Source organism: Georgenia deserti, from assembly GCF_042680605.1.
GTDB lineage: Bacteria > Actinomycetota > Actinomycetes > Actinomycetales > Actinomycetaceae > Allobogoriella > Allobogoriella deserti.
The window spans coordinates 283,481-334,128 of sequence record NZ_JBHUEE010000004.1; the positions used below are offsets into that span (position 1 = coordinate 283,481).

Annotated in this window: 54 protein-coding genes (1 of these 54 cut by a window edge); 18 read left to right on the top strand and 36 right to left on the bottom strand. The window is 71.8% G+C overall.

The genetic code is table 11. The features are described 5' to 3' along the window. Positions 1–1,125, top strand: the 3' portion of a protein-coding gene (locus ACFSE6_RS09790) for an AAA family ATPase (RefSeq protein WP_388005778.1). Its footprint begins 57 nt before the window's first position; 1,125 of the gene's 1,182 nt are visible here — the last part of the coding sequence; its start codon lies off the left edge, out of view; its stop codon occupies positions 1,123–1,125. 11 nt (positions 1,126–1,136) lie between these two features. Then, positions 1,137–1,598, top strand: coding sequence for a tRNA (cytidine(34)-2'-O)-methyltransferase (locus ACFSE6_RS09795; protein WP_388005781.1), 462 nt, complete (start codon positions 1,137–1,139; stop codon positions 1,596–1,598). Positions 1,599–1,617: 19 nt separating this feature from the next. Here the strand turns inward: ACFSE6_RS09795 and ACFSE6_RS09800 are convergent, their stop codons facing one another. The 3 genes from ACFSE6_RS09800 to ACFSE6_RS09810 are packed head-to-tail and all read right to left on the bottom strand — an operon-like array spanning position 1,618 to position 3,200. Continuing rightward, a complete protein-coding gene (locus ACFSE6_RS09800; RefSeq protein ID WP_388005784.1) occupies positions 1,618–1,902 on the bottom strand; it encodes a DUF2277 domain-containing protein in 285 nt (94 codons plus the stop codon). Between the two features lie 54 nt (positions 1,903–1,956). Then, the gene (locus ACFSE6_RS09805) at positions 1,957–2,403 is read right to left on the bottom strand and encodes an MmcQ/YjbR family DNA-binding protein (protein ID WP_388005787.1); all 447 of its coding nucleotides are present in this window, start codon (positions 2,401–2,403) and stop codon (positions 1,957–1,959) included. Positions 2,404–2,459: 56 nt separating this feature from the next. Continuing rightward, positions 2,460–3,200 carry a GAP family protein gene (locus ACFSE6_RS09810; protein ID WP_388005790.1) on the bottom strand — a complete coding sequence of 247 codons (741 nt, stop codon included), beginning with the start codon at positions 3,198–3,200 and terminating at the stop codon, positions 2,460–2,462. On the opposite strand from ACFSE6_RS09810, the gene ACFSE6_RS09815 reads away from it, so the two are divergent. Together ACFSE6_RS09815 and ACFSE6_RS09820 are read left to right on the top strand one after the other, a co-directional pair. Further along, complete coding sequence (locus ACFSE6_RS09815; RefSeq protein WP_388005793.1) at positions 3,199–4,638, top strand: sensor histidine kinase; 1,440 nt, start codon at positions 3,199–3,201, stop codon at positions 4,636–4,638. The genes ACFSE6_RS09810 and ACFSE6_RS09815 overlap by 2 nt on opposite strands. Continuing rightward, positions 4,635–5,288 (top strand): response regulator, encoded by a 654-nt coding sequence (locus ACFSE6_RS09820; RefSeq protein ID WP_388005796.1) that lies wholly within the window; start codon positions 4,635–4,637, stop codon positions 5,286–5,288. Before ACFSE6_RS09815 ends, ACFSE6_RS09820 begins: the two co-directional genes overlap by 4 nt. A 108-nt stretch (positions 5,289–5,396) precedes the next feature. On the opposite strand, the gene ACFSE6_RS09825 is transcribed toward ACFSE6_RS09820, so the two are convergent. The 4 genes from ACFSE6_RS09825 to ACFSE6_RS09840 form a co-directional block, all read right to left on the bottom strand. Beyond that, positions 5,397–6,254 (bottom strand): TrmH family RNA methyltransferase, encoded by an 858-nt coding sequence (locus ACFSE6_RS09825; protein ID WP_388005799.1) that lies wholly within the window; start codon positions 6,252–6,254, stop codon positions 5,397–5,399. 55 nt (positions 6,255–6,309) lie between these two features. Then, the gene (locus ACFSE6_RS09830; protein ID WP_388005802.1) at positions 6,310–7,599 is read right to left on the bottom strand and encodes an SPFH domain-containing protein; all 1,290 of its coding nucleotides are present in this window, start codon (positions 7,597–7,599) and stop codon (positions 6,310–6,312) included. Between the two features lie 24 nt (positions 7,600–7,623). Further along, positions 7,624–8,097, bottom strand: coding sequence for an NfeD family protein (locus ACFSE6_RS09835; protein WP_388005805.1), 474 nt, complete (start codon positions 8,095–8,097; stop codon positions 7,624–7,626). Positions 8,098–8,267: 170 nt separating this feature from the next. After that, complete coding sequence (locus ACFSE6_RS09840) at positions 8,268–9,059, bottom strand: ABC transporter ATP-binding protein (RefSeq protein ID WP_388005808.1); 792 nt, start codon at positions 9,057–9,059, stop codon at positions 8,268–8,270. Between the two features lie 71 nt (positions 9,060–9,130). Between ACFSE6_RS09840 and ACFSE6_RS09845 the strand changes: the two genes are divergently transcribed. Then, positions 9,131–9,934, top strand: coding sequence for a hypothetical protein (locus ACFSE6_RS09845; protein ID WP_388005811.1), 804 nt, complete (start codon positions 9,131–9,133; stop codon positions 9,932–9,934). A 15-nt stretch (positions 9,935–9,949) separates the two neighbouring features. Here the strand turns inward: ACFSE6_RS09845 and glgA are convergent, their stop codons facing one another. Further along, positions 9,950–11,170: a glycogen synthase gene (gene glgA / locus ACFSE6_RS09850; protein ID WP_388005814.1), complete on the bottom strand. Its 1,221-nt coding sequence runs from the start codon at positions 11,168–11,170 to the stop codon at positions 9,950–9,952. A gap of 134 nt (positions 11,171–11,304) precedes the next feature. On the opposite strand from glgA, the gene ACFSE6_RS09855 reads away from it, so the two are divergent. Then, positions 11,305–12,546, top strand: a complete 1,242-nt coding sequence (locus ACFSE6_RS09855) for a glucose-1-phosphate adenylyltransferase (RefSeq protein WP_388005817.1) — start codon at positions 11,305–11,307, stop codon at positions 12,544–12,546. Positions 12,547–12,575: 29 nt separating this feature from the next. Then, positions 12,576–13,502 carry a phosphoserine phosphatase SerB gene (gene serB / locus ACFSE6_RS09860; RefSeq protein ID WP_388005820.1) on the top strand — a complete coding sequence of 309 codons (927 nt, stop codon included), beginning with the start codon at positions 12,576–12,578 and terminating at the stop codon, positions 13,500–13,502. On the opposite strand, the gene ACFSE6_RS09865 is transcribed toward serB, so the two are convergent. From ACFSE6_RS09865 to ykgO, 4 genes are all read right to left on the bottom strand, one after another. After that, the gene (locus ACFSE6_RS09865; protein WP_388005823.1) at positions 13,503–14,006 is read right to left on the bottom strand and encodes a SixA phosphatase family protein; all 504 of its coding nucleotides are present in this window, start codon (positions 14,004–14,006) and stop codon (positions 13,503–13,505) included. It abuts the gene before it with no gap. Positions 14,007–14,014: 8 nt separating this feature from the next. Next, the gene (fabI, locus tag ACFSE6_RS09870; RefSeq protein WP_388005826.1) at positions 14,015–14,782 is read right to left on the bottom strand and encodes an enoyl-ACP reductase FabI; all 768 of its coding nucleotides are present in this window, start codon (positions 14,780–14,782) and stop codon (positions 14,015–14,017) included. Positions 14,783–14,874: 92 nt separating this feature from the next. Then, positions 14,875–15,600 carry a 3-oxoacyl-ACP reductase FabG gene (gene fabG / locus ACFSE6_RS09875; RefSeq protein WP_388005829.1) on the bottom strand — a complete coding sequence of 242 codons (726 nt, stop codon included), beginning with the start codon at positions 15,598–15,600 and terminating at the stop codon, positions 14,875–14,877. Between the two features lie 153 nt (positions 15,601–15,753). Continuing rightward, positions 15,754–15,876 (bottom strand): type B 50S ribosomal protein L36, encoded by a 123-nt coding sequence (gene ykgO, locus ACFSE6_RS09880; protein WP_388005832.1) that lies wholly within the window; start codon positions 15,874–15,876, stop codon positions 15,754–15,756. Between the two features lie 98 nt (positions 15,877–15,974). Here ykgO and ACFSE6_RS09885 point away from each other — a divergent pair, with 98 nt between their 5' ends. From ACFSE6_RS09885 to ACFSE6_RS09900, 4 genes are all read left to right on the top strand, one after another. Next, positions 15,975–16,373 carry a DUF3099 domain-containing protein gene (locus ACFSE6_RS09885; protein WP_388005835.1) on the top strand — a complete coding sequence of 133 codons (399 nt, stop codon included), beginning with the start codon at positions 15,975–15,977 and terminating at the stop codon, positions 16,371–16,373. Then, the gene (locus tag ACFSE6_RS09890) at positions 16,370–16,594 is read left to right on the top strand and encodes a hypothetical protein (RefSeq protein WP_388005838.1); all 225 of its coding nucleotides are present in this window, start codon (positions 16,370–16,372) and stop codon (positions 16,592–16,594) included. The genes ACFSE6_RS09885 and ACFSE6_RS09890 overlap by 4 nt, the downstream gene beginning before the upstream one ends. Next, positions 16,591–17,481, top strand: coding sequence for an SURF1 family cytochrome oxidase biogenesis protein (locus ACFSE6_RS09895; protein ID WP_388005841.1), 891 nt, complete (start codon positions 16,591–16,593; stop codon positions 17,479–17,481). Before ACFSE6_RS09890 ends, ACFSE6_RS09895 begins: the two co-directional genes overlap by 4 nt. Before the next feature lie 66 nt (positions 17,482–17,547). Beyond that, positions 17,548–18,708: a zinc-binding dehydrogenase gene (locus ACFSE6_RS09900; RefSeq protein ID WP_388005844.1), complete on the top strand. Its 1,161-nt coding sequence runs from the start codon at positions 17,548–17,550 to the stop codon at positions 18,706–18,708. A gap of 30 nt (positions 18,709–18,738) precedes the next feature. On the opposite strand, the gene ACFSE6_RS09905 is transcribed toward ACFSE6_RS09900, so the two are convergent. The 9 genes from ACFSE6_RS09905 to ACFSE6_RS09945 form a co-directional block, all read right to left on the bottom strand. Next, positions 18,739–20,352, bottom strand: coding sequence for an ABC-F family ATP-binding cassette domain-containing protein (locus ACFSE6_RS09905; protein WP_388005847.1), 1,614 nt, complete (start codon positions 20,350–20,352; stop codon positions 18,739–18,741). A gap of 124 nt (positions 20,353–20,476) precedes the next feature. Then, positions 20,477–20,809, bottom strand: coding sequence for a metal-sulfur cluster assembly factor (locus tag ACFSE6_RS09910; RefSeq protein WP_388005850.1), 333 nt, complete (start codon positions 20,807–20,809; stop codon positions 20,477–20,479). Next, on the bottom strand, positions 20,806–21,297 hold the full coding sequence (gene sufU, locus ACFSE6_RS09915) for a Fe-S cluster assembly sulfur transfer protein SufU (protein WP_388005853.1): 492 nt from the start codon (positions 21,295–21,297) through the stop codon (positions 20,806–20,808). The genes ACFSE6_RS09910 and sufU overlap by 4 nt, the downstream gene beginning before the upstream one ends. Next, entirely contained in the window at positions 21,290–22,621 is a 1,332-nt protein-coding gene (locus ACFSE6_RS09920) for a SufS family cysteine desulfurase (protein ID WP_388005856.1), read from the bottom strand. Before ACFSE6_RS09920 ends, sufU begins: the two co-directional genes overlap by 8 nt. Positions 22,622–22,633: 12 nt before the next feature. Further along, a complete protein-coding gene (sufC, locus tag ACFSE6_RS09925) occupies positions 22,634–23,392 on the bottom strand; it encodes a Fe-S cluster assembly ATPase SufC (RefSeq protein WP_388005859.1) in 759 nt (252 codons plus the stop codon). 46 nt (positions 23,393–23,438) lie between these two features. Next, positions 23,439–23,783 (bottom strand): non-heme iron oxygenase ferredoxin subunit, encoded by a 345-nt coding sequence (locus ACFSE6_RS09930; protein ID WP_388005862.1) that lies wholly within the window; start codon positions 23,781–23,783, stop codon positions 23,439–23,441. Further along, positions 23,780–25,015 (bottom strand): Fe-S cluster assembly protein SufD, encoded by a 1,236-nt coding sequence (gene sufD / locus ACFSE6_RS09935; protein WP_388005865.1) that lies wholly within the window; start codon positions 25,013–25,015, stop codon positions 23,780–23,782. Before sufD ends, ACFSE6_RS09930 begins: the two co-directional genes overlap by 4 nt. After that, positions 25,015–26,466 carry a Fe-S cluster assembly protein SufB gene (gene sufB, locus ACFSE6_RS09940; RefSeq protein ID WP_388005868.1) on the bottom strand — a complete coding sequence of 484 codons (1,452 nt, stop codon included), beginning with the start codon at positions 26,464–26,466 and terminating at the stop codon, positions 25,015–25,017. Before sufB ends, sufD begins: the two co-directional genes overlap by 1 nt. Continuing rightward, a complete protein-coding gene (locus ACFSE6_RS09945; RefSeq protein ID WP_465254140.1) occupies positions 26,463–27,245 on the bottom strand; it encodes a helix-turn-helix transcriptional regulator in 783 nt (260 codons plus the stop codon). The genes sufB and ACFSE6_RS09945 overlap by 4 nt, the downstream gene beginning before the upstream one ends. Positions 27,246–27,464: 219 nt before the next feature. On the opposite strand from ACFSE6_RS09945, the gene ACFSE6_RS09950 reads away from it, so the two are divergent. Together ACFSE6_RS09950 and ACFSE6_RS09955 are read left to right on the top strand one after the other, a co-directional pair. Beyond that, positions 27,465–28,478: an ABC transporter ATP-binding protein gene (locus tag ACFSE6_RS09950; protein WP_388005874.1), complete on the top strand. Its 1,014-nt coding sequence runs from the start codon at positions 27,465–27,467 to the stop codon at positions 28,476–28,478. Next, on the top strand, positions 28,475–29,254 hold the full coding sequence (locus ACFSE6_RS09955) for an ABC transporter permease (RefSeq protein ID WP_388005877.1): 780 nt from the start codon (positions 28,475–28,477) through the stop codon (positions 29,252–29,254). Before ACFSE6_RS09950 ends, ACFSE6_RS09955 begins: the two co-directional genes overlap by 4 nt. A 72-nt stretch (positions 29,255–29,326) precedes the next feature. Here ACFSE6_RS09955 and ACFSE6_RS09960 read toward each other — a convergent pair whose 3' ends face one another. Both ACFSE6_RS09960 and ACFSE6_RS09965 read right to left on the bottom strand, forming a co-directional pair. After that, positions 29,327–31,855 carry a glycoside hydrolase family 65 protein gene (locus ACFSE6_RS09960; RefSeq protein ID WP_388005880.1) on the bottom strand — a complete coding sequence of 843 codons (2,529 nt, stop codon included), beginning with the start codon at positions 31,853–31,855 and terminating at the stop codon, positions 29,327–29,329. Beyond that, the gene (locus ACFSE6_RS09965) at positions 31,852–32,625 is read right to left on the bottom strand and encodes an HAD family hydrolase (RefSeq protein ID WP_388005883.1); all 774 of its coding nucleotides are present in this window, start codon (positions 32,623–32,625) and stop codon (positions 31,852–31,854) included. The genes ACFSE6_RS09960 and ACFSE6_RS09965 overlap by 4 nt, the downstream gene beginning before the upstream one ends. Positions 32,626–32,763: 138 nt before the next feature. Between ACFSE6_RS09965 and ACFSE6_RS09970 the strand changes: the two genes are divergently transcribed. The 5 genes from ACFSE6_RS09970 to ACFSE6_RS09990 all read left to right on the top strand — a co-directional run bounded on the left by ACFSE6_RS09970 (position 32,764) and on the right by ACFSE6_RS09990 (position 36,269). Next, on the top strand, positions 32,764–33,735 hold the full coding sequence (locus ACFSE6_RS09970) for a COX15/CtaA family protein (RefSeq protein WP_388005887.1): 972 nt from the start codon (positions 32,764–32,766) through the stop codon (positions 33,733–33,735). A 201-nt stretch (positions 33,736–33,936) separates the two neighbouring features. After that, on the top strand, positions 33,937–34,275 hold the full coding sequence (locus ACFSE6_RS09975) for a PadR family transcriptional regulator (protein WP_388005890.1): 339 nt from the start codon (positions 33,937–33,939) through the stop codon (positions 34,273–34,275). Continuing rightward, positions 34,268–34,660: a DUF1048 domain-containing protein gene (locus ACFSE6_RS09980; protein ID WP_388005893.1), complete on the top strand. Its 393-nt coding sequence runs from the start codon at positions 34,268–34,270 to the stop codon at positions 34,658–34,660. The genes ACFSE6_RS09975 and ACFSE6_RS09980 overlap by 8 nt, the downstream gene beginning before the upstream one ends. Next, positions 34,657–35,511, top strand: coding sequence for an ABC transporter ATP-binding protein (locus ACFSE6_RS09985; protein ID WP_388005896.1), 855 nt, complete (start codon positions 34,657–34,659; stop codon positions 35,509–35,511). Before ACFSE6_RS09980 ends, ACFSE6_RS09985 begins: the two co-directional genes overlap by 4 nt. Beyond that, positions 35,508–36,269, top strand: coding sequence for an ABC transporter permease (locus ACFSE6_RS09990; RefSeq protein ID WP_388005899.1), 762 nt, complete (start codon positions 35,508–35,510; stop codon positions 36,267–36,269). Before ACFSE6_RS09985 ends, ACFSE6_RS09990 begins: the two co-directional genes overlap by 4 nt. A 51-nt stretch (positions 36,270–36,320) precedes the next feature. Here the strand turns inward: ACFSE6_RS09990 and ACFSE6_RS09995 are convergent, their stop codons facing one another. From ACFSE6_RS09995 to ACFSE6_RS10055, 13 genes are read right to left on the bottom strand one after another with little or no spacing between them, the layout of a single operon-like run. Further along, complete coding sequence (locus ACFSE6_RS09995) at positions 36,321–36,956, bottom strand: NUDIX domain-containing protein (RefSeq protein ID WP_388005902.1); 636 nt, start codon at positions 36,954–36,956, stop codon at positions 36,321–36,323. Continuing rightward, positions 36,953–38,707, bottom strand: a complete 1,755-nt coding sequence (locus ACFSE6_RS10000) for a CTP synthase (protein WP_388005905.1) — start codon at positions 38,705–38,707, stop codon at positions 36,953–36,955. The genes ACFSE6_RS09995 and ACFSE6_RS10000 overlap by 4 nt, the downstream gene beginning before the upstream one ends. A gap of 14 nt (positions 38,708–38,721) precedes the next feature. Beyond that, a complete protein-coding gene (locus tag ACFSE6_RS10005; RefSeq protein ID WP_388005908.1) occupies positions 38,722–39,888 on the bottom strand; it encodes a glycosyltransferase family 4 protein in 1,167 nt (388 codons plus the stop codon). Positions 39,889–39,940: 52 nt separating this feature from the next. Next, positions 39,941–41,572 carry a murein biosynthesis integral membrane protein MurJ gene (gene murJ, locus ACFSE6_RS10010; protein ID WP_388005911.1) on the bottom strand — a complete coding sequence of 544 codons (1,632 nt, stop codon included), beginning with the start codon at positions 41,570–41,572 and terminating at the stop codon, positions 39,941–39,943. Between the two features lie 4 nt (positions 41,573–41,576). Beyond that, entirely contained in the window at positions 41,577–42,449 is an 873-nt protein-coding gene (locus ACFSE6_RS10015) for a hypothetical protein (RefSeq protein WP_388005914.1), read from the bottom strand. Then, the gene (locus ACFSE6_RS10020) at positions 42,446–43,468 is read right to left on the bottom strand and encodes a copper transporter (protein WP_388005917.1); all 1,023 of its coding nucleotides are present in this window, start codon (positions 43,466–43,468) and stop codon (positions 42,446–42,448) included. Before ACFSE6_RS10020 ends, ACFSE6_RS10015 begins: the two co-directional genes overlap by 4 nt. 14 nt (positions 43,469–43,482) lie before the next feature. After that, positions 43,483–44,688: a putative cytokinetic ring protein SteA gene (steA, locus tag ACFSE6_RS10025; protein ID WP_388005920.1), complete on the bottom strand. Its 1,206-nt coding sequence runs from the start codon at positions 44,686–44,688 to the stop codon at positions 43,483–43,485. Positions 44,689–44,692: 4 nt separating this feature from the next. Beyond that, positions 44,693–46,405 (bottom strand): DNA repair protein RecN, encoded by a 1,713-nt coding sequence (gene recN, locus ACFSE6_RS10030; RefSeq protein ID WP_388005923.1) that lies wholly within the window; start codon positions 46,403–46,405, stop codon positions 44,693–44,695. Between the two features lie 10 nt (positions 46,406–46,415). Next, positions 46,416–47,249 carry an NAD kinase gene (locus ACFSE6_RS10035; protein WP_388005926.1) on the bottom strand — a complete coding sequence of 278 codons (834 nt, stop codon included), beginning with the start codon at positions 47,247–47,249 and terminating at the stop codon, positions 46,416–46,418. Continuing rightward, entirely contained in the window at positions 47,246–48,106 is an 861-nt protein-coding gene (locus ACFSE6_RS10040; RefSeq protein WP_388005929.1) for a TlyA family RNA methyltransferase, read from the bottom strand. The genes ACFSE6_RS10035 and ACFSE6_RS10040 overlap by 4 nt, the downstream gene beginning before the upstream one ends. 1 nt (position 48,107) lies before the next feature. Next, the gene (locus ACFSE6_RS10045; protein WP_388005932.1) at positions 48,108–48,290 is read right to left on the bottom strand and encodes a hypothetical protein; all 183 of its coding nucleotides are present in this window, start codon (positions 48,288–48,290) and stop codon (positions 48,108–48,110) included. A 43-nt stretch (positions 48,291–48,333) separates the two neighbouring features. Then, entirely contained in the window at positions 48,334–49,416 is a 1,083-nt protein-coding gene (locus ACFSE6_RS10050) for an HAD-IIA family hydrolase (RefSeq protein WP_388005935.1), read from the bottom strand. Continuing rightward, positions 49,413–50,351 (bottom strand): tetratricopeptide repeat protein, encoded by a 939-nt coding sequence (locus ACFSE6_RS10055; RefSeq protein ID WP_388005938.1) that lies wholly within the window; start codon positions 50,349–50,351, stop codon positions 49,413–49,415. The genes ACFSE6_RS10050 and ACFSE6_RS10055 overlap by 4 nt, the downstream gene beginning before the upstream one ends. Between the last annotated feature and the right edge of the window lie 297 nt (positions 50,352–50,648).

Genomic DNA, 50,648 nt, shown 5'->3' on the forward strand with positions numbered 1-50,648 from the left:
CTGGGACGCCTGACCGTCGTGACCGGGCCCAACGGCTCCGGCAAGTCCAACCTGTACCGGGCCCTGCGCCTGCTTGCCGCCACGGCGAGGGAAGGTGCCCCGGCGGCTCTGGCACGCGAAGGCGGCTTGTCCTCCGCGCTGTGGGCCGGCCCGGAGAGCGGCGGTGAGGGCCACGGAACACGCCGGAAGCATCCCGTCCGCGTCGAGCTCGGGATCGCCGGCGAGGACACGGGCTACAGCCTCAGCCTCGGTCTGCCGCAGCCGCCGTTCACCGACGCGATCGCCCAGCTCTTCGCCCGTGACCCGGAGATCAAGGAGGAACGCGTCTGGGCCGGGCCGATCCTGAAGACCTCAACCGTGCTCAGTGAGCGCAGCGGCCCGCTGATCCGCTCCCGCGGCCGCGACGGCTGGACGATTCTCAGCTCCGAGGCCCGGACGCACGAGTCGATGCTGGACGCGGTCGTCGATCCCGATCGCGCGCCCGAGCTCGTGCGCACGCGTGAGGAGTTGCGCTCGTGGCGGTTCTACGACCACCTGCGCACCGACCCGGAGGCCCCCGCGCGAACGCCGCGCCCGGGTGCGCGCACCTCGGCTCTGGCGGACGACGGAGGTGACCTGGCGGCGGCGCTGGCCACCGCGATGGACCTCGGCCGCGCGGACGCCGTCGACACCGCGGTCCACCGGGCGTTCCCGGACTCTCGCATCGAGGTTGTCTCCCGGGACGGGATGTTCGAGCTCCTGCTCCACCAGCCCGGACTGCTCCGGCCGCTGCACGCCGCGGAGCTCTCGGACGGGACGTTGCGTTTCCTGATGCTCACGGCCGCGCTGCTCACTCCTCGGCCACCGCAGCTGATCGTGCTCAACGAACCAGAGCAGTCGATGCACCGCTCGCTGCTGACAGCGCTCGCGCGGATGCTGCGGGAGGCGGCAGACCAGACCCAGCTGGTGGTGGTCTCGCACTCGCCGGAGCTTGTCGATGAACTCGGCCGAGCCGGTGGCACGGACACGCCGACGGCCTCGGACACGTCCGCCGTCGTGACGGTAGAGCTGACCAAGGACGCCGGGGAGACGGCCGTGGTGGGCCAGGACGGACCGCTGGACCGACCGGGCTGGCGCTGGCCGTAAGGTGTGACGCCGTGTTCCACGTCGTCTTCTACGAGCCGCGGATCCCGCCGAACACGGGTAACGCGATCCGGCTCGCGGCCTGCACCGGCACGACGCTGCACCTGATCGAGCCACTCGGCTTCGAGCTGACGGACGCACACTTACGCCGGGCGGGCCTGGACTATCACGACCTGGCGGACGTTCACGTCCACGCGGACCTCGACGCCGCCCTCGCGGCACTGCCCGGGCGCATCTTCGCGTTCACCGGCAAAGCCGCTCGCAGCTTCGCCGACGTCAGCTACGAGCGCGGTGACGCGCTGCTGTTCGGGCCGGAACCGAGCGGCCTACCCGACGAGGTCCTCGCCGACCGGCGCCTGACGGACCGGCTGCGGATCCCGATGACTCCGGCCGTGCGGTCGCTGAACCTGTCCAACTCGGCGGCGGTGGCGGTCTACGAGGCGTGGCGTCAGCACGGCTACGACGGCGGAAGCTGAGGCGCCGTCGTCAGCACCCTCAGCTCGCCGCGGCCTGCGCCCCGTAGCGTTTGGCGGCCCGCGCCTTGGCCTTGGCGGCCTCGACCTCGCGGTCCTTCGGCGGAGCGTTGGTCACGAGGTTCTCCAGGAGGTGCTCGGTGATGTGCGCGACCTCGTGGACGGCACGGTCGAAGGCCTCCTGGTTCGCCTTCGACGGCTTGTTCATGCCCGAGACCTTGCGCACGTACTGCAGTGCGGCGGCCTGGACCTCCTCGCTCGTCGCGGCGGGGGCGAAGTTGTGCAGGGGGCGGATGTTGCGGCACATGCGGTTCAGAATCCCACGCCGGACGCGGCACGTGAAGGGCCGGGCGACGAAAGCTCAGATGCCGCGGGCGGCCGGTCCGCCGTCGGCGTCCAGCAGCGCCACGCGCGTGGCGTCAGCGACCTGCCGGTAGGAGCTGTCGAGCAGTTCCGCGATTTCCTGCCAGTCCACATCGTCCGGACCTGCACCGCCGGCGGCCAGGTCGAGGCCGATCCAACCGAACGGGCCGTAATAGGCGGGGACGAAGGTACGCGGGTCCTCGGCGAGGGCGTGCCGGTCGTCCTCCTCGGGCATGAGGACGAGCCCGTGGTCGTACATCACGCGGCGGCTCGCCGGCCCTTTGGTACCGGCCCCGTAGACCGCGAACACCTTGCCGCCGTCACCGGCGCGGAACTGGGGCCGGCCGTGACCGACCTTCTCGGTGGCCTGGGGAAAGGCGAGGGCGACCCGGCGCAGACGTAGCAGGTAGGGATCGTCGTCGTCGAACATGATCGGGTGCGGCATGACGGCCAGCGTAGAGCGGGGTGCTGACACGGCTCGTGACGGAATCGGAGCCGTGCTCAGCTCAGGCCACGCAGGTGGTCGAGGAGTTCACTGACGCCACCGAAGTGCTGCGCACCGTGACGGATGAGCAGGAAGCCGAGGATCCCGACGATCCAGGACATCCAGTCGCCGGCCGAGCGGGTCAGCCAGGCGTTGATCCGCTGCAGCAGCGGCTCGACGGCCCGGTGGGCGACGAGCCGGAGGCCGAGGAGCACCAGTGCCGGCAGGATCATGACCATGCAGTAGCCGGCCATCACCAGCCCGTGCAGCGCCGGTCCCAGGTCCGCATCGGTCATGACACCGATCGCGATGAGGTAGGGCAGCAGGGTCGCGACCTCGATGACGGTGGCAGTCAGGGCGAGGGCGGCGAGCGGACGGGCCGAGCCCGTCTCGGCGCTCATGACCCGCTCACGCCACCGCATCAGGCGGCCGCCGCCCGCCTGCTCTGCGGACTTGCGCCGCTTGTCCATCCAGAACGCCAGGGCGATGAGGCCGGCTCCGGCGACGGCGATCGCCACCGCGCCGCTGTCGGTCTCCAGCCAGCGCTGGATGTCGTCGAGGAACAGGCCCGCACCGACCGAGAGCAGGAGTCCGACGAGGAAGTAGAAGGCGGCGACGGTGCCGAGGTAGACGAGCATGCGCCCAGGCCGGGGGCGCCCGGTGGCCAGCAAGAGCCAGATCGGGATGAGCAGGGTCCCGAAACTCGTCGAGTCGGCCAGGGCGAGGAGCCCCAGAAAGCCCAAGGTCGTCGGTTCCATGACGGCCATGGTCGTCGCACGCGTGCGGGCGCACGTCGGCCTGACGATGCAGGTCACGGCCGGCGCCCTGCATCGTTCGGAGTACCCACCGGGGGCCGGGGTGTGCTGGGATCGGCTCATGATCGGCACACGGCGGGATCCCGCTGCGGGGCGAGCATCCCCGGTGAGGGAGCGTGCGGAGGAGGCGCACGTCCCGACCGCGATCGACGACTGGGTCTTCCCGCATCTGCCCTACCGATCGGTGCGCGGCGACGTCGTCATGAGTCTCGGGATCCTGGTCCTCGGCGTCGTCGTCGCGCTGACCGGGTTCGCCCGGCAGCCCGGTCCCCAGGAGCCGGCGGTCGCGATCGTCGCGACGGTCGTGGCGGCCGCCGCGTTGCTCGTCAAACGCCGTCGGCCCGGTCCGGCGGCGCTCGTCATCGGCGCCGCCCTCGCCATCGAGGCCGCACTGGTGGGGACCGGGATGAACCTGGCGATCCTCATCGCGCTGTTCGACGTCCTGTACGTGGTGGCACTCCTCGGCAGCGACCGGGAACGCCGGATGATCGTGGCGCTGTGTGTGCTCGCCGCCGCCGCGTTGCTGATCCTTCCCATCGGCTCGATCTCGAACCGGCTGCAGGCTGCGCTCTCGCTGCTCGCGGTGCTCGGCACGCCGCTGTTCATCGGCACCAGCAGCCGTCAGCGGGAGGCGCTGGTGCGGGTGGAGAAGGGCCGGGCGGAAGCCGAACGGGGCCGGGCCGACGCCGTCGTGCGCGCCGCGGGCGCCGAACGCCGTCAGGCGGTGCGCGCCGAACGCGCGGCGCTGGCCCGCGATCTGCACGACGCCGTCGCGGCACATCTGTCAGCGATCGCGCTGCAGTCCGGGGCCGCGATGTCCCGGGCCGGGCAGGAGGCCGACCCGGCGATGCGCGCGGTGCGGGAATCGAGCCTGGAGGCCCTGCGCGAACTGCGTCAGCTCATCGACGTGCTGAGTGCGGACGATCCGGGCGACCTCCCGCTGAAGGTGCCGCCGGGACTGGAGGAGACCGAGATTCTCGAGGCGGATGCCCAGCGGTTCGGCGTGCCGTTGCGGCTCGACGTCGATGTCCCGCGTGAGGCGTTGACCACGGCCACCTCCCACGTCCTCATGCGCATCGCCCGCGAAGGCGTGGTCAATGCGGCCCGTCACGCCCGCGGCACCGAGGTGACGGTACGCGCCGGGGTCGCCGACGACGTCGTGGAGCTCACCGTGACCAATCCGCTCACCGACGGGAGGGGCGAGCTCGGCGAAGCGGAGGACGCCGAGCGATCGGCCGGTGGGGGTCTCGGGACGGTCATCATGGCCGAACAGGCGGCCGCCGTCGGCGGACACTGTGTCGTCGGCCCGGACGGTGACACCTGGCGGGTGCGGGCGACCGTCCCACGTCACCGTTCGACAGCAGTGGAGGCCGAGGCATGACTGACCCGACCATCCGTGTCCTCCTGGCCGACGACCACGCCGCCGTCCGCTCGGGGCTCGGCGCCGTGCTCGCCTCGGATCCGGCGATCACCGTGGTCGGCGAGGCCGCGGACGGTCGCGCCGCCGTCCTCCAGGCGCGGGCTCTGCGACCCGACGTGGTGCTCATGGACATCCGCATGCCCGGGGTCGACGGCACCCAGGCAACGGCGCAGATCGTGGCCGAGAACCTCGCCTCGGTGCTGGTGCTGACGACGTTCGACATCGACGACTACGTCGACGGCGCGCTCGAGGCCGGTGCGGCCGGATACCTCCTCAAGACCGTCGAGCCGGCCGAGCTGGTCGCCGCCGTGCACCGGGTGGCGGCCGGTGACGGCGTGCTCGCCCCGGAAGTGACCCGCCGGGTGCTCAGTCGGTTCCGCGAGCGCCGCCAGTCCCCGCCACCCGAGCCGCCCTCTGCGCTGGAGACGTTGACGGCCCGTGAACGTGAGGTCCTCTCCGGCCTCGGCCGCGGCCTGTCGAACCTCCAGCTCGCCGAAGAGCTCGGGATCTCCGAGGCGACGGCGAAGACGCACGTCTCACGGGTGCTGACGAAGCTGGACCTGCCTACGCGGATGCGGGCGGCCGTCGTCGCCCGTGACGCCGGCCTGTGACGCGGTCCGCGCACGATGCAGACGAGCGCACATGATCGACCAGCCGGCACAAGAATGACGACTCACGCCCCCATGACCGGGGCGAGTCGTGAACGATGTGCCGAATTGTCAGTCGTGTGCCCGCGTCGCCCAGAAGGCGACGGCGGATGCGGCGGCCACGTTGAGCGAGTCCACACCGCCGGCCATGGGGATTCGCACGACGACGTCGGCCGCCTCCACCGTCCGGCGCGCCAGCCCGTCACCCTCGGTGCCGAGCACCAGGGCGAGCTTCGAGTCCGTGGCCGTCACGGGCGGCGAGGCGGCGAACTCGTCCAGGCTCACCGACTCCTCGGCGAGCGCCAACGCCGCCACCGTGTAACCGAGCCGCTGCAGCTCCGCCACGTCGCCGGGCCAGCGGTCCAGCCGGGTCCACGGCACCTGGAAGACGGTCCCCATCGAGACCCGCACGGAGCGGCGGTAGAGCGGGTCGGCGCACCGTGGTGTGACGAGCACGGCGTCGATCCCCAGCGCCGCGGCCGAGCGGATGGCCGCCCCCACGTTGGTGTGATCGACGATGTCCTCGAGGATCGCCACCCGGCGGGCCCCCGCTCCGCCGCGCGCGGAGGCGAGCAGTTCGGCCACACCCGGCAGGGGCGGTCGATGCATCGCCGCCAGAGCACCGCGGTGCAGATGGAAGCCGGTGATGGCGCGCAGCAGCGTCTCCTTGGCCACGAACACCGGAATCTCACCGCCGTCCGGTGCGCCGCACGCCTGCTCGAGGACCGGCTCCATCGATCCGAGCCACTTCTCGGCCATGAGGAACGAGCGGGGCCGGTGGCCCGCCGCGACCGCCCGCCGGATGACCTGCGAGCTCTCGGCGATGTACAAGCCCTTCTCGGGCTCGTGCTTGGACCGTAGCGCGACGTCGGTGAGGTTCGTGTAGTCGCCGAGTCGCTCGTCGTCGGCGGTGGTGAGGGTGATGAGCATGGCGGACCGACGTTACCCCGGGAGCGCGCCTCCTAGGACGGAGCGGCCGGCCGCGCTACTGCTGCGGCGGCGGACCCTGGCGCGGCTCCTCCGGGGGCTCCTGCGGCGGCGGGCCCGGCTGCACCTCGTCCGCCTCCGGCGGGGCGAACCGGGTGGTGTCCCCGGGATCGGTCGACTCACCGGCGGACGCGGCACCCGGCGTGCCGCCGGTCTGCGGCCGTGCCTCGGTCGGCGCCTGACCGGCCTCGACGTCCCGGGAACGCCGCGCACCGCTGTACTCCCCAGCGGTCGAGGCCTCGGACGTCGCGTGCGCGGCTTCGCCCCGGGCGGCGGCCAGCGCCTCGTCCGGATCCTGGAGTGTGGTCTCCTGCAACGCGGTCGCCATGCCGGAGCCCTGGTCGCCGAAGTCGACCGTGGGGTGCTCGTGCGGCTCGTCGGAGCCACCGCCACCGTCGCCCCCCGGGGTCCCGAAGCCTTCGGCGATCCCGCGCAGCGCCGCCGTGAACTCGGTCGGCACGACCCACAGCTTCGAGGACTCGCCGTTGGCGATCTCCGGCAGCTTCTGCAGGTACTGGTAGGCGAGCAGCCGACTGTCCGGCTTGCCGCGGTGGATGGCGTCGAAGACCTGCAGAATGGCCCGGGACTGTCCCTGCGCCTCCAGGATGGCGGACTGCGCCTGGCCCTCCGCCCGCAGGATCGCGGACTGCTTCTCACCTTCGGCGGTGAGGATCTGCGACTGCTTGACGCCCTCGGCGGTGAGGATCGCCGCACGCCGGTCGCGCTCGGCCCGCATCTGCTGCTCCATCGCACCCTGAACGGACTGCGGCGGGTCGATCGCCTTGAGCTCGACACGGTTGACGCGGATGCCCCACCGGCCGGTCGCCTCGTCGAGCACGCCGCGCAGCTGGCCGTTGATCTGGTCACGCGAGGTCAGCGTCTGCTCGAGGTCCATCGAGCCGATGACGTTACGCAACGTGGTCACCGTGAGCTGCTCGATACCGGTGACGTAATTGGCGATCTCGTAGGTCGCGGCCTTGGGGTCGGTGACCTGGAAGTAGATGACGGTGTCGATGTTGACGGTCAGGTTGTCCGAGGTGATCACCGGCTGCGGCGGGAAGGACACGACCTGCTCACGCAGGTCGACGCCGGAACGCACCTTGTCCACGAACGGGATGAGCAGGTGCAGGCCCGCATACATCGTCGATTGGTACTTGCCGAGCCGTTCCACGATCAGCGCGACGGCCTGCGGCACGATGCGCACCGCCCGCCAGACCGTCACGGCGGCGAAGATGAGCAGGATGACGGCGATGATCGTCAGAACGGTGCCGCCGAGCGTGTCTCCCATGGTGTTCCCGTCTGTGTGGTGAGTTCAGCCGCCGTAGGGCGGGTAGTACGTCTGGTCGGTCAGGTGATCGGGCAGCGGCTCGACGACGGCGGTCGCACCATCGATGCGCACCACCCGCACAGTCGCATCGACGGGGAGCAGTGCCCCGGCGTGCTCGGTGCGCGCACTCCACACCTCGCCGGCGAGCTTGACCCGGCCGGCACGCTCGGTCACCTCCGAGACCACGGTCGCCTCTCGGCCCACGTGCGCCGCCACGTTGGTGCGGGTCTCGGGAGTCGAACGCTCGAGGAACTCCTTCGCCCACGGCCGGACCACGAAGAGCAGCACGACGGAGACGACACCCGCGACGATCAACTGGACCCAGAACGGCGCCCCGAGCAGGGCGGCGAGCATGCCCGCCAGCGCGCCACCGGCGAGCATGAGAAAGATGAGGTCGACCGTGAGCATCTCGACGACCCCGAGGACGAGCGCGGCACCGAGCCACCAGAGCCAGGCCATGGTCCCCCTTCCTCCCGGTCGTCACCTGCGACGACGTGGTCGTCCGTTCGAGGATCCTACCGTCCGGTGCCGAGCCATCCGCACGTCGTCGCCACGCCGCTTCGATGCAGGAACGAGACGGGACATGACCGGAAAGAGGACCGCTCCAGGTCAGTGGGGCCGCTGCTGGCTCAGTGGCCGGTCGCCGCCCGCGCGCTGAACCGGTCGCGGTGCCGCTCGACCTCCAGATCGAGTCCGAACGCCGCGGACAGGTGCTGCGGCGTCATCACCTCATCGATCGGGCCGGCGGCCACGACGCCGCCCTCACGGAGGAGCAGCGCGTGCGTGAAGCCCGGCGGGATCTCCTCGACGTGGTGCGTCACCAGCACCATGACCGGGGACCGCTCGTCGCCGGCGAGCTCGGACAGTGCAGACATGAGCTCTTCCCGCCCGCCCAGGTCGAGGCCGGCGGCGGGCTCGTCGAGCAGCAGCACCTCCGGATCGGGCATGAGGGCGCGGGCGATCTGGACGCGCTGCCGCTCGCCCGAGCTCAGCGTGCCGTACGCGCGTTCAGCGAGGTGTCCCACGCCGAAGACGTCCAGCAGACTGACCGCCCGCTCGACGTCGTAGTCCTCGTACTCCTCCCGCCACCGGCCGGTCATCCCGTAGGAGGCGGTCAGGACGACGTCGACGGCGCGCTCCCCGGCTGGGATCCGCTGCTCGAGCGCGGCCGAGGTGACGCCGACGAGCGGACGCAGTTCGCTGACGTCGGTGCGGCCGAGCTGTTCGCCGATGATCGTCACGGTCCCGCTGGTCGGGTGCATGCGGCCGGCGACCAACTGGATGATCGTCGTCTTGCCGGCGCCGTTGGGGCCCAGGACCACCCACCGGTCGCCCTCGTTCACCGACCAGTCCACCTGGTCGAGGATCATCTTCGTCCCGCGTCGGACCGAGACGCCGTCCAGCTCGAGCACATCACCCATGGCATCGAGCCTATGGCAGATCGGGCGCCGCCCCGGACGGCCGCGCCGACCGTCGTCCTACCCTGGTGCCCGTGTTCGCTCGACCGCTCCTGACGCTGCCGCCCTCGGTGACCCTGGCCCTGTGGCTGCCCGCCGTGGACGGTCCCGAGTCGGCCCGCCGGGCCGCACGTGCGGTGGCCGGGGACGAGGTGCACCAGGTGGTTGAACGGGGTGCAGGTCAGACCGGTGCCGGGACGCTGGCCGACCTGATTCCCCATCTGCTACCGGCCGGTGAGGTCGCCGCGGTGCTGCCGCGCCCCGGGGACCCCATGGGGGCGCCGGCGGTGCGGTCGGCCGACCTGCTCGACGCCGGCGAGGGGGTGCTCGTGCGACGTCCGGGTCCTCCGGTGGAGCGATGCTCGGTCCTGGTCCCCGAACGTGAGGTCTTCGGCAGCGTGCTGGAGCCGGGCGAGCTCGTCACCTGGCACGTGGACCTCGATCTCACCGCAGAGCTGGCGGCGCCGAGCCTGCTGCTCTCGGGCGTCGAGTCGCTCTCGCACGCACGCCGGCAGATCCAGACCGCGCTGACCGAGGCGGTCGAGACCCTCGAGGAGCTCGACGTCGCGCGCGACCGGCCGGACCTGGCCGACCAGATCCTCGATCTGTCCATGGCGACTCTGCCGGACCACCTGCTGCCGCCCGGCCTCGACCCGCGGCGTCTGGACGTGCTCGAACGGGCCGCGCGTCTGCTCGCCATCGTCGAGCTCGCCACCGGTGACGACGGCGCCGCGGTCACCGCCGTCCAGGCTGGCGCCCGGGCGGCGACGTTGGCGGACATCGCGACGGCGGCCCGGCACGCGCTGGCCTCCGCGAGCGCGACCCGCCTGCCCGGTTAGCGCACGCCCGCCGGATCAGTCGCTGAGGACCTGGCGATAGACGGCGATCGTGCGCTCGGCCACCGCGTCCCAGGAGAAGTGGTCCTCGACCCGGCGCCGGGCAGCCTCGCCCATCCGGGCGGCCCGGGCGGGGTCGCTGACGAGTGCGGCGAGTGCCGCGCCGAGGTCGCGTTCGAACGTCTCGGGGTCCAGCGGGGTGCCGGTTCCGTCCGCAGCCTGGTCGAGCGGGACGAGTGTGCCCGTCACCCCGTGGTCGACGACCTCCGGGATGCCGCCCGTGGCCGACCCCACCACCGGCAGGCCCACCGCCATGGCCTCGAGGTTCACGATGCCGAGCGGCTCATAGACCGACGGGCAGACGAAGACCGTGCCGGCGTCGAGCACCGCGATCAGCTCCTCGCGCGGCAACATCTCAGAGATCCACACCACGCCGTCACGGCGGGCCTGCAGGCTCTCCACCAGGGCGGTGACCTCCGTCGCGATCTCCGGGGTGTCCGGGGCGCCGGCGCACAGGACGAGCTGGACGCCGTCCGGTAGCTGGTCCGCGGCGCGCAGCAGGTGCGGCAGTCCCTTCTGCCGGGTGATGCGGCCGACGAAGACCACGGCGGGCCGGACCGGGTCGATGCCCAGCCGGGACACGGTGGCGGCAGCCGCGGACCGTTCGGCCTCGCCCCCGGGCGGGCGCCAGGCCTCGAGATCGATGCCGTTGTGCACCACGTGGACGGCCGAGGGGTCGACCTGCGGGTAGGCCCGCAGGATGTCCTCGCGCATCCCCGCGGAGACGGCGATGACGGCGGCGGCCGACTCGTATGCCGTGCGCTCGGCCCAGCTGGACAGGGCGTAACCGCCGCCGAGCTGCTCGGCCTTCCACGGGCGCAACGGCTCGAGCGAGTGCGCCGTGAGGACGTGCGGGACATCGTGCAGCAGACTGCCGAGCGTGCCGGCGAGGTTGGCGTACCAGGTGTGGGAGTGCACGAGATCCGTGCCCGCCAGGTCGGCCGCCATGACCAGGTCGACGCCGAAGGTCCGCAGGGCGCCGTTCGCGTCGGCGAGCTCGGGCAGGTCGCCGTAGCCGGTGACGGGGACGGCTCCCGCGGGGGCCTCCCGTGGCCCGTCGAAGGCGTGGACGCGCACGTCCGCGTGAGCGCGGAGCACGCGTGCCAGTTCGGTGACATGGACGCCGGCTCCGCCGTAGACATGCGGCGGATACTCCCGGGTGAGCAGGTCGACCCTCATGGCGCCCAGCCTTCCTTACTCGCCCAGCCACGGCCAGCATGCGCCGCCCGGAGCTCGTACCGCGCCGGCGCGGACGCAGCACGCCGGGCGGGCAAGGGCACGCAGATCTGTGACGCGGGTCATAGGGTCGGGGCATGGCGTCCCCACGAGTGCTCGCGATCGTCCTGGCCGGCGGTGAGGGCAAGCGGCTGATGCCGCTGACCGCGGACCGCGCGAAACCCGCGGTGCCCTTCGGCGGGATCTACCGCCTCATCGACTTCGCGTTGTCCAACATCGTCAACTCCGGCTATCTGCACGTCGTCGTGCTGACCCAGTACAAGTCGCACAGCCTGGACCGGCACATCTCGACGACGTGGCGGATGTCGACCCTGCTCGGCAACTACGTCACGCCGGTGCCGGCACAGCAACGGGTGGGCAAGAACTGGTTCCTCGGCAGCGCGGACGCGATCTACCAGTCGCTGAACCTCCTCGATGACGAGCGGCCCGACCTCGTGGTGATCGTCGGCGCGGACAACATCTATCGGATGGACTTCTCACAGATGGTGGCCCAGCATCTCGATTCGGGCTTCCCACTGACGGTCGCGGGCATCCGCCAACCGCTGGAGATGGCCGACCAGTTCGGCGTCATCGAGGCCGACCCGGACAATCCGCACAAGATCGGCCGCTTTCTCGAGAAGCCCACGGACGCCGTCGGCCTGGCGGACTCACCGGAGGAGGTGCTGGCGTCCATGGGCAACTACGTCATGGATGCCGACGCGCTCCGCGAGGCGGTGACCGAGGACGCGCTGGATGAGGCCTCGGCGCACGACATGGGTGGTTCGATCGTGCCGCGGTTCGTCGGCGAGGGACTCGCCGGCCTGTACGACTTCACGTTCAACGACGTGCCCGGCTCGACCGACCGCGACCGCAACTACTGGCGCGACGTCGGCACGGTCGACGCCTACTTCGACGCCAACCAGGACCTCATCTCGGTCTTCCCGGTCTTCAACCTCTACAACGACTCCTGGCCGTTGTACACGGGCTACACCGGCCTGCCGCCGGCGAAGTTCGTCTATGCGCATCGCGAGCGGCGCGGACACGCACTGGACTCGCTCGTCTCCCCGGGCGTCATCGTCTCCGGCGGCGAGATCAACCACTCCGTGGTCTCCCCCGGGACTCGGATCAACTCGTGGTCCTCCGTCGATGACGCGGTGCTCTTCGACGGCGTGGACGTCGGTCGGAACGCCGTGGTGCGCAGAGCGATCCTGGACAAGCACGTCCGGGTCGAGCCGGGTGCTCGGGTCGGAGTCGACAAGGAGGCCGACCTCGAGCGCGGCTACACGGTCACCGCGGGCGGCATCACCGTGGTGCCGAAGGGCTGGACCGTCCGCAAATAACCGGCGCGGGCGACATAGGCTGGCTCGTCGTGAGCCAACCGTCCCCCCGCACCGACGACTCCCCCGTCGTGACCGTCGGTCTCGTCTCGCCGCGACCGCTGCCGGACTCCCTGCTCGCCCACGCCCGCACCGCGGTCGGCGCCGTCGCGGGGCATGTCACCACGGCGCAGACCTCCCGCGCCGATTGGTTCGGCCGTGCCCTGACCGGTGACCTGCGGCCGGGTACGGATCCGGCGTCCGTCCTGGCCGAGCTCCGTGGACCGGCCACGGCGCTGGGAGTAGACGTGGCGGTCACCTCTGGCCGGCTCGCGCAGGCAGGTCCTGCGCTGGTGGTCACGGACGTGGACTCGACCCTGATCACGGCTGAGGTCATCGAGTTGCTCGCCCGGCACGCAGGCACCTGGGAGGAGGTCGCCGCGGTGACCGAGCGGGCAATGCGCGGGGAGCTGGACTTCGCGGCGAGCCTGCGCGAGCGTGTCGCCGCGCTGAAGGGCCTGCCGGTCGGCGTGCTCGATCAGGTGCGCGGTGCGGTGGAGCTCACGCCGGGCGCGCGCGAGCTGGTGGCCGCGGTCCACGCCGACGGCGGCGCCGTCGGTGTCGTCTCCGGCGGCTTCGCGGAGATCGTCGAGCCGCTCGCCGCGGAGCTCGGCATCGAGCACGTCGTCGCGAATCGCCTCGAGATGGCGGAGGGTCGCCTGACCGGCCGCACGTACGGTCCGGTGATCGACCGCTCGGCGAAGCGGCGCCACCTGCAGGAATGGGCAGCGGAGGACGGCGTGCCGATCGAGCAGACCGTCGCGCTGGGTGACGGCGCGAACGATCTGGACATGCTCGCCGCCGCCGGGCTGGGCGTGGCGTTCTGCGCCAAGCCGGTGGTCGTCGAGCAGGCCGACGCCGCGATCAGCTTCCCGCGGTTGGATGCCGTCCTCGGGCTGTTGGGCCTCGAAGGCGAGTAGTTACTCCCCCGGCCGGAGAATCTGGCGCAGATGCGCCGTCGAGCGATCGAGTTCGGCCCATGCGCCCGGCACGTCGAGCACGCACGCAGAGGCGGTGGAAATTCCGAGGCTGACCTGTTTGGCCAGGTCGTCACGCGCGTCGTGGAGCAGCGAGGCGGTCCCGGACATGGTGGGCTCGTGGCCGACGACGAGGACGGTCCCGGCCTCGGGGTCGACCTCGCGGAGCAGCGACAGCAGATCGCGCGGACCGGCGTCGTAGATCTCCGCGCGGGTCTCGTGCGCGCGCACCTCCAGATCCGGGGCGATGAGCTCGTACGTCTGCGTGGTGCGCAGGGCCGAGGAGACCAGTACCAGATCCACCGCGCCGACCGCACCGGCGAGCTGGGGGCCGATGAGCCCGCACTGGCGCCGTCCGCGTGCGGCGAGCGGACGGTCGGCGTCGCCGTGGTCGCCTTCGGGTTCGGCCTTGGCGTGCCGCAGCAGAATCAGCGTTCGGGTGGACATGCGGCTCCTCACACGCCCATGGCGTGGACCCCGCCGTCCACGTGGACGATCTCAGCGGTCGTCTTCGGGAACCAGTCGGAGCACAGGGCGACGACGCCGCGGGCGGCGGGTTCGGCGTCGGTGACTTCCCAGCCGAGCGGGGCGCGTTCACCCCAGCCCCCTTCGACCTGCTCAAATCCTGGGATCGACGTGGCCGCGGTGGTCTTGACGGGGCCGGCCGAGACGAGGTTGCAGCGGATGCCGTCGCGCCCGAGGTCCCGGGCGAGGTAGCGCGAGGTGGACTCGAAGGCGGCCTTGGCCACACCCATCCAGTCGTAGACCGGCCAGGCGAAGCTCGCATCGAAGGTCAGCCCGACGATCGCGGAACCCGGGGTCATGAGCGGCTTGGCGGCCACGGCCAGGGACTTCAGCGAATAGGCAGAGACATGCACGGCGGTGGCGACGTCGTCCCATTGACCGGCGAGGAAGTTCCCACCCATGACGGACTGCGGCGCGAAGCCGATGGAGTGCACGACAGCGTCGAGGTGGTCGACGTGCTCGCGGACGGCGTCGGCGAGTCCGTCGAGGTCTTCCTGGTTCTGGACATCGAGCTGGACCACGGGGGCCGGCTTCGGCAAGCGGCGGGCGGTGACCTCGGTGAGCCGGAACTGGCGGCCGAACGAGGTCAGGACCACCTCAGCGCCCTGCTCCTGGGCGAGGCGGGCGACGTGGAAGGCGATCGAGTTGTCCTTGAGCACGCCGGTGACGAGGATCTTCTTCCCCTCGAGCAGTCCCATCGGTCTCCTTTCGCGCGGCGCCGGACGCCGGTTTGTCAGTGATCTACGACCCCTGCGGGCCGGGAACGGGTGGTGATCAGCGAGTCGGCACGTCAGTGGCCCATTCCGAGGCCACCGTCGACCGGGATGACGGCTCCGGAGATATACGCGGCCCCGGGCGAGGCGAGGAACTCGACGGCCGAGGCGACGTCCTCGACAGCGCCGAACCGGCCGGCCGGGATGGTCTCGAGATAGGTCTGCTGCTGCTTCTCCGGCAGCGCTTGCGTCATGGCGGTGTCGATGAAGCCTGGAGCCACCACGTTCGCGGTGATGCCGCGGCCACCGAGCTCACGGGTGATGGACCGCGCCATGCCCACCAGTCCGGCTTTGGATGCGGAGTAGTTGACCTGACCCGGCCCGCCGTACAGGCCGACGACGGAAGAGATGAGGATGATCCGGCCCGCGCGGGCACGGATCATGCCCTTGGACCCGCGCCGCGCCACACGAAAGGCACCGGCGAGGTTCGTGTCCACGACGGTCTCGAACTCCTCGTCACTCATCCGCATGAGGAGCTGGTCGCGGGTCACGCCGGCGTTGGCGACGACGATCTCGACCGGACCGTGCTTGTCCTCGACCTCGCTGAACGCCGCGTCCACCGAAGCCGTGTCCCGGACGTCGCCGGTCACGCCGAGAACACCGTCGGGCAGGTCACCGGAGCGGTAGACGGTCGCTACCTTGTCCCCGGCGGCGACGAAGCGTTCGGCGATGGCTCGCCCGATGCCGCGGTTGGCACCGGTGACGAGCACGCTACGGCCGGCGCTGTTTGCCTCGTCTGACACAGACATCTCCCCGTGGGTCTCAGGTCACTGCCTGGAAACCGTAGCCGAGTCTGCGGACGGTTCGAAACACAGCGCCGGGGAGGCGTTCCGTGGCGGACGGCGACGCCCCGCCCGGCTGTCGCCGAGCACTGCCGGGGCCGCGCCCGGCCGAGGTCAGCCCTGCCGGGCCTTGAAGCGGGGGTTGTGCTTGTTGATGACGTAGACGCGTCCACGCCGGCGGACGACCTGAGAGCCGGGACGATTCTTCAATGACTTCAGCGATGCCTTGACCTTCACGACACTCCCCAAGGTATTTGCGAATGATTCTCGTTTGAGGCTACCAGGTGAGACGTATCCGGTGCGCGTTCCTTCGGCCGGCGGCGTAGCCTGGAGGAGTGAGGACGAACCGCCGCGCGGACCGGAGCGCCGGGCGGACGGTGGTCACGAACGGCACGAGCAGGTGGCGGCACAGGCCCGGTACCCGCGGCACGCAAGCCGTCCAGAGCATCACCTCCGCCCCGCGCCCCCTGGCCCAGGACGTCCACGACCGGACGGTGCGGTACCTCGTCTCGATGGGCATTCGCACCGCCTGCTTCTTGCTGCTCTTCGTCGTCCCCGGATGGTGGAAGCTGCTCTGCGTGGCCGGCGCGGTCATCCTGCCGGCCGTCGCGGTCATTCTCGCCAACGCCGGCCGCGAGCGACCGGAGCGGCCCACGGCCACGATGGCGCCCGAGGAGACGGTCCCGCCCCAGCGGCGGCTCGGCTACGACCCGACCACGGAGTACCTACGGTGAGCACGACCGAGGAGGACGTCCTGCGGTGCAGCGCCAAGCGCTGCGGCGCCGAGGCGACCCGCGCGCTGTTGTGGAACAACCCGAAGCTGCACACCACCGGGCGGCGCAAGGTGTGGCTGGCCTGCGAGGACCACCTCGACCACCTCTCCCAGTTCCTCTCGGCCCGTTCGTTCCTCCGCGAGGTGATCGGCACGGACGAGTTGGATGAGTCGCACGGGTGAGCGAGCGATACGCGTTCCTGCGGTCGGCCCGCTGGTTGGGGCTGGCCGTTGCCGTCCTGGCGTTCGTCGCAGCCTGCGTCGTGCTCGGCATGTGGCAATGGGACCGGTTCGACAACCGGCTCGCTGAAGCCCGCCAGGTCGCCGACGCCTACGACGCCGAGCCGGTGCCGCTGACCGAGGTGACCGGTGAGGACCTGAGGGTGGCGGCCGCCGACGAATGGCGGCCCGCCCGAGTCACCGGCCACTACGTCGACGGCGGCACGGTGCTGCTGCGCAACCGCCCGGTCGACGGGTCACCGGCGGTGCATGCGGTGACGCCCTTCGTGGCCGATACCGGGGTCGGGCAGGTGGTGGTCGTCGTCGACCGCGGCTGGCTCCCTGCCGAGGAGGCCGAGGAGACCGGCGCCGTCGTGCCTCAGCCGCCGACGGCCGGCGTGGCGATGACCGGACGGTTACGGCCTGCCGAGACGGCCGTCGAGCGGGACCGACCGACCGGTCAGATCTACCGCCTGGCCCCGGACGAGGTGATCGAGGCGGCCAGCGAGGTCACCGATGTCGGCGCGCTCGAGGACCTGCCGGTCCTTGACGGCTACCTCGTGGCCGCCGGGCCGGAGATCTCACCCCCGGGCGCTGAGGACACCGCCGCTTCCGAGGGTTCCGCCGAGCTCGGGACCTATCCCCGGCCCTCGTCCAACTGGGGGCTGAACCTCTCCTACGCGTTCCAGTGGTGGCTCTTCGCCGCCGGCGGGCTGGTGGCGGTGGTGGTGCTCGCGCGGCGGGAGGCCGCCGACCGCGCCGGCGACGCACCACGTCCACGCCGGGTGACCGCCGAGGAGGAAGAGGACGCGCTCGTCGACGCCCAGCTGGAGGACGCGGCGGAACGCTAGGCCCGGCGACTGGGCAGGCCACCTGCCGAGGCGCCACACTGGTGACGATCGAGGCAAGGAGGCCCCATGACCGTACCGGGCACGATTCCCAGCACGATTCCCGGCACGATTCCCGGCACGATGCGCGCCGCTGTCCTCCGGGGCGAGGCGCCGACACTGGAGGTGCTGGAGATCCCCACCCCGGCACCGAAGATCGGTGAGGTGCTCATCCAGGTGCTGGGGTGCGGGGTGTGCCACACGGACCTGCACGTCATCAAGGGCGAGGTGGCCTTCCCGCGACCGGCCGTCCTGGGCCACGAGGTCTCCGGCCGCGTCGCCGCTCTCGGTCCCGGACTCGAGGAGTCAGGGCTGAACGTCGGCGACGTGGTGATCAGCGGCTTCATCATGCCGTGCACCACGTGCGAGGCGTGCGAACGCGGCCGCGACGACCTGTGCGCGAACTTCTTCGCCCAGAACCGCCTGCGGGGGACGTTGTACGACGGCGAGAGCCGGCTGCGGATGCCGGACGGGTCCTTCCTGGCGATGTACTCCATGGGCGGGCTCGCCGAGTACGCCGTCGTGCCCGCCTCGGCGCTGACCGCGCTGCCGGACGGGCTCGACCCCGCCGGCGCCGCCATCCTCGGCTGCGCCGGGCTGACGTCCTACGGGGCGGCCTACCGCCAGGGCGACGTCGGGCCGGGCGCCCGGGTGGCCATCGTCGGCGTCGGTGGGATCGGCTCGAGCCTGATCCCCATGGCACGCGCCGCCGGCGCGGACCAGATCATCGCCGTCGACGTCGTCCCGGACAAGCTGGAGCGGGCGCGGCAGCTCGGCGCCACCGACACCGTCGACGCCCGGGACGCCGATCCGGTCACCGAGGTACGGGCGCTGAGCGGACGCGGGGTCGATGTCTGTTTCGAGGCGCTCGGCAACCCGGCCACGTTCCGGCAGGCGGTGGAGATGCTGGCCGACGGCGGCCGGATGGTGGCGATCGGGATCGCCGCCGGGCGGGCCGAGGCCGCGGTGGAGATCACCCCGCTGGTCCGGCGCGGGTTCGAGATCGTCGGCTCCTTCGGTGGCCGGACCCGGACCGACCTGCCCGAGGTCGCCGGGATCGCGGCAGACGGCCGCTTCGACGTCGACTCCCTCATCACCCGTCGCTATGACCTCGACGACGCCGATCGCGCCTACCGCGACCTGGCCGGCGGCCAGATCACCGGCCGCGCCCTGGTGACGATGGGCGGATGATCCCGGTGCCGAGGCCGTGGATCGGATCGTTCACGCGAGGGTGACGAGCTCCAGGTAGTTCTCGTTCCACAGGTCCTCGTCCGCCTCCGGCAGCAGCAGCACCCGTTCCGGATCGAGGGCGTCGACAGCGCCCTCGTCGTGGGTGACGAGCACGACGGCGCCCTCGAACGACCGCAACGCCGCGAGAATCTCCTCGCGGCTGGCCGGGTCGAGGTTGTTCGTCGGCTCGTCGAGCAGCAGCACGTTCGCCGAGGACACCACGAGCACGGCGAGCGCGAGCCGCGTCTTCTCGCCGCCGGAGAGCACCCGGGCCGGCTTGTCGGCGTCCTCTCCGGAGAACAGGAACGACCCGAGGACCGACCGCACACGGGTGTCGTCCAGGTCGGGGGCCTGGGAGCGCAGATTCTCGACCACGGTGCGGTCCAGGTCGAGCGTCTCGTGCTCCTGGGCGTAGTAGCCGATCTTGAGGCCGTGCCCGGGCAGCACCTCGCCGGTGTCCGGCTCCTCGACGCCGCCGAGGATGCGCAGCAGCGTCGTCTTCCCGGCGCCGTTGAGGCCGAGGACCACCACGCGGGAACCGCGGTCGATGGCCAGGTCGACGTCGGTGAACACCTCGAGCGACCCGTAGGACTTGCTCAGCCCGCGGGCCGTCAGCGGCGTCTTGCCGCACGGCGCAGGCTCGGGGAACCGCAGCTTGGCGACCTTGTCGGCCTGGCGCTCCGCCTCCAGGCCGGAAAGCATCCGCTCGGCGCGGCGAGCCATGTTCTGGGCGGCGACGGCCTTGGTGGCCTTGGCCCGCATCTTGTCCGCCTGCGCCTGCAGCGCACCGGCCTTCTTCTCGGCGTTCGCCCGCTCCCGGCGTCGGCGCCGCTCGTCGGTCTCCCGCTGCTGGACATAGGTGTCCCAGCCCATGCTGTACACGTCCAGCACGCCGCGGTTGGCGTCCAGGTACCAGACGTGGTTCACGACGGCGCGCAGCAGCTCGACGTCGTGCGAGATGACCACCACACCGCCGGAGTAGCTGCGCAGGTACTCGCGCAACCACACGATCGAGTCGTGGTCGAGGTGGTTCGTCGGCTCGTCGAGTAGCAGCGTGTCGGCGCCGGAGAAGAGGATGCGAGCGAGTTCGACGCGGCGCCGCTGGCCCCCGGAGAGGGTCTCCAGCGGCTGGTCGAGGATGCGGTTCGGCAGCCCGAGGTGTGAGGTGATCGTCGCGGCCTCGGCCTCGGCGGACCAACCGCCCTGGGCGGTGAACTCGGCGTCGAGGCGCACGTACCGCTCCATCGCCTTCTGCTGCTTCTCCCCCTCGGCCGTCGACATCGTCTCCTCCGCCTTGCGGATCCGGCGGAGGATCTGGTCGATGCCTCGGGCGGAGAGAACCCGGTCCCGGGCGCTGACCTGCAGGTCACCGGTCCGCGGGTCCTGCGGGAGGTAGCCGATCTCCCCGGCACGCATGATCTCGCCGGTGTGCTGGATGACGTCGGCGGTCTCGTCCTGCCCGGAGAGCAGCTTGGTCAGGGTCGTCTTGCCGGCGCCGTTTCGCCCCACCAGCCCGACCCGCATGCCGGAGTCGAGACGCAGGTTCGCCTCATGGAGCAGCTCACGGGCGCCGATGCGCACGGAGACGTCGTGGGCGGTGATCATCAGGCCTCAGAGCAGGGAGAAGACACAGTCGAGGGCTCCACGGCGGGCTCGGCCGGCGGGCGCCCCGACGAGTCTACGGCCGCTGCGGCCTCAGATCCCGGAGATTTTCCTCACCGGGACGGTGTCAGATGTTGAAGCCGATGGCGCGCAGCTGCTCGCGGCCGGTGTCGGTGATCTTGTCCGGTCCCCACGGCGGCATCCAGACCCAGTTGATGCGCTGGCCGGCGACCAGGCCCTCCAGGGCCTGCGCGGCCTGATCCTCGATGACGTCGGTCAGCGGGCAGGCCGCGGACGTCAACGTCATGTCGATGACCGCCTCGTTGTTCTGGTCCACCGTGATGCCGTAGACGAGGCCGAGGTCGACGACGTTGATGCCCAGCTCGGGGTCGATCACGTCGCGCATGGCCTCTTCGACGTCGGCGGCCGTCGTGGGTGAGGGGTTGGTGGTCTCGCTCATCGGTGCTCCTCCTCCGGCGCGCCGGTCAGGGCGTGGGCGAGCGCGTCGCGCAGGGCCATCCAGCCGAGCAGCGCGCACTTGATACGGGCAGGGTAACGGGCGACGCCCACGAACGCGGTCGCGTCCCCGAGGGCGTCCTGGCGGCCGGCCTCGAGCTCGGCGCCGCGGGCGTGCATGAGTTCGCGGAAGGTCTCGCCCAACTCCTCCGCCTCGCGGACGTCCGTGCCGAGAGTGAGGTCGTGCAGGACGGACAGCGAGGCCTGGGAGATGGAGCAGCCCTGGCCGACCCAGCCGAGTTCGCTGATGCGCGGGGCTCCGGCCGGATCCTCCGGGTGCTCGAGTCGGACCCGAAGTCGCACCTCGTCCCCGCAGGTGGGGTTGACCTGGAACGACTCCCCGTCGAAGGTCGCGAGTTCGCCGGCGCCGTGGCGCTGGCGCGAGTGGTCGAGGATGACCTGCTGGTAGAGCTGTTCGATCGCCTCAGCCATGGTCCACTCCGAAGAAGCGACGGACCCTGCCGAGCCCCTCGACGAACGCCTCGATCTCCTCCGAGGTGGTGTAGATCCCCGCTGAGGCCCGCGCGGAGGCGTGCACGCCGAGCCGGCGGTGCACCGGCTGGGCGCAGTGGTGACCGACGCGCACGGCGATGCCCTGGTCGTCGAGCACCTGCCCGACGTCGTGCGGGTGCACCCCCTCGACGGCGAAGGCGACGACGGCGAGCCGGTCCGCAGGGTCGTCCGGTCCGAGGATCCGTACCCCGGGCACGGAGGCGATGCCGTCGAGCAGCTGCCGGGTCAGCTCGGCCTCGTGCGCGGCGAGTGACGCCATCCCGAGTTCACCGAGGTAGTTCACCGCGGCGTGCAGCCCCACCGTCTGGGCCACCATCTGGGTGCCGGCCTCGAAACGCTGCGGCGGCGGCATGTAGGTGGTCGACTCCATGGTCACGACCTCGACCATCGACCCACCGGTGAGGAAGGGCGGCATGGCGGCCAGCAGGTCGCGCCTGCCGTACAGCACGCCGATCCCCGTCGGCCCGAGCATCTTGTGCCCGGAGAAGGCGGCGAAGTCGACTCCGAGGGCGGTGAGGTCCAGCGGGAGATGAGCGGCGGACTGGCAGGCGTCGAGCACCACCAGCGCGCCGACGTCGTGGGCGGCGGCGACGAGCTGGGATACCGGGCTGACGGCGCCGGTGACGTTGGAGGCGTGGGTGAGCGCGAGGACGCGCGTGCGGTCCGAGATCACCGAGAACGAGGCAGGATCCAACCGACCGTCGTCCCCCACCCCGATCCAGCGCAGTGTGGCGCCGGTGCGGGCGCACAGCTCCTGCCACGGCACGAGGTTGGCGTGGTGTTCGGCCTCGGTGACGACGATCTCGTCCCCCGGGCCCAGGGCGTACCCTTCCCGGGCCTGCGCCCCACCGCGCCCGAGCGAGGCGTTCGAGAAGGCGTACGCGACGAGGTTGAGGGCCTCGGTGGCGTTCTTCGCCCACACGATCTCGTCCTCACCGACGCCGACGAACGCGGCGACGGCGGCACGGGCCGCCTCGTAGGCCTCGGTGGCTTCCTCGGCGAGCTGGTGCGCACCTCGGTGGACGGCGGCGTTGGTCCGCTCGTAGAACTCCTGCTCGGCCTCGTAGACGCAGCGCGGTTTCTGCGACGTCGCCGCCGAGTCCAGGTAGACGAGCGGACGGTCGTCACGGACTGTGCGTTCGAGCAGGGGGAAGTCCGCCCGCACGGCCGCCAGCTCCGTCGCACTCAGCGAGCGGGGCGGGCCGGCGGCCGTGGCGGTCAGCTGCCCGGAAGCAGCGTTCATGCGCGATGCCTCTCAGACGCGAGCGGTGAGGTACTTGTCGTAACCCTCGGACTCGAGCTGGTCGGCCAGCTCGGGACCACCCTCCGTGGCGACCTTGCCTTCGACGAAGACGTGCACGAAGTCGGGCTTGATGTAGTTCAGGATGCGCGTGTAGTGCGTGATGAGCATGACGCCGAGCCCGGTGTCCGCGTGCACCCGGTTGACGCCCTCGGAGACGATGCGCAGGGCGTCGATGTCGAGGCCCGAATCGGTCTCGTCGAGCACGGCGAACTTCGGCTTCAGCAGTTCCATCTGGAGGATCTCGTGGCGCTTCTTCTCACCGCCGGAGAAGCCGTGGTTGACGTCGCGCTGGGCGAAGTCGGGGTCCATGCGCAGATCGGCCATGGCGTTCTTGACGTCCCCGACCCACTGACGCAGGGCGGGCGCCTCGCCGGTCAGCGCCGTCTTGGCGGTGCGCAGGAAGTTCGACACGGTCACGCCCGGCACCTCGACCGGGTACTGCATCGCGAGGAAGAGGCCGGCGCGCGCCCGCTCGTCGGCGGTCATCTCGGTGATGTTCTCGCCGTCGAGCAGGACCTCGCCGTCGGTGATCGTGTACTTCGGGTGGCCCGCGATGGCGTAGGCGAGGGTGGACTTGCCGGACCCGTTCGGGCCCATGATGGCGTGGATCTCGCCGGAGCGGATCGTCAGGTCGACGCCCTGCAGGATGGGCTTGGGGCCCTCGTTCGTCTCGACCGAGACGCGGAGGTTGTTGATCTCAAGGGTGGACATCTGCGCTTCTTCTCTTCTCTGGTCCGGGTATGGGGGCGCCGCGTGTTCAGGCGCCGGCGTTGACGGTCACGTCGACGTCGACGAGCACCCGCTCGCCGTCGATGGTGACCGGATAGACGGGGACCGGCTGGGTAGCCGGCAGGCCGGTCGGACGGCCGGTGCGCAGGTCGAAGGTCGACCCGTGCAGCCAGCACTCGAGGGTGGAGCCGTCGACCTCGCCGTCGGAGAGGTTCACCTGCCCGTGGGAGCAGATGTCCGACAGGGCGTGGAACTCACCGTCCTCGTCGCGCACCAGCGCGACCGGCAGCGGGGAGCCGTCGGGGCCGTCGAGCTCGAGGCTCAGGGCCTCGCCCGGCTCGAGGTCGGCGACGTCGGCCACGTGCTCCATCATCGTGCGCCCGCCTCCTGCTGCGGCATCGTCGTGCTCAGCTCCTCCTCGATGGCCTCCATCAGGCGCTCCTGAACCAGCGGGACGCCGATCTGGTTGATGAGCTCGGCGAAGAAGCCGCGGACCACGAGTCGGCGGGCGTCCGCCTCGTGGATGCCGCGCGAACGCAGGTAGAAGAGCTGCTCGTCGTCAAAGCGGCCGGTCGCCGAGGCGTGGCCGGCACCTTCGATCTCACCGGTCTCGATCTCCAGGTTGGGCACCGAGTCGGCACGGGCGCCCTCGGTGAGGACGAGGTTGCGGTTGAGCTCGTAGGTGTCGGTGCCCTCGGCCTCCTTCCGGATCAGCACGTCGCCGACCCAGACCGCGTGGGCACTGGCCCCCTGCAGCGCGCCCTTGTAGGTCACGCGCGACTTGCAGTTCTCGACCGCGTGGTCGACGAAGAGCCGGTGCTCCTGGTGCTGGCCGGAGTCGGTGAAGTACAGACCGAGCATCTCCACGTCCCCGCCTGGCGCGGTGAAGGCGGAGTCCGGGGTGAGGCGCACGACGTCGCCGCCGAGAGTGACGACGATGTGCTTCAGTCGCGCGTCCCGGCCGAGCTTGGCCCGGTGCGCGGACAGGTGCACCGCGCCGTCGTCCCAGTCCTGAACGGAGACCAGGGTGAGCTGGGCCCCGTCACGCACGTCGATCTCGACGGTCTGCGACAGGTGGGCGCCGCCGCGGTGGTCGAGGACGACGAGGGACTCACTCAGCTCCTCGGCCACCACCAGCAGGTGCTGCGCGGCGGGCTCCTGCTCAGTCTTCTCGCCGGTCACCCGGACCATGACCGGGTTGCCTTCGGCGAAGCCGCGCGGCACGGTGACGACGACGGCCTCGCGGAAGGACTCCCACGCCGCGGCCGCCGCACGGTCGCCCGGCGCGCCGACCGTGCCGAGCCGGCTGTCTGCACGCCCGACCGTCTCGACCGTGACGGCGTCGTCGTGCTCGACGTCCACCGTGGGGCCGACGGCGGTGAGCTCGCCCGCGAAGATCTGCTGCAGGCGGTTCACCGGCGTGAAGCGCCAGTCCTCCTCGCGACCCGTGGGAACGGGGAAGTCGGCCAGGGCGAAGGAGGTACCCCTCGCGGCCCGGGAGGCCTCGGGGGTGGCTCCGACGCCGTGGCTGTGCGCCTCGTCCGCCTGGGCTCGGGAGTGGTCGGTCGTCAGGTCCTGCTCGGCGGTGCTTGCGGCAGTGGTCATCAACCCACGGCCCCTTCCATCTGCAGCTCGATGAGGCGGTTGAGCTCCAGGGCGTACTCCATGGGGAGCTCACGGGCGATGGGCTCGACGAAGCCGCGGACGATCATCGCCATCGCCTCCGTCTCCTCCAGGCCCCGGGACATGAGGTAGAACAGCTGGTCCTCGCTGACCTTCGAGACGGTGGCCTCATGGCCCATCTCGACGTCGTCGACGCGGACGTCGACGTACGGGTAGGTGTCCGAGCGCGAGACGGTGTCGACCAGCAACGCGTCGCACAGCACGTTCGACTTGCTGTGCGAGGCGCCCTCCAGCACCTGGACGAGACCGCGGTAGGAGGCGCGGCCGCCGCTGCGGGCGACGGACTTGGAGACGATCGAGGACGAGGTGTGCGGCGCCAGGTGCACCATCTTCGAGCCGGTGTCCTGGTGCTGGTCCTCGCCGGCGAAGGCGATCGAGAGGGTCTCCCCACGGGCGTGCTCGCCCATGAGGTAGACGGCCGGGTACTTCATCGTCACCTTGGAGCCGATGTTGCCGTCGATCCACTCCATGGTGCCGCCGGACTCGACGGTGGCGCGCTTGGTGACGAGGTTGTACACGTTGTTCGACCAGTTCTGGATCGTCGTGTACCGCACCCGGGCGTCCTTCTTGACGACGATCTCGACCGCGGCCGAGTGCAGGGAGTCGGTCTTGTAGATCGGCGCGGTGCAGCCCTCGACGTAGTGCACGTAGGAGCCCTCGTCCGCGATGATCAACGTCCGCTCGAACTGGCCCATGTTCTCGGTGTTGATCCGGAAGTAGGCCTGCAGCGGGATCTCGACGTGCACGCCCTTGGGGACGTAGACGAACGAGCCGCCGGACCACACGGCGGTGTTCAACGCGGCGAACTTGTTGTCCCCGGCGGGGATGACCGAGCCGAAGTACTCCTCGAAGATCTCCGGGTGCTCGCGCAGGCCGGTGTCGGTGTCGAGGAAGACGACGCCCTGGCGCTCCAGGTCCTCACGGATCTGGTGGTAGACGACCTCGGACTCGTACTGGGCGGCGACGCCGGCGACGAGACGCTGCTTCTCCGCCTCCGGGATGCCGAGCTTGTCGTAGGTGTTCTTGATGTCCTCGGGCAGCTCGTCCCAGGAGGCGGCCTGCTGCTCGGTCGAGCGCACGAAGTACTTGATGGTCTCGAAGTCGATGCCCGAGAGGTCGGCTCCCCAGGTGGGCATGGGCTTCTTCTGGAACAGCTTGAGCGCCTTGAGACGGCGCTTGAGCATCCACTCCGGCTCGTTCTTCAGCTCGGAGATGTTCCGCACGACGTCCTCGTCGAGGCCGCGGCGGGCGTCGGCTCCGGCGACGTCGGGGTCATGCCACCCGTAGGTGTAGTTGCCGATCGAGGCGATCGTCTCGTCCTGGGTCATGGGCTCGCCGGGAGCCCTGATCTCCTGCTGGGTGGGAGAAGTCATCGGTTTCCTTCCGTGCTCCGAGTCGGGGATTGGTCGCCGCTCAGGTGGTCGTCGTGGGTCTCGGGGTCAGAGGGCGCGGTGAGCGCCGTGTCCGCGGTCTGCCGGGGCACCGCGAGCGGGATGTGCGTGGTGCACACGTGCCCGCCGGTGGCCAGCGTGGACAGGCGCTGGACGTGGACGTCGAGCAGGCGGGAGAACGCTTGTGTCTCCGCCTCGCACAGCTGGGGGTAGTGCTCGGCGACGTCCTGGACCGGGCAGTGGCCCTGGCACAGCTGCAGCGCGATCGCCTGGGATCCGATGCCCCGGGTGGTCGCGGCGTAGCCGTCCGCGGTGAGCGCTTCGGCGAGAGCCTGGACCCGAGCAGCCCGGGACGTGCCCGCCTGGTCGATCACCGGGCGGTAGCGCCGCTCGAGCTCGGCGACGCGGTCTTCGGCGAAGGCAGCCAGCGCGTCCTCTCCGGCTACCTGCTGGAGGAAGTCGAGCACGTGCGTGGCCAGGTCCGAGTAGGCGTCGGTGAGCCCCGCGCGCCCCGCCTCGGTGGCGACGTAGTGACGTGCCGGACGTCCGCGGCGGCGTTGCCCGGGACCGGCGGGTTCGTGGACAACGATCTGGCCGTCGTCCTGCAGGTGGGCGATGTGCCGACGCACGGCCGCCGGCGTCAGGTCGAGGGTGCGCGCGAGCGTGGCGGCGCTGACCGGGCCCTGCTCCACGACCAGTTCGAGGACCTTCTCACGCGTGCTCGCCTCGGCGTCCTGTCGCGTCTCGTCCTGGGTCCGCACGGCGTGGTCCTCCTCTCGCCGCTCCGGGTTGGGAGGCGCTGCCGGCCTGCGGCTCACGACAGCACCGCCACACCATTAAGAAAAGGTGTGCTTTCCTAATTGTTGTCCGGGGACGCCACGTCCGCAAGCAAGGCGACCCTCACCGGCTGTGAGGATCGGCACGCGCCGCCCGTCTGGCACGGAGCCGGCGCCCCGGCCGGTGCTGCCTACTCTTGGGGAGTGTCCAGCCCTGCCGCCGATCCCGCCCTGTCCGTGACGGACCTGCGCAAGTCCTACGGTACTCGCCCGGCGGTGCGCGGTGTCGGCTTCACCGCCGAACGGGGCGTGTTGACCGCGGTCCTCGGTCCCAACGGAGCGGGCAAGACCACCACCGTGGAGTGCTGCGCCGGTCTGCGCCGCGCCGACGCGGGCACGATCGAGGTGCTCGGCCGCGCGGTGGTGTCCGGGGCGCGCTCGGCGGGCTACCCCGCCGAGCTGCGGGCGCGGGTCGGTGTGATGCTGCAGGACGGCGGCCTCCCCCAGGCCCCGAAGGCCGGGGCGGTCCTGGAGCACGTCGCGCGCCTGCACCACGCTCCGGCGGACCCGTCGCAGTTGCTCGACCGCCTCGGACTGCGGACGGTGGCTCGCACATCGGTACGCCGACTCTCGGGAGGACAGCGCCAGCGGCTGGCACTGGCGGCGGCTCTGGTGGGGCGCCCGGAGCTGGTCTTCCTCGACGAGCCCTCCGCCGGCCTGGATCCGCAGGTCCGCCTCGACGTGTGGGAGCTGCTGCGAGAGCTGCGCGACGCCGGCGTCTCCATGGTGCTCACCACGCACCTCATGCAGGAAGCAGAGGAGCTGGCCGATCACGTGGTGATCATCGACGACGGCCGCGTGGTCGCCCGGGGCAGCCCCGGCGAGCTGACCGGGCCGGAGGTGGTGCGGGTCCTCCCCCGGCAGGCGGACGACGTCGCAGCGGTGGCGGCGGTACTGCGACATGGGCTGGCCGGGCACGACCGTTTCGCGGTGAGTGCGCACTCCACCGAGGTGACCGTCCAGTCGGCGCAGCCGCCGGACGCGGCCATCGTCGCCGCGGTCGGCACCGCGCTCGCCGAGGCGGGCTACGGCGATGCCCAGATCCGTGCCGACCGCCGCACCCTCGAGGACGTCTTCCTCGAGCTCACCGGACGCCGACTCGGGGGGCCGCAGACCGCGCTCGCCCCGGAGGAACCGCAGCGGAGGGAGCCGGCATGAGCACCCTCCCGGCCACCAGCGAGTCCGGCGGCGCGAGCTCGGCGTTTCGCCGGGTCCTGGCCCAGTGCCGGTTCGAGACCGCCGCGGTGCTCCGCAACGGGGAGCAGCTCCTGCTCACCCTGGTGCTGCCGTTGCTCGGGCTCACTGTCATGCTCCGCACCGAGCTGCTGCCGGTGCCCGGACATCCCGGGGCGCGCGCCGCCGCGGCCGTCGCGGGCGTGGTGGCCCTCGCGGTCGCCTCGCAACTGACGTCGCAGGCCATCGGCCTCGCGTTCGACCGCCGCTGGGGCGTGCTCCGTCTGCTCGCCACCACACCGTTGGGGCCACGCGGGCTGCTCGCCGGCCGGCTGGGAGCGGTGCTCGTGGTGCTCGCAGTGCAGGTCGGGGTCATCCTGCTGGGCGGGTTGGTGCTCGGCTGGCGGCCGGTGCCGGACCTGCCCGTGATGGCCGGCGGCGCGGTCCTCGTCGTCCTCGGCGCTGCGGCGTTCGTCGCCCTCGCCGTGCTGCTCGGGGGAACGTTGCGCGCCGAGGCGGTGCTCGCCGTCGCCAATCTGCTGTGGGTGCTCATGGCGGCCGGTGGCGGGTTGCTCGTCCCGGCGCAGTCCCTCCCCGATCCCCTGGCCACCGCCGTCGAGTTCCTGCCGTCCGGCGCTCTGGGCGAAGGACTGCGCCATCTCGCAATCTCCGGTGCGCTGGACCTACGCGCCGTCGCGGTCCTGATCGTCTGGGCCGCGGTCGGAACCTGGGCGGCGGCCCGCTGGTTCCGCTGGGAGTGAGGAGCAGACGACCCCGGGGCGGTCCGCTCTCGGCCGTCGAGCGACGATCGGGCGACGCCTGCCGCTGCGAGATCAGTCGTAGAGTCCGTTGCCGCCCGGTTCGGACCCACCCTCGTACTCATGCTCCCGGGTGGCCGGGACGGTCGCCGTGACGAGCGTGCCGTCGGCGCGGCGGGTGCCTTCGAGGTCGCGCGTGGTCGGGGCGCCGATGAGGCGCGGCCCCTGGTCGCCGAGCGGGACGGTGACTGGCCCGGCGGCGGTGACGGTGACCGGCTCGCCACGGATCTCGATCGTGGCCGACTCCCCTGCCTCGACCGTCAGGGTGACCTCACTCTGGTACAGGTCGACGCGCACCCGCGTGCCACGGAGCGTCAATCGGTAGGTCAGGCCGCTCCAGGTGTCGGGCAGCCGCGGATCCATGGTCAGCGTGCCGGAGGAGTCCCGCAGCCCGCCGAACCCGTAGACCAGAGCACTCCAGATCCCGCCGGCCGAGGCGACGTGGACGCCGTCGGGCGTGTTGTGATGCAGGTTCGCCAAGTCGACGTAGAGCGCGTCACCGAAGTACTTCAGCGCCACTTCCTGGTAGCCGACCTCCGCGGCGACGATGGCCTGGACGACGGCGGAGAGGGTGGAGTCACCCGTGGTGAGCGGGTCGTAGTAGTCGAAGTCGGCGCGCTTCTCCTCCGGCGTGAACTCGTGTCCCTGCATGAACAGGGCGAGGACGACGTCGGCCTGCTTGACCACCTGGAACCGGTAGATGACCAGCGGGTGGTAATAGAGCAGCAGCGGGTGCTTCTCCGGCGGAGTGTTCTCCAGGTCCCAGACTTCCTTCTCGAGGAACTGCGAGTCCTGGGGGTGGATGCCGATCCGTTCGTCGAAGGGGATGTGCATGGTCTCCGCGGCTCGCCGCCAGGCAGCGAGCTCGGCGTCGTCCAGGCCGAGCCGGCGCACCATGGCACGGTGTGCGGCCGGATGGTGCTCGCGGAGCTGGTCGACAGCGTCGGCGGCGGCCCGCAGATTGAACCGCGCCATGACGTTCGTGTAGAGGTTGTCGTTCACCACGGTGGTGTACTCGTCCGGTCCGGTCACCCCGTGGATGTGGAACGACCCGGGGCCCGTACCGCGCCAGAAGCCCAGATCGACCCAGAGCCGGGCGGTTCCGACCAGCAGGTCGATCGCCTCGCGGGCGAGGAAGTCCTCGTCGCCGGTGGCGGCGAGGTACTGGCGCAGCGCATAGGCGATGTCCGCGTCGATGTGGTACTGCGCGGTCCCGGCGGCGTAGTACGCCGAGGCCTCCTCGCCGTTGATGGTGCGCCACGGGAACAGCGCCCCGTGCTGATTGAGCTCGGCGGCCCGCTCGCGTGCGGCCCCGAGCAGGGTGTAGCGGAACCGCAACGCGTTCCGGGCCGCGCGCGGCATCGTGTAGGTCAGGAACGGCAGGACGTAGACCTCACCGTCCCAGAAGTAGTGACCGCCGTATCCCGAGCCGGTCAGGCCCTTGGCGGGGATGCCGCTGCCTTCGGCGCGCGCCGAGGCCTGGGCCACCTGGAAGAGGTTCCACCGGATGGCCTGCTGCGCGGCCGGCTGCCCGTGCAGCACGACGTCGCAGCGTTCCCAGTACCGCTCGAGCCACTCACGCTGGGCGGTGAAGTAGGTGTCGATGCCGTCCTGACGCGCCCGGTCGAGGGTGCGGCGGCACCGGTCGACGAGCTCGCGGGCGGGCACTCCGCGGGAGGTGTGGTACGAGACCACCTTGGTGATCCGGATCGGCCGTCCCTGACGCGCTCGGATCCGGTAGACGTGCTTGGCGAGGTCCTCCTCGACGAAGCCGAGCTCCTCGACCTGGTTGTCGGTCTCGATGCTGTGGTCGGCGGCCACCGCCAGGGTCATCCCGGAGTTCGTGCACCGGTAGCCCAGGACGTACCGCCCGTCACCGTGCCACTGGCACTGCGGCTGCAGCACCCGTTCGGTGAAGCTCTCGGCACGGCGCGGATCGAACCGCGAGCCCAGCGCGGCCTCGCGCACGTCGTACTCGTCGCTGCCGTCCTGACGGTTGAGGATCTGACTGGAGACCGTCACCGGTGCGTCCGAGTCCAGCACGGTGATCTCGTAGGTCATGATCGCCAGATGCCGCTCGGTGAAGGAGACCATGCGGCTTGAGGAGATCCGCACATGCTTGCCGGCCGGGGTACGCCAGTCGATGTCCCGGCGAAGGACGCCGTCGCGGAAGTCGAGGGTGCGCTCGTAGGACGGCAGGTCGGCGACGGGGAGCAGCAGCGGCTCGTCGTCGACGTAGAGACGCAGGATCTTCGTGTCCGGGGCGTTGACGATCGTCTGGCCGGTACGCGCGAAGCCGTACGCCTCCTCGGCGTGCCGGATGGGCCAGGTCTCGTGGAACCCGTTGACGAAGGTGCCGTGGCTGTAGCTGTCGCGCCCCTCCTCGACATTGCCGCGCATGCCCAGGTAGCCGTTCGCGACGGCGAAGAGCGTCTCGGTCACGCCCTGGTCCTGGGTACCGAAGGCGGACTCGCGTAGGGCCCACTCGTCGACCGGGAACCGATCCCGGTCGAGGTGCGTCGGGAGTCCGAACTCGTCGGTCATCCGTGCTCCTTGTTCACGTCTGGGTCCGTGGTCTCCACATCGGGCAGCAGGTCGGCCAGGTCGGTGACGACGAGGTCGGCGCCGGCCTCGCGCAGCCGCTCGGCGCCCACGCCGCGGTCGACGCCGACCACGAGGCCGAAATCGCCGGCGCGGCCGGCCTGGACACCGGAGAGGGCGTCCTCGACGACGGCGGACCGCGCCACTGGGACTCCGAGCCGCTCGGCCGCGTGGATGAACGTGTCGGGCTGCGGTTTGCCCGCCAGGTGCCGATCGGCGGCCACGGCTCCGTCCACCACGACGTCGAACCGGTCGGCGATCCCGGCCGCGGCGAGCACGGCCGGCGCGTTCTTCGAACTGGAGACGACGGCGACGGCGATCCCGGCGCCGAGGAGGGCGTCGGTGAACCGGACCGAACCGGGATACGGCTCGACGCCCTCGGCCTCGAGCACGGCGGTGAGCTCGGCGTTCTTCCGGTTGCCCAGGCCGCAGACCGTCTCCGCCTCAGGCGGGTCGGACGGATCGCCCTCGGGCAGGGTGATGCCGCGGGCGGCGAGCATCGCCCGCACGCCTTCGTAGCGCGGCCGGCCGTCGATGTGGTCGAAGTAGTCGGCGTCGGTGTACGGCTCGACGCCACGAGCCTCGAGGTACGGCGTGAACAACCGCGACCACGCCCGCATGTGCACCTCGGCCGTCGGGGTGAGGACCCCGTCGAGGTCGAACAGGACGGCATCGATGCCGGCGAACGTGCCGGCACGGATAGGCGCACTCATCGCCACTCCCCTGGTCGCGTCTCGGTCGGCACCAACGTAGTGCCCGACGCGCCGGAGTCGAACCCGGCCGCGCGGGAGGTGGCACGGACCACGCCGTGGGCGGCGAACACCGGTGCCGGCCCGACGTAGGCTGAAGACGTGAGCACCGCCACCGACCCGCGGCCCGGCCCGGCCGCGGCAGGAGACGCCGGACCGGGAGCGGGCCCCTCGCGCGCACGGGTGGACCGCCTCACGTGGGCGCTCGCGGTCGCGAACCTCCTCGCCCAGCTCGCCATCATCGTCACCGGCGGGGCGGTACGCCTGACCGGGTCCGGGCTCGGATGCTCGACCTGGCCGATGTGCGAGCCGGGCTCCTTCACGCCCGTCTTCCACGAGGCGACGTCGATCCATCCGTATGTGGAGTTCGGGAACCGGACGATGTCGGGCGTGCTCAGCGTCATCGCGCTGGCCCTGGTCTGGGCCGTCCACCGCCGAGAGCCGACGCGGTCTCGGCCGGCCTCGCTCAAGCGGCTGACGTGGTGGCCGCTCGCGGGCGTCGTGCTCCAGGCGGTCATCGGGGGCATGTCGGTGCTGTGGGTACTGCACCCGGTGATCGTCGGGTCGCACATGCTCTTCTCGCTCGCACTGGTCGCCTTCTCCACCTACCTGCTCGTGCGGCTCCGCTCGGCCGACGCGACGCCGCGCCCGCGACTGGCCGGGCCGGCTCGCGCCCTGCCGTGGCTGCTCGCGCTCCTTGCCGGAGCCGTGGTGATTCTCGGCACGGTGGTGACCGGGACCGGTCCCCACTCGGGCGACGCGGACGCGCCGTACCGGTACGCCCTCGACCCGGTCGTGGTCACGCGGCTGCATGCCGCAGCCGTGTGGGTCTTCCTCGCCGTCGTCATCGCCATCGGCGCAACACTGCTGAGGTCCCGCGACGCCGCGCACCTCCGCCCGGCCCGGCGCGGCTGGTCGATCCTCCTCGCCGTGACGGCCCTCGAGGGCGTCATCGGCTACACCCAGTACCTCACCGGCCTGCCGGAGGTGCTGGTCGGCGTCCACATGCTCGGTGCCGGCCTCGTGGTGGCGGCGGCGACACTGACCTGCAGCGGCCTGTACCGCCGCGCCTGACGCACACACCTGAGCGCCGGCCCCCGGCTCCCCCGCTCGGCCGTTTCCTGACGCACCCCGTCTCCCACCGCCGGCGCACCGACCAGGTCGCTGTGGCCCGGTGCGACGTGCCCCACCACTGCTGCGCCACCCCTTGCATCCAGCAGTACTCGGTGTCACTATGTACCGGTAGCTAGCATCACTGAGTACCAGGGAGGGCGGATGGGCAAGCAGACGACCGAGATGCTCAAGGGCGTGCTCGAGGGCATCGTCCTGGCGATCATCTCGGTGCGCCCGGCCTACGGGTACGAGATCACCGCCCGGTTGCGCGAGCACGGCTTCGCCGACATCGCCGAGGGGACGGTCTATGCGCTCCTCGTCCGGGTGGAACGACGGGGGCTCGTCGACGTGGAGAAGGTCCCGTCACAGAAGGGCCCACCGCGCAAGGTCTACGCGCTCAACGACAGCGGGCGCGCACAGCTCGACGAGTTCTGGGAGGCCTGGAGCTTCCTCGCAGAACGCCTTGAACAGCTCCGAGGAGAGGGACAGCACGATGGCTAAGTGGTACGAGCTCGTCACGGGCTCGCTCGAGGAGAAGAAGCGCTACAAGGACCTCAAGGCCCGCCAGAAGGCGCTGCCGGACGGTTACCGTACGGCCGCCGAGGGACTGTCGCGGTACCTCATGTACGCCGGCGGGATCGACAAGTCCGACGTGCTGCTCGCGATGCTCGAGGATCTCGTCGAGCTCTTCGAGCACAGCGCCGCCGCTGGGACACCGGTGCCGGAGATCGTCGGCGAGGACCCGGTCGAGTTCGCCGAGGACTTTCTCACGAACTACGACGACGGCCGCTGGATCAACAAGGAGCGTGCTCGGCTGGCCGAGGCCGTCGAGCGTGCCACGGCCGAGAACCGCGCCGCCGGCGAGAAGCCGGAGGACGAGCGATGAGCGCGCCTTCGCTGGACCACGCGCGCGCCCGGACGGGAGCCATCCGCGTCCGCGGGCTGACGAAGGCCTTCGGAGATCTGCAGGTCCTGCGTGGCGTCGACCTCGACGTGGCGGCCGGCAGCATCGTCGCGTTGCTCGGATCCAACGGCGCCGGCAAGACGACCGCCGTGAAGATCCTCGCGACGCTGCTCAAGGCCGACGGCGGCTCCGCCTCCGTCGCAGGGCACGACGTCGCCGCGGAGCCGGAGCGGGTGCGTGAGTCGATCAGCCTCACCGGCCAGTTCGCCGCCGTCGACGAGATTCTGACGGGGCAGGAGAATCTCGCGCTCGTCGCCCGGCTACGGCATCTGCCGGACCCGGACGGAATCGCCGAGCGCCTCCTCGCCCGCTTCTCACTGACGGACGCGGGCAACCGGAGGGTGGCCACCTACTCGGGCGGGATGCGGCGGCGGCTCGACATCGCGATGAGCCTCATCGGTGACCCACCGGTGATCTTCCTGGACGAGCCCACCACAGGACTCGACCCGCAGGCGCGCATCGAGGTGTGGGACGCCGTGCGCGAACTCGCACGGCAGGGCACCACCGTGCTGCTGACCACGCAGTACCTCGACGAGGCCGAGCAGCTCGCCGACCGGATCGCCATTCTCCACACCGGCCGCATCATCACTGAAGGCACCCTCGCCGAGCTCAAGGCGCTCATGCCGCCGACGACGGTCGAGTACGTCGAGAAGCAGCCGACCCTGGAGGAGATCTTCCTCGCCGTGATCGGCGAGACCCCTCCGTCCGAGGACGCCACACCGGCACCGTCCACCACGTCCACCACCAGGTCCACGAAGAAGAAGGGGCGATGACGATGCGCCTGCTCGGCGACACCGCCACACTGACCGGCCGGTCGCTGCGCCACATCGCGCGCAGTCCGGACACCATCATCACCACCGCGATCATGCCGATCGCGTTCCTGCTGCTGTTCGTCTACGTCTTCGGGGGCGCCATCGACGTGGGCGGGGCGAACTACGTCGACTACCTGCTGCCGGGGATCCTCCTCATCACCATCGCGTCGGGCGTGGCCTACACCGCGTACCGCCTCTTCCTCGACATGCAGGGCGGACTGTTCGAGCGTTTCCGGTCCATGCCGGTCGCGCGCTCGGCGGTGCTGTGGTCGCACGTCCTCACCTCGGTCCTGGCGAACCTCATCTCGCTCGTGATCGTCGTCGGGGTCGCTCTGCTCATGGGTTTCCGCAGCGATGCGCGCCCGCTCGCCTGGCTCGCCGTGGCCGGCATCCTCGTCCTGTTCACCCTGGCGATCACCTGGATCGCCGTCATCTCGGGACTGTCGGCGAAGTCCGTCGACGGCGCCAGCGCATTCTCCTACCCGCTGATCTTCCTGCCGTTCGTCAGCTCCGCGTTCGTCCCGACGGACTCGATGCCCGCTCCGGTGCGGTGGTTCGCCGAGAACCAGCCGGTGACCTCGATCGTCGACACCATCCGCACGCTGTTCGCCGGCGGGTCGGTCGACGGCGAGATCTGGGTCGCGCTGGCCTGGTGCGTCGGCATCCTCGTCGTCGCCTGGGCCGTGGCCGGGGTGATCTATCGCGGCAAGGCGTCCTGAGCGGCCGCCTCGAGCACCTGAGCGCACCCGCCGCACTTGAGCAGCGTACGGCTATCGCATCCAGGGCGCGTCGACCGGTCGCAGCGGCGCCCAGTCCCGTGCACGTGCGCTGGCGGCGGCGAGAATGCCGACGACGGTCGCCGGGTTGTGGATGCGTCCCTCGTGCACCGCGGTGACCGCGTCGTCGAGCGGGACCCAGCGCAGCTCCATGTCGCGCTCTTCCTCGTGCCGTTCGTGCCGCTCGTCCTCGGCGACGTCGCTGAGGTCCCGAGCGAGGTAGATGCGGACAGACTCGTCCGAGCCGCCCGGTGAGGTGAAGAAGTCGACGAGCACGTCCCACCGCGCGGCCCTGAGGTCGGCCTCCTCGCCGAGCTCACGTCGGGCGGCGAGCAGGTACTCCTCGCCGTCGACGTCGAGCAGGCCGGCCGGTACCTCCCACAGCACGCCCCGCACCGGGTGGCGGTACTGGCTGAGCAGGAGGATCTCCTCGTCGCCGGGCTCGCCCCGCAGGGCGACGACGGCGACCGCTCCGGGGTGGTCGACATACTCGCGCAGCACCGCGGACTCGTCGTCCGGGGCGAGCCGCACCTCGTCGCCGACCAGCCCGACGACGCGGCCGGAGTGGATCCGACGAGAGCTCAGCACCTCGCGGCCGGTGTCCTTGACGTCGGCGAGATCCTCGCTCACGCGTCGTCCCCGGCGGCGGCGAACGCCTCGTGGGCCGGCGCCGGTTCCGGCTCCGGGTCGACGTCGAGCAGGCGAGTGGACCGCTGCCGGTCGACGGCGGCGCCCACGAGACCGGCGAAGAGCGGATGCGCCCTTGTGGGGCGGGACTTGAACTCCGGGTGCGCCTGCGTGGCGACGTAGTAGGGGTGCTGCTCGCGGTCGAACTCGACGAACTCGACGAGCTTGGAGTCCGGCGACCTGCCCGAGATCCGCAGGCCGGCCTCGTGCAGCGCGTCGCGGTAGGCGTTGTTCACCTCGTACCGGTGCCGGTGCCGTTCGCTGACCTCGGTGCTGCCGTACACCTCGGCCACGAGCGACCCGGGCTCGAGCACGGCGTCGTAGCGTCCCAGGCGCATCGTGCCGCCGAGGTCGCCCTCGCCACCGACGATCGCCAGCTGCTCCTCCATGGTCGCCACGACCGGATCCGGTGTTCCTGGTTCGAACTCCGAGGAGCTGGCTTGCGGCAGGTCGAGCAGGTTCCGGGCGGCCTCGATGACCATGCACTGCAGACCGAGGCAGATGCCGAGCGTCGGGATCTGCTGTTCGCGGGCGTAGCGCAGCGCACCGAGCTTGCCCTCGATCCCGCGCACACCGAAACCGCCCGGCACCAGGACGCCGTCGACGCCGGAGAGGGCCTTGCGCGCCCCCTCAGGCGTGGCGCAGTCGTCGGAGACCACCCACCGGATGGTCACCTTCACGCGGTGGTGGAAGCCGCCGGCCCGCAGGGCCTCGGTGACGGACAGGTAGGCGTCCGGCAGGTCGATGTACTTGCCGACGAGGGCGATCTCGACGGTGTCCCTGGGGTGGCGGACCCGGTCCAGCAGCCGGTCCCACACCGTCCAGTCGACGTCGCGGAAGCTCATCCGCAGCCGCTGGACCACATAGGCGTCGAGCGCCTCCCGGTGCAGCACGGCGGGGATCTCGTAGATGCTGGGCGCGTCCGGACAGGTGATGACGGCCTCACGGTCGACGTCGCACATCGCCGCGATCTTGACCTTCACCCCCTCGGGCAGATCACGGTCGGACCGGCACACGACGGCGTCGGGCTGGATACCGATGGAGCGCAACGCCGCCACCGAGTGCTGGGTGGGCTTGGTCTTCAGCTCTCCGCTGGCAGCGAGGTAGGGCACGAGGGAGACGTGCAGGAAGAAGACGTTGTCCCGGCCGATGTCCTGCCGGACCTGGCGGGCCGCCTCGAGGAACGGCTGGGACTCGATGTCGCCGACGGTGCCGCCGATCTCGGTGATGATGACGTCCGGTGGCTCTTCGCCCTCGGGCTCGGCCTGGGCGCGCATCCGTGCCTTGATCTCGTCGGTGATGTGCGGGATGACCTGCACCGTGTCGCCGAGGTACTCGCCGCGCCGCTCCTTGGCGATGACGGACTGGTAGACCTGCCCGGTCGTGGCGTTGGCCTTACCGGACAGCTCGACGTCGAGGAAGCGCTCGTAGTGACCGATGTCGAGGTCGGTCTCGGCGCCGTCCTCGGTGACGAACACCTCGCCGTGCTGGAACGGGTTCATCGTCCCGGGGTCGACGTTGATGTACGGGTCGAGCTTCTGCATGACGACCCGGAGGCCGCGCGCCCGGAGCAGATGACCGAGGCTGGAGGCGGTCAGTCCCTTGCCGAGGGAGGAGGCGACTCCGCCGGTCACGAAGATCTGTCGCGGCGTGCTGGCCTGGTTCCCGGGGAGCCGGGTCGAAGTGTTGACCACGGACTTCGAGCCTATCAGCCGCCGGCGGCGCTCCGGGGGACGTCGTCACCCGACGTGCCGTAGATCTCCTCGAGCTGCGCGCGGACGTCATCGGGGCCGGGCAACGTGGCGGCACGCGCCCGGGCGGCGTTGCGCAGCTCGGTCTGCCGCTCCGGGTCGGCGAGCACCTCTCGGACCGCCTCGGCGAGGCGGTCGCTGTCACCGGGCGGCACGAGCACGGCGGCGTCGCCGGTGACCTCGGCGGTGCCGCCGACGTCGGTGGCGACCACCGCCGCGCCGGCACGCAGCGCCTCCTGGAGCCAGAGCGGCTGTCCCTCCCACCTGGCTGTGGAGACGACGACGTCGGCGGCCGCCATGAGGTCGGGCGCGTCGTCCCGGTGGCCGGCGAGGTGGACGGGCAGGTCCTCGGCACTGGCGCGGGCAGCGACGTGACCGCGCAACGGTCCGTCCCCGAGGATCACCCAGCGCCAGCCGGACGCGGCCTGCGCGTGCCGGCCCGTCCGTCGGGTGGTCCGGGGGCCGCGCAGCACGGCGGCGACGTCGAGCAGGAGGTCGAGCCCCTTCTGCGGCGCCAGCCGCGCGACGGTCACCAGTAGTCGCTCGCCCGGCGCCATGCCGAGCGAGGCGCGCAGTTCGCCGGGGTCGATTCCCGTCGGCATGCGGTCCGGCGCCGGGACGAGCGCCCGGACGGCCCGGGGAGCGCCACGCTCGCGCATCCGCTCGACGAGGTCGCCGCTGACACCGAGGACGACGTCGGCGCTGCCGGCCACGAGCCGTTCGAGGCCGGCGGCCACGGTCTGCACGGCACGCCCCCCCACGGGCAGGTTGTGCAGGGTGACGATCAGCCGGGGGCCGTCCGCGAGGGTGGCCACCGCCATGGCGGCCAACCCGCCGGCGCGCAGGCCGTGGGCGTGGACCACGTCGGCGCCGGCGGCGAGGCGGCGCAGCTCGGCGACGACGCGGGCGTCCTGGGGTCGCGGCCGGTCCGTGATCTCCACGACGGCAGTGCGTACCGGCGGCGCCACTGCCGCGACGACATCGGCGGGGCCTGCGAGCAGCACCGTGTGGCCCGCCGTGTCCGCTCCGAGATCCGGGTCCGGCTCGGCGAGCATGCGGCTGATCTCCCGGGCGTGCCGTCCCACTCCCCCGGCACTCGACCCGGTCACCTGCAGCACCCGCACACCGTCTCCTCTCGGTCCCCTCCCCCGCATGCGCCGCCAGTATGTCAACAGCTCACGCGTGCTCACCCGGATCCCCGGTCTCCGGCCGTCGCGTGGTCCACCGGTTCAGCCGCCACGTGCCGGCGTCCCCGGCGAGCACGGCCAGCGCCGGCAGCCCTGCGCCGAGGAGGCCGCCGCTCACCCCGGCGACGACCGACCCGACCCCGCCCGTGCCGAGGACGTCGAGCAGCAGGTCGGTGACGAGCCGTCCGGCCGCGGCCCCGGCGGTGGCCCCCAGGAGACCGACCGCCACGGTCCGACGCAGGCCGCCGAGCCGGCCGGCGGTACGCCGCAGTGCCAGCACGAGGAGAGCCCCGGCGACAGTCATCCCGATGCTCGAGGCGGCGGCGAGGACGAGGAGGGTGGCCGGGCCGTCGCCACCGTCCGGGACGAGCAGGTTCACGCCGACCACCGACCCGGCGGACACCACCAGCCACCCGCTCGCCGTGGCGGCGACGGCCGCCCGGCCCTGATCGACGGCGTAGAGCGCCCGTGAGACGTGGAAGATGAGCGCGTATCCGACCAGTCCCGGAGCGAAGGCGGTGATCGCTCCGGTCATGCCCGGCATCTCGTGCTGGAGCGAGAACACCGCGGTCGCCGCCGGGGCGGCGGCCACCAGCACGGCGGCACCGACCAGGCCCGCGGCCACGACGAGCCTGGTGGAGCCGCCCGCCATCGCGGCGAAGCCGGTGCTGTCACCGGTGCCGGCGCGTTCGGACAACCGCGGGAACACCGCCGTCGACAGCGGGACGGCGAGGACCGCGTACGGGAGGAAGTACACCGCCTGGGCGTAGCCGTAGACGTTGACGGTGCCGGTCTGGCCGAAGCCGTTGGCGAGGTAGACCGCGACGAGCACGCTGACCTGCTGCGCGAGCAGGGCTCCGAGGCCGGCGGCGGCGAGGTGTCGCGCCCGTCGGCCGACTCCGGGTGGGAAGCGCACCGCGGGGCGTAGCCGGACCCCGCTGCGTAGGACGGGGCCCAGCTGGCACAGGCTCATCACTGCGACACCCGCCGTGGTGCCCCAACCGACCACGACGACGGCGGCCAGCGAGAGCGAGGCCGGATCGTTCTGCCGCCCGTCGGCGAGAGCGCCGAACGCCGCGTAGGAGGTGATCACGACGGCGGAGGACAGCAGGGGGGCCAACGCCGGCCAGAAGAATCGTTGCTGGGCCTGCAGGATCCCGGAGAGCACCACACCGATGCCGTACAGCGGGATCTGCACCGCGAAAATCCGCAGGAACGTCACCGTCAGGTCCTGGGTCTCGCCGGGGACGGCCGAGCCGAGCATGAGTCCGGCCAACGGTCGGGCGAGGAGCGCGACCACGAGCGCCAGGGGGACCAGGACGCACAGTGTCCAGCCGAGGAGTGCCGACGCGGTGCGGTCCACGTCGCGGCGCAGTTCGCGGGCGAGCGGCACGGCGAGCAGCGGCACCACCGCGCCGGCCAGAGCGCCGCCCGCCGCGACCTCGAAGAGGATGTTGGGCAGCCGGTTCGCGGTCTCGTAGGCCTGGGCGGCCTCGGAGGAGCCGAGCGTCCAGGACTGCACGAGCCACCGCACGAAGCCGACGGCCCGGGTCGCGAGCGTCAGCACCGTGATGAGCCCGGCGGCGCCGAGGATCCCGCCGGCGATCTTCCGTGCGGCCATCGCCTCAGACCCGGCGGCCGAGTTCGTCCAGGCGCCGGAGCACGTCGGTCGAGGCGATGACCTCGGAGAAGCTGATGCGCTCCGAGACCACGGTGAGGGTCGCCGCCGCCGTCAGGGCGAGGCCACGGACGGCACGTGAGGGGTGTGCGGCCAGCGCGGTGCCGACCAGCGCACCGACGGCGTTGGCGCCCGTGTCGCCGAGCATGGTGACTTCGCGGAGGTCGTCGGGCAGCGCAGCCACCGCCACGCCGGTGGCGCCGGCGGCAAGGGCTCCGTGAGGGGTTCCGGGCGATGCGACGGCCAGCGGGCCACCGATCAGGCAGGCGACCTTGAGGCTGCGCCCGGGTCGGAGGTCGAAGAGGTTGTGCAGGTTGGCGGTCGCGGCGATCAGCGCTCCGCCGAGCAGCGTGTCAGCCACGCGGCCGAGCCGCCGGGCATCGGTCGAGGAGCTCGCCAGGGCGGCCGCGGCGAGGGCGCCGGCGCCGATGCCGGCGATCTTGAGCGCGCCGGTGGTGACCTGCCCGCGGGCGAGGGCGCCGAGGTGGCCGCGCAGTCCCTTGCGCTCGCGCCCGGCCTCACCGAGATCGTCGACGGCGCCGCTCACCCCGGCCGCCCCGGTGGCGATCGCGGCACCGAGCGCGACCCGGCGCGCCGCCGGGGTCACCAGGGGGGCGGCGAGCCCGCCCGCCACCGCGCCGGCGGCCGCCGCCGGCCCGCCGAGGAGGCTCACGGTCCTGCCCGCGAAGTTGGTGCGCTCGAACCTGGCGTGCCCTCCGGGCGGTCGCCGCTCGAGCACGGCGGCCGCGACCGCCGTCGCCGCGCCGCCGAGCACGGCGGGCAGCAGAGCCGCGGTCAGGCGCTGGCTCCGGCGGCTCATCCGTCGGCCGGTTCCTCGTCGTCGGTGCCGCCCGTCCCGGTGTCCGAGGGGGCGGGCAGGTCGACACGCGGCGGGATCGGTTCCCGGGCGCCGGCCTGGAACCCGAACGCGTCCGCCCCGCCGGACAGCGCGACCGCGACGGCGAGCGGCACGGACAGCTGGGCGGTCACCTCGCCGACGCTGTCGACCGTGGTGACCGCGTCGGCGTCGTCGCCGGATCTGACGGCCGCCACAAGGTCGTGGTCGGAGACGGCGGCTCCGACCGTCACCGCACCGGGGGCGGCCCCGGTGAGACCGCCGGCGAGGTCGGCGTAGGCGGCGAGCTCCTGCTCCGCCTGCTCGGCGTCGGCCGTGGGCTGGTCGGCCTCGGGGGCGTCGGCGGGCCGCGGGCCGACGAGGACGACGGCCTCGGCCGCGCGGGTGATCTCCCCTTCGAGGGTCACCAGTGGCGCGTCGGCGGAGGTGAGGAGGTCGAGCAGGGTCTGGGCGTCCTCGCTGACGGTGCCGTCGGCGTTGGCTCCGGTCAGCGCGGCGCCGAGGGCGAGAGCGAAGATCCGTTCGTCGGTGGCGTCCGGGGCCGGGGCGTGCTCGAGGTACCCGGCGAGCTGGCCCGCGAAGGTCTGCCGGAAGGAACGGGTGTCGGGGTCGGTCCACGCCTCGGTGACGCCAGCTTCTCCGACCACCTGGGCACCGGCCTCGGACAGCGACTCGCGCACCCCCTCGACGTCCTCCTGGGAGGTCTCGGGCAGGGTCACGACGGCCACGCTGTGGTCGGTCAGCACGTCGGCGAGCAGCACGCCGGAGGACTGGCGGAGGTAGGTGGTGCGCTCCTCGATGTCGGCCTCGGCCGCCGCGAGGTCCGCGCGCAGTTGCTCCCGGTCGGCACGGAGGTCCTCGACCTGCCCGGTGAGCGTCTCACCGATGGTGTCCCGCAGCGGTCCGGCGCCGAGGACGATGCCGACGGCGAGCGCGAGGAAGACCGCGATGAGCGAGACGAGATGGTAACGGAAGTCGATCATGCTGCTCTTTCTGGTCAGGTCGTCGGAGCCGACGGGGCCAGCCCCACCAGCGACCGGAAGAAGTTCACGAGGTCGTCCCACCAGGCGCCGGAGAGCCCGAAGATCGTCTGCCCGACGTTCGTCGCGGCGAGGGCGACAAAGAGGGCGAGCAGGCCGGCGAGGGCGAGCAGAGCGAGCTGCCAGGAGGAGATCCGCGTGCGGTAGAGCTGGGAGACACCCTTGGCGTCGATGAGCTTGCTGCCCACGCGAAGCCGGGTCAGGAACGTCGAGGCCATGCCGGAGCGGCCCTTGTCGAGGAACTCGACGAGGGTGTTGTGGGTGCCCACCGCGACGATGAGTTCGGCGCCGAGATCGTCCGCGATGAGCATCGCGACGTCCTCGCTGGTGCCGGTGGCGGGGAACGCGACGTGCTCGACGCCGAGGTCCTCCACGCGGCGACGCCCGGGAGCGCGCCCGTCCCGGTAGGCGTGCACGACGATCTCCGCGCCCGAGCGCAGCGCACTGTCCGAGACGGAGTCCATGTCACCGACGATCATGTCCGGGCTGTAGCCGGCCTCGATGATGGCGTCCGCGCCCCCGTCCACGCCCACGAGCAACGGCCGGTAATCGCGGATGTAGGACCGCAGGATCGCCAGGTCCTCCTTGTAGTGGTAGCCGCGCACCACGACGAGGGCGTGGCGGCCCTCGAACCGCGTGCGGATGTCGGGGCTGCCGATGCCGTCGAGGAGGACGTCCTTCTCGCGTTGGACGTAGTCCATGGTGTTGGCGGCGAAGGCCTCGAGCTGGGTCGAGAGCCCGTCGCGCGCAGCGGTCATGGCGGCGGCGACGCTCTCGGGGTCCTGCACCTCGCCGGCCGCGAGGAGTGTGCCGCCGGATCGGACCTCTCCCCCCTCGACGACGAGATGCTGGCCGTCCTTGAGGGACATGACGGCCGAGCCGAGGTCGTCGACCAGGTGGATGCCGGCCTCGACGATGATCTCCGGGCCGAGGTTGGGGTAGCGGCCGGACGTCGACCGGGCGGCGTTGAGGACAGCGACGGGGCGGCAGGCGACGAGCGCTTCGGCGCTGACCCGGTCGATGTCCTCGTGGTCGATGACCGCGACGTCCCCGGGGCGCAGCCGCTTCGTCAAGTTCTTGGTGCGGGCGTCGACGCGTGCGGGCCCGCTGGTGCCGCTCTCGGTGGCAACCGCGCCCTGACGGCGGCGGAAGATAGCACTCACCGGGTCATCGTTGCACGCCTGCACGCTCGATCAGCTCAGCGGCATGCCGGAGGGCGGTGTCCGACTCCTCCTGGCCGGAGAGCATGCGCGCGAGCTCCCGCAGCCGGTCCTCACCGTCGACGGCGACCACATCGGTGGCGGTGATCTGCTCGGCCGAGGCGTGCTTCGTCACGACGAGGTGCCGGTCGGCGAAGGCGGCCACCTGGGCCAGGTGGGTGACCACGACGACCTGGGCGCGTTCGGCGAGTCGGGCCAGCCGCCGTCCGACCTCGACGGCGGCCTTGCCACCGACCCCCGCGTCCACCTCGTCGAAGACGAACGTCAGGCCCGTGGTCCCGGTCGAGGTGCCGGCGTCGGCGAGTGCGACCTCGAGGGCAAGCATGACCCGGGAGAGCTCACCGCCGGAGGCCCCCTGGCCCAGGGGGCGGGCCGGAGCGCCGGGGTGTGCCGCAAGCAGCAGCTCGACCGATTCGGCGCCGTGCGGACCCGGCTCCTCCAGCGGTGTCAGGCGGACCTCGAGCGTGGCGTCCGGCATCGCCAGGCCGGCGAGCTCGCTGCCGACGGCGGCCGCGAGCCGGTCTCCGGTGCTGCGGCGGGACTCGGACAGTGCCGCGGCGGCACGGTCGAGCTCCGCCTCGGCGGTGGCGACGGCCTCGCGCAGCCGTTCGGCGACCTCTTCGGGCGCGTCGAGGTCAGCCAGCCGTCGGCGGGCTCGTTCGGCCCAGTCCAGCGCCGCGTCGACCTCGCCGCCGTGGTCGCGCGCCATGTCCGCCAGCGCGGCGCGGCGTTCGTGCACCCATTCCAGCCGCGCCGGGTCGGCGTCGAGGCCGGTGAGGTAGGAGGACAGTTCGGTGGCGACGTCGGAGACGAGGTAGGAGGCCTCGGCGAGTCGTTCGGCCCAGCCGGCGAGCGCGGGGTCGTCGGCTGCGGACTGGTCGAGCGATCGCCTGGCGTCGTCCAGGAGCGTGGTGGCGTCGGGCGCACCCGTCATGTCATCACCCCCGGTCAGGCTCTGGTGGGCCCGGCCTGCGGCGGCACGGAGGTTCTCCACGTTGCCGAGCCGGTTCGCCTCCTCGCGCAGGGCCACGTCCTCCCCCGGCTCGGGTGCAACGGCGTCGATCCGGTCCAGCCCGGTCCGTAGCTGCGCGATCTCCTCCTCTCGCGCCCCCACGGCGCGTTCCCAGGCGCGCAGCTCCTCCCGGGCGTTGCTCGCCGCCGACCAGGCCTCGCGGTAGGCCTCGACCAACGCGGCGTGCTCGGTTCCGCCGAACGCATCGAGCGCGGCCCGTTGCTGGGACGGGGCGCGCAGCCGGAGTTGGTCGGACTGCCCGTGGACGGTCACGAGCTGCTCGCCGACTTCGGTCAGGACGGCGTGCGGGACGGAGCGGCCACCGAGGTGGGATCGGGACCGGCCCGACGCCGGGACGGTGCGGGCGGCGATGAGTTCGCCGTCGTCGACCACCGCTCCTGCCTCCTCGGCCCGCGCGGCGGCCGGGCCGTCGGGGGCGACGACGAAGGTGCCTTCGACGACGGCGCGGTCCGCGCCGCTGCGCACCAGTGCGGGATCGGCCTTGCGGCCGAGCAGCAGGGCGAGCGAGGTGAGCACCATGGTCTTGCCCGCACCGGTCTCGCCGGTGATGACGGTCAGCCGTGGGGCGAGGTCGAGGTCCGCCGCGGCGATGACCCCGAGGTTCTCGATCCGGACTTGCTCGATCATGACCTCGTCCTCATGCGGGGCGCCCCCGCCATCCTTGGACCGGGAGGTCGAACTTCGCGACGAGGCGTCCCGAGAACGGGACCTCGGCGAGGCGCGCGAGCCGGACCGCGTGGCTGCCCCGGCGGACCGTGATGCGCGATCCGGGTGGCACGTCGATACGTCGGCGTCCGTCGCAGAACAGGACGGCATCGATGTCGCCGTGCGGGAGGACCTCGACCTCGAGGGCCGAATGCGGGCCGACCACCATCGGGCGCGCGAAGAGCGCGTGCGCCGCGATGGGGACGAGCAGGAGCGCCTCGACGTCCGGCCAGACGATCGGACCGCCCCCGGAGAAGGCGTAGGCGGTCGACCCCGTGGCGGTGGCCAGGACGATCGCGTCACAGCCGAAGCTGGACAGGCCGCGGCCGTCGACCCCGATGGTGGTCTCGACCATGCGGGCGCGCTCCCCTTTCTCCAGGGCAGCTTCGTTGACGGCCCAGCCGTGCTGCTCGGTGCCGTCGGGGGCGGTGACGACCACGTCGAGGGTCATGCGTTCCTCGACGGTGTAGTCGCGGGCGACGACGCGGGTCACCACGTCCGGCAGCGCTTCGGACTCGGCCTCCGCGAGGAAGCCCACCCGTCCGAGGTTGACGCCGAGCAGCGGCAGGTCGTGCTCGCGCGCGTCCTCGGCAGCCCGCAGGATGGTGCCGTCACCGCCGAGGACGATGATGAGTTCGCACCCTTCGGCCGTGCCGTCGCGCACGACCTCGATGCCCTGCTCCCGTAGCGCCGCGGTGACACGATCGGCCGCCTGCACGGCTTCCGGTCGGCCTTCGTGGGTGACGACGAGGATGCGTCTGGTCATGGAGCCGATCCTTCCGTCACTGGGCGAGGCCCGTCGCCGGCCGGTCCGGTGCGGACCGCACGCTCGGCTGCCTCGAGAAGGGCGTCGTCGTCGAGCGCGTGGGGGTGTCCGCGCCGTAGGGCCAAGAAGTATTCCACGTTGCCGGCCGGTCCTGGCAGCGGGGACGGGACCACCGCCCAGGCGTCCAGGCCGAGGGAGCCGGCGGTCCTGGCGACGGTACGGACGGCGTCGATGTGCAACGCCGGGTCCCGCACCACGCCACCGGAGCCGAGTCGCTCCCGTCCGACCTCGAACTGTGGCTTGACCATGAGCAGCAGGTCGGCGTCGGGGGCGGCGACCCCGGCGAGGGCGGGCAGGACAAGCGTGAGCGAGATGAAGGAGAGGTCGCCGACGACGAGGTCGACCGGAGGGGCGACCTGGGTCGCGTCGAGGGTGCGGACGTTGGTGCGTTCCAGGACGCTCACGCGCGAGTCGTTGCGAAGTCGCCAGGCCAGCTGTCCGTACCCGACGTCCACGGCGAGGACGTGCGCGGCTCCGCGGCGGAGCAGCACGTCGGTGAAGCCGCCGGTGGAGGCACCGGCGTCCAGGCAGCGCCGGCCGGCGACGACCGGCGCCTGCGAGCCGAGTGCGTCGAGCGCCCCGGCGAGTTTGTGGGCGCCGCGCGAGACGTAGTCGCTGCCGCTCTCCGCCGCGACCACGCGCAGCGCTTGAGCGGGGTCGACCTGCCGGGCGGGCTTGGTGGCCGCTTGCCCGTCCAGCAGGACGCGGCCGTCGGCGATGAGTTCCGCCGCGTGCTGGCGGGAGCGGGCCAGCCCGCGCCGGACGAGCTCGGCGTCGATACGGGTCAGTCGGGCCACGTCAGCTCTCGGCCTCGTCCAGGCGTTCGGCGAGATGGTCGTGGATCGCCTGGAACACCTCGACCTGCTGCTCGAGGGGGACGTCCTCGATCCCGTCGAGCGCGGCGAGGGGGTCCTGCTCGGTCACGCCAGGCGTGTCCGCAGCGGCGTCGGCAGGTGTGTGTTCGCCTGCTTCCTCGGCCATGGCGCGGTTCTCCTGCCTGTCGGTTCGTCCGGACTCCGGCAGGTTATCGCGGCGCCGCGACCTCGAGCAGCGGGAGGCTGTCGCGTGTGACGGACCGTCCGTCGTCGGCCGCGGACCAGGCGGCCGTGGCGAGGCAGCGCCAGGCGTCGAGCGAGATGGTGATCGGCTCGGCCGCGTCGCTGTCCAGGTCGACGACGGCGCCGCCGACTCGCATCTCGAAGCCCGCCGGCGCTCCGCTGGGGCGGACCGCCGCGGCGCCGCAGGTCCACCATCCGTCGGCGTCCGGGACCGGCGCGGGGTGCGGCTCGCCGAGCCCGCGCAGATCCACGGCGAGGTAGGACGGCCGTTCGCCGGGTTCGGCGAGAACGACGTCACGGGCGTCGTTGACACCGGTGAGGACGTGCAGCCCGGGATAGCCGGCCGCCCGGGCGCCGGCGAGGTCGGTGTCCAGGCGGTCCCCGACCACGAGCGGCCGGGCTGCCTCGGCGCGATCGGCGGCCTGGTGGAAGATCGGCGCACGCGGCTTGCCGGCCGAGTCCGGGGTGACGCCGGTGGCGCGGGTGACGGCGGCGACCAGCGCACCGTTCCCGATGGCCATGCCGCGCTCGCGCGGCAGCGTGGGATCGAGGTTGGTTGCGACGTAGGTGGCGCCGGCGGCCACGGCGAAGGCGGCCTCGCTCAGCTCGCGCCAGCCGATATCGGTGGAGAGTCCTTGGACGACGGCGGCCGGACGATCATCGGCCGAGTCGGTGACCCGGAATCCTCGCTCGGTCAGGGCCGTGCGCAGGCCCGGGCCTCCGACGGCGAGTACCAGGGAGCCCGCCGACACATGCTCGGCGAGCATGGCGGCGGCCGCCTGCGCGGAGGTGGTGATCGCCGCCGGGTCGGCCTCGATACCGACGGCGGACAACTCGCCGGCTATGACGCCGGGCTCGCGGGACGCGTTGTTGGTCACGAACATCATCCGCTGGCCGGCCTCTCGCGCCGTGGCCACGGCCTGGGCCGCGTGCGGTACCGGCTCCGTGCCCAGCAGCACGACGCCGTCGAGGTCCATGAGCGCGACGTCGTAGGACTGCTGCAGTGGACGGTCGCTCGAGGACAGGGTCGATTTCCGCTGCGGCGTCATCGTCCCTCCTGCTCCTCACCCGGTCCGGGTGCCTCGGCAGCGGACGCGGCCCCGTTCGCCGGCTCGTCCTCGAGCTCGAGGATGTCGACCTCGTTCTCGAGTTCCTCCGGGTCGGGACCCACGGCCGCACGGACGGCCGCCGCCTCCTCCGTGCGCCCGAGCTCGTCGAGTCGGTCCGCCCGGACGAGCGCGAGCCGGCGCACGAGCTGGGGGTCGGTGACTGTCCGGGTCAGCGGCCCGTCCAGCACCAGGAGGCCGGCTTCGTACTCACCGAGGTCCGCGCGTGCACCGCTCGCCACCATCGCCAGCTCCGCGCGATCCGTCGGACCGAGCGCCGAGATGTCCGCCTCGGCGACGACCGCGAGGGCACGTTCGGGACGGCCCAGGCCCCGCTCACAATCCGCCTCCACGGCACGATGCGCGTCCAGCCCGGACAGCCGCCGCGCGGTACGCAGTTCGCGCAGAGCCTCGGCGTAGCGCCCGGTGGCGTAGGCCGTCAGCGCCATCGCCTCACGCACCACATCCACGCGGCCGGCGCGCCGCTGCGCGGCCTGGGTGTGCTGATAGGCCCGCTCCGGGTCGGACTCGAGGAGCTGCCCGGCCACCACGAGGTGTCGCGCCACCAGATCGGCGTTCGCCTTCCCGAGGGTCCGCAGTCGCGCGCGTGCCGCCCCGTCCAGCATCTGCGGGTCGATGTCCTCGGGCAGGTCCGGCTCCGGCGGCCGCTGCGCGCGCTCGTCTCGGCGCTGGGGCCGCGCGTTCCGGGAGCCGCCCGGGGGCTGCCCCGGTTCGGCCCGGCGGCGACCGCCGCCGGCGGCGCGCCCGTCGGGGCGGCCAGAACCGCCACGGGACTGCCGCGGACCGCCCCCACGGTCGCCGCTCGGCCGGCCGCCGCCTCGCCGGCCGTTGCCACCACCGTTCATGCGCTCAGCCATTTCTCAGTCCCCTGTTCAGATCTGCGCTGCGCCACCATCGTGCCGCACCGTCGCAACCGCGCGGCCGCATGCCGTCGCGGGCACCATCGTTCGCCGCGGCGCGGTGTGTCGTCGAGCCCCCTGCGGGTTCATATTCTGTCCGGTTTTTCGGGTTTGGGGTGTGAGGGAGCCGGGCTGGAACGCGAGAAGGGCCCCGGGGCGGGGGCCGCGGTGTGCGGTACCCCCCCTTTCCCGGGACCCTTCTCGGATATTTAACGTGTGTGTACGGCGGTGTCCTGCTCTCCCACACGCTCGCGC

Coding starts and splice junctions, on each gene's coding strand:
- glgA (WP_388005814.1), bottom strand. CDS start 11,170: ATGAGGGTCGACCTGCTCACCCGGGAGTATCCGCCGCATGTCTACGGC.
- ACFSE6_RS09820 (WP_388005796.1), top strand. CDS start 4,635: ATGACTGACCCGACCATCCGTGTCCTCCTGGCCGACGACCACGCCGCC.
- ACFSE6_RS09975 (WP_388005890.1), top strand. CDS start 33,937: ATGGGCAAGCAGACGACCGAGATGCTCAAGGGCGTGCTCGAGGGCATC.
- ACFSE6_RS09990 (WP_388005899.1), top strand. CDS start 35,508: ATGACGATGCGCCTGCTCGGCGACACCGCCACACTGACCGGCCGGTCG.
- ACFSE6_RS09965 (WP_388005883.1), bottom strand. CDS start 32,625: ATGAGTGCGCCTATCCGTGCCGGCACGTTCGCCGGCATCGATGCCGTC.
- ACFSE6_RS09910 (WP_388005850.1), bottom strand. CDS start 20,809: ATGAGCGAGACCACCAACCCCTCACCCACGACGGCCGCCGACGTCGAA.
- sufU (WP_388005853.1), bottom strand. CDS start 21,297: ATGGCTGAGGCGATCGAACAGCTCTACCAGCAGGTCATCCTCGACCAC.
- ACFSE6_RS09825 (WP_388005799.1), bottom strand. CDS start 6,254: ATGCTCATCACCCTCACCACCGCCGACGACGAGCGACTCGGCGACTAC.
- murJ (WP_388005911.1), bottom strand. CDS start 41,572: ATGGCCGCACGGAAGATCGCCGGCGGGATCCTCGGCGCCGCCGGGCTC.
- ACFSE6_RS10015 (WP_388005914.1), bottom strand. CDS start 42,449: ATGAGCCGCCGGAGCCAGCGCCTGACCGCGGCTCTGCTGCCCGCCGTG.
- ACFSE6_RS09840 (WP_388005808.1), bottom strand. CDS start 9,059: ATGGGTGATGTGCTCGAGCTGGACGGCGTCTCGGTCCGACGCGGGACG.
- ACFSE6_RS09985 (WP_388005896.1), top strand. CDS start 34,657: ATGAGCGCGCCTTCGCTGGACCACGCGCGCGCCCGGACGGGAGCCATC.
- ACFSE6_RS10035 (WP_388005926.1), bottom strand. CDS start 47,249: ATGACCAGACGCATCCTCGTCGTCACCCACGAAGGCCGACCGGAAGCC.
- ACFSE6_RS10045 (WP_388005932.1), bottom strand. CDS start 48,290: ATGGCCGAGGAAGCAGGCGAACACACACCTGCCGACGCCGCTGCGGAC.
- ACFSE6_RS09855 (WP_388005817.1), top strand. CDS start 11,305: ATGGCGTCCCCACGAGTGCTCGCGATCGTCCTGGCCGGCGGTGAGGGC.
- ACFSE6_RS09920 (WP_388005856.1), bottom strand. CDS start 22,621: ATGAACGCTGCTTCCGGGCAGCTGACCGCCACGGCCGCCGGCCCGCCC.
- ACFSE6_RS09800 (WP_388005784.1), bottom strand. CDS start 1,902: ATGTGCCGCAACATCCGCCCCCTGCACAACTTCGCCCCCGCCGCGACG.
- ACFSE6_RS10055 (WP_388005938.1), bottom strand. CDS start 50,351: ATGGCTGAGCGCATGAACGGTGGTGGCAACGGCCGGCGAGGCGGCGGC.
- fabI (WP_388005826.1), bottom strand. CDS start 14,782: ATGGGACTGCTCGAGGGGAAGAAGATCCTCGTCACCGGCGTGCTCAAG.
- ACFSE6_RS09930 (WP_388005862.1), bottom strand. CDS start 23,783: ATGATGGAGCACGTGGCCGACGTCGCCGACCTCGAGCCGGGCGAGGCC.
- sufD (WP_388005865.1), bottom strand. CDS start 25,015: ATGACCACTGCCGCAAGCACCGCCGAGCAGGACCTGACGACCGACCAC.
- ACFSE6_RS09810 (WP_388005790.1), bottom strand. CDS start 3,200: ATGGAACCGACGACCTTGGGCTTTCTGGGGCTCCTCGCCCTGGCCGAC.
- ACFSE6_RS09960 (WP_388005880.1), bottom strand. CDS start 31,855: ATGACCGACGAGTTCGGACTCCCGACGCACCTCGACCGGGATCGGTTC.
- ACFSE6_RS09980 (WP_388005893.1), top strand. CDS start 34,268: ATGGCTAAGTGGTACGAGCTCGTCACGGGCTCGCTCGAGGAGAAGAAG.
- sufC (WP_388005859.1), bottom strand. CDS start 23,392: ATGTCCACCCTTGAGATCAACAACCTCCGCGTCTCGGTCGAGACGAAC.
- ACFSE6_RS10020 (WP_388005917.1), bottom strand. CDS start 43,468: ATGATCGACTTCCGTTACCATCTCGTCTCGCTCATCGCGGTCTTCCTC.
- sufB (WP_388005868.1), bottom strand. CDS start 26,466: ATGACTTCTCCCACCCAGCAGGAGATCAGGGCTCCCGGCGAGCCCATG.
- ACFSE6_RS09955 (WP_388005877.1), top strand. CDS start 28,475: ATGAGCACCCTCCCGGCCACCAGCGAGTCCGGCGGCGCGAGCTCGGCG.
- ACFSE6_RS09815 (WP_388005793.1), top strand. CDS start 3,199: ATGACGGCCATGGTCGTCGCACGCGTGCGGGCGCACGTCGGCCTGACG.
- ACFSE6_RS10050 (WP_388005935.1), bottom strand. CDS start 49,416: ATGACGCCGCAGCGGAAATCGACCCTGTCCTCGAGCGACCGTCCACTG.
- ACFSE6_RS09830 (WP_388005802.1), bottom strand. CDS start 7,599: ATGGGAGACACGCTCGGCGGCACCGTTCTGACGATCATCGCCGTCATC.
- ACFSE6_RS09865 (WP_388005823.1), bottom strand. CDS start 14,006: ATGTCCACCCGAACGCTGATTCTGCTGCGGCACGCCAAGGCCGAACCC.
- ACFSE6_RS09805 (WP_388005787.1), bottom strand. CDS start 2,403: ATGCCGCACCCGATCATGTTCGACGACGACGATCCCTACCTGCTACGT.
- recN (WP_388005923.1), bottom strand. CDS start 46,405: ATGATCGAGCAAGTCCGGATCGAGAACCTCGGGGTCATCGCCGCGGCG.
- ACFSE6_RS09835 (WP_388005805.1), bottom strand. CDS start 8,097: ATGGCCTGGCTCTGGTGGCTCGGTGCCGCGCTCGTCCTCGGGGTCGTC.
- ACFSE6_RS09905 (WP_388005847.1), bottom strand. CDS start 20,352: ATGATCACCGCCCACGACGTCTCCGTGCGCATCGGCGCCCGTGAGCTG.
- ACFSE6_RS09900 (WP_388005844.1), top strand. CDS start 17,548: ATGACCGTACCGGGCACGATTCCCAGCACGATTCCCGGCACGATTCCC.